The organism is Pseudoalteromonas sp. BSi20429 (assembly GCF_000238895.1).
GTDB classification, from domain to species: Bacteria; Pseudomonadota; Gammaproteobacteria; order Enterobacterales; family Alteromonadaceae; genus Pseudoalteromonas; species Pseudoalteromonas arctica.
In genome coordinates this window covers 1-57,671 of sequence record NZ_BADV01000035.1, presented here as the reverse complement: position 1 = coordinate 57,671, position 57,671 = coordinate 1, and the positions used below count along the sequence as shown (strand labels likewise).

Annotated in this window: 50 protein-coding genes and 2 pseudogenes (1 of these 52 running past the window's edge); 25 read left to right on the top strand and 27 right to left on the bottom strand. The window is 38.9% G+C overall.

The window, feature by feature from the left end:
• From P20429_RS12065 to P20429_RS12090, 6 genes are all read left to right on the top strand, one after another.
• Positions 1–278, top strand: partial view of a sigma-70 family RNA polymerase sigma factor gene (locus P20429_RS12065; RefSeq protein WP_007582398.1) — the 3' portion only. The gene continues 247 nt to the left of window position 1, outside the view; the window shows 278 of its 525 coding nt (coding positions 248–525); its start codon lies off the left edge, out of view; the stop codon is at positions 276–278.
• Complete coding sequence (locus P20429_RS12070; RefSeq protein ID WP_007582397.1) at positions 275–958, top strand: anti-sigma factor domain-containing protein; 684 nt, start codon at positions 275–277, stop codon at positions 956–958. The genes P20429_RS12065 and P20429_RS12070 overlap by 4 nt, the downstream gene beginning before the upstream one ends.
• Positions 959–1,116: 158 nt before the next feature.
• Positions 1,117–2,709, top strand: a complete 1,593-nt coding sequence (locus P20429_RS12075) for a DUF4331 domain-containing protein (RefSeq protein WP_007582396.1) — start codon at positions 1,117–1,119, stop codon at positions 2,707–2,709.
• A gap of 11 nt (positions 2,710–2,720) precedes the next feature.
• Complete coding sequence (locus P20429_RS12080; protein ID WP_007582395.1) at positions 2,721–3,230, top strand: Ig-like domain-containing protein; 510 nt, start codon at positions 2,721–2,723, stop codon at positions 3,228–3,230.
• 53 nt (positions 3,231–3,283) lie between these two features.
• Entirely contained in the window at positions 3,284–4,309 is a 1,026-nt protein-coding gene (locus tag P20429_RS12085) for a hypothetical protein (RefSeq protein ID WP_007582394.1), read from the top strand.
• Positions 4,306–5,418 (top strand): HupE/UreJ family protein, encoded by a 1,113-nt coding sequence (locus tag P20429_RS12090; protein ID WP_007582393.1) that lies wholly within the window; start codon positions 4,306–4,308, stop codon positions 5,416–5,418. The genes P20429_RS12085 and P20429_RS12090 overlap by 4 nt, the downstream gene beginning before the upstream one ends.
• A gap of 66 nt (positions 5,419–5,484) precedes the next feature.
• Here the strand turns inward: P20429_RS12090 and P20429_RS12095 are convergent, their stop codons facing one another.
• The 7 genes from P20429_RS12095 to P20429_RS12125 all read right to left on the bottom strand — a co-directional run bounded on the left by P20429_RS12095 (position 5,485) and on the right by P20429_RS12125 (position 15,607).
• Positions 5,485–6,111, bottom strand: a complete 627-nt coding sequence (locus P20429_RS12095; RefSeq protein ID WP_007582392.1) for a TetR/AcrR family transcriptional regulator — start codon at positions 6,109–6,111, stop codon at positions 5,485–5,487.
• 96 nt (positions 6,112–6,207) lie between these two features.
• On the bottom strand, positions 6,208–7,626 hold the full coding sequence (locus P20429_RS12100) for an efflux transporter outer membrane subunit (RefSeq protein ID WP_007582391.1): 1,419 nt from the start codon (positions 7,624–7,626) through the stop codon (positions 6,208–6,210).
• A complete protein-coding gene (locus P20429_RS12105) occupies positions 7,623–10,757 on the bottom strand; it encodes an efflux RND transporter permease subunit (RefSeq protein ID WP_007582390.1) in 3,135 nt (1,044 codons plus the stop codon). The genes P20429_RS12100 and P20429_RS12105 overlap by 4 nt, the downstream gene beginning before the upstream one ends.
• A 12-nt stretch (positions 10,758–10,769) precedes the next feature.
• Complete coding sequence (locus P20429_RS12110) at positions 10,770–11,939, bottom strand: efflux RND transporter periplasmic adaptor subunit (RefSeq protein ID WP_007582389.1); 1,170 nt, start codon at positions 11,937–11,939, stop codon at positions 10,770–10,772.
• 289 nt (positions 11,940–12,228) lie between these two features.
• On the bottom strand, positions 12,229–13,530 hold the full coding sequence (locus P20429_RS12115; protein ID WP_007582388.1) for a hemolysin family protein: 1,302 nt from the start codon (positions 13,528–13,530) through the stop codon (positions 12,229–12,231).
• A gap of 148 nt (positions 13,531–13,678) precedes the next feature.
• On the bottom strand, positions 13,679–14,368 hold the full coding sequence (locus P20429_RS12120) for a transporter substrate-binding domain-containing protein (RefSeq protein ID WP_007582387.1): 690 nt from the start codon (positions 14,366–14,368) through the stop codon (positions 13,679–13,681).
• A gap of 129 nt (positions 14,369–14,497) precedes the next feature.
• On the bottom strand, positions 14,498–15,607 hold the full coding sequence (locus P20429_RS12125) for an arginase family protein (RefSeq protein WP_007582386.1): 1,110 nt from the start codon (positions 15,605–15,607) through the stop codon (positions 14,498–14,500).
• 454 nt (positions 15,608–16,061) lie between these two features.
• Here P20429_RS12125 and udp point away from each other — a divergent pair, with 454 nt between their 5' ends.
• Entirely contained in the window at positions 16,062–16,817 is a 756-nt protein-coding gene (gene udp, locus P20429_RS12130; RefSeq protein WP_007582384.1) for a uridine phosphorylase, read from the top strand.
• A gap of 93 nt (positions 16,818–16,910) precedes the next feature.
• On the opposite strand, the gene cdd is transcribed toward udp, so the two are convergent.
• Both cdd and ppc read right to left on the bottom strand, forming a co-directional pair.
• Entirely contained in the window at positions 16,911–17,837 is a 927-nt protein-coding gene (cdd, locus tag P20429_RS12135; protein ID WP_007582383.1) for a cytidine deaminase, read from the bottom strand.
• Between the two features lie 136 nt (positions 17,838–17,973).
• On the bottom strand, positions 17,974–20,619 hold the full coding sequence (gene ppc / locus P20429_RS12140; RefSeq protein ID WP_007582382.1) for a phosphoenolpyruvate carboxylase: 2,646 nt from the start codon (positions 20,617–20,619) through the stop codon (positions 17,974–17,976).
• A 120-nt stretch (positions 20,620–20,739) separates the two neighbouring features.
• Between ppc and P20429_RS12145 the strand changes: the two are divergent.
• The 6 genes and pseudogenes from P20429_RS12145 to P20429_RS19375 all read left to right on the top strand — a co-directional run bounded on the left by P20429_RS12145 (position 20,740) and on the right by P20429_RS19375 (position 25,094).
• Positions 20,740–21,139 (top strand): annotated as a pseudogene (locus tag P20429_RS12145) (thiol-disulfide oxidoreductase DCC family protein).
• On the top strand, positions 21,136–21,858 hold the full coding sequence (locus P20429_RS12150) for an SDR family NAD(P)-dependent oxidoreductase (RefSeq protein WP_007582379.1): 723 nt from the start codon (positions 21,136–21,138) through the stop codon (positions 21,856–21,858). The pseudogene P20429_RS12145 and the gene P20429_RS12150 overlap by 4 nt, the downstream one beginning before the upstream one ends.
• Positions 21,859–21,867: 9 nt before the next feature.
• Positions 21,868–22,476, top strand: coding sequence for a flavin reductase family protein (locus tag P20429_RS12155; RefSeq protein ID WP_007582377.1), 609 nt, complete (start codon positions 21,868–21,870; stop codon positions 22,474–22,476).
• Positions 22,477–22,579: 103 nt separating this feature from the next.
• Complete coding sequence (locus tag P20429_RS12160; RefSeq protein ID WP_007582375.1) at positions 22,580–23,800, top strand: Xaa-Pro peptidase family protein; 1,221 nt, start codon at positions 22,580–22,582, stop codon at positions 23,798–23,800.
• Positions 23,801–23,920: 120 nt separating this feature from the next.
• A complete protein-coding gene (locus tag P20429_RS12165; RefSeq protein WP_007582373.1) occupies positions 23,921–24,580 on the top strand; it encodes a DsbA family oxidoreductase in 660 nt (219 codons plus the stop codon).
• Between the two features lie 166 nt (positions 24,581–24,746).
• Complete coding sequence (locus P20429_RS19375; protein WP_033026616.1) at positions 24,747–25,094, top strand: energy transducer TonB; 348 nt, start codon at positions 24,747–24,749, stop codon at positions 25,092–25,094.
• Positions 25,095–25,668: 574 nt separating this feature from the next.
• Here P20429_RS19375 and P20429_RS19370 read toward each other — a convergent pair.
• From P20429_RS19370 to P20429_RS12195, 7 genes are all read right to left on the bottom strand, one after another.
• Positions 25,669–26,175 (bottom strand): hypothetical protein, encoded by a 507-nt coding sequence (locus tag P20429_RS19370; RefSeq protein WP_033026614.1) that lies wholly within the window; start codon positions 26,173–26,175, stop codon positions 25,669–25,671.
• Positions 26,176–26,356: 181 nt separating this feature from the next.
• Positions 26,357–26,635 carry a peptidylprolyl isomerase gene (locus tag P20429_RS12170; protein ID WP_002959014.1) on the bottom strand — a complete coding sequence of 93 codons (279 nt, stop codon included), beginning with the start codon at positions 26,633–26,635 and terminating at the stop codon, positions 26,357–26,359.
• A gap of 102 nt (positions 26,636–26,737) precedes the next feature.
• Positions 26,738–27,160 carry a thiol-disulfide oxidoreductase DCC family protein gene (locus P20429_RS12175; protein WP_007582366.1) on the bottom strand — a complete coding sequence of 141 codons (423 nt, stop codon included), beginning with the start codon at positions 27,158–27,160 and terminating at the stop codon, positions 26,738–26,740.
• Between the two features lie 27 nt (positions 27,161–27,187).
• Positions 27,188–27,715 (bottom strand): response regulator transcription factor, encoded by a 528-nt coding sequence (locus P20429_RS12180; protein WP_007582365.1) that lies wholly within the window; start codon positions 27,713–27,715, stop codon positions 27,188–27,190.
• On the bottom strand, positions 27,715–28,953 hold the full coding sequence (locus P20429_RS12185; protein ID WP_193371816.1) for a HAMP domain-containing sensor histidine kinase: 1,239 nt from the start codon (positions 28,951–28,953) through the stop codon (positions 27,715–27,717). Before P20429_RS12185 ends, P20429_RS12180 begins: the two co-directional genes overlap by 1 nt.
• A 61-nt stretch (positions 28,954–29,014) precedes the next feature.
• Positions 29,015–29,419 carry a DUF4440 domain-containing protein gene (locus P20429_RS12190; protein ID WP_007582361.1) on the bottom strand — a complete coding sequence of 135 codons (405 nt, stop codon included), beginning with the start codon at positions 29,417–29,419 and terminating at the stop codon, positions 29,015–29,017.
• Between the two features lie 8 nt (positions 29,420–29,427).
• Complete coding sequence (locus P20429_RS12195; RefSeq protein ID WP_007582360.1) at positions 29,428–30,735, bottom strand: amidohydrolase family protein; 1,308 nt, start codon at positions 30,733–30,735, stop codon at positions 29,428–29,430.
• Positions 30,736–30,888: 153 nt separating this feature from the next.
• On the opposite strand from P20429_RS12195, the gene P20429_RS12200 reads away from it, so the two are divergent.
• Both P20429_RS12200 and P20429_RS12205 read left to right on the top strand, forming a co-directional pair.
• Positions 30,889–31,968, top strand: a complete 1,080-nt coding sequence (locus P20429_RS12200) for a ketoacyl-ACP synthase III (RefSeq protein ID WP_007582359.1) — start codon at positions 30,889–30,891, stop codon at positions 31,966–31,968.
• 70 nt (positions 31,969–32,038) lie between these two features.
• Positions 32,039–32,425, top strand: a complete 387-nt coding sequence (locus P20429_RS12205; RefSeq protein ID WP_007582358.1) for a VOC family protein — start codon at positions 32,039–32,041, stop codon at positions 32,423–32,425.
• A gap of 38 nt (positions 32,426–32,463) precedes the next feature.
• On the opposite strand, the gene P20429_RS12210 is transcribed toward P20429_RS12205, so the two are convergent.
• Together P20429_RS12210 and P20429_RS12215 are read right to left on the bottom strand one after the other, a co-directional pair.
• Positions 32,464–33,828, bottom strand: coding sequence for a M17 family metallopeptidase (locus P20429_RS12210; protein WP_007582357.1), 1,365 nt, complete (start codon positions 33,826–33,828; stop codon positions 32,464–32,466).
• Between the two features lie 87 nt (positions 33,829–33,915).
• A complete protein-coding gene (locus tag P20429_RS12215) occupies positions 33,916–34,338 on the bottom strand; it encodes a hypothetical protein (RefSeq protein WP_007582356.1) in 423 nt (140 codons plus the stop codon).
• Positions 34,339–34,450: 112 nt separating this feature from the next.
• Between P20429_RS12215 and P20429_RS20295 the strand changes: the two genes are divergently transcribed.
• The 3 genes and pseudogenes from P20429_RS20295 to P20429_RS21045 all read left to right on the top strand — a co-directional run bounded on the left by P20429_RS20295 (position 34,451) and on the right by P20429_RS21045 (position 39,037).
• A complete protein-coding gene (locus tag P20429_RS20295; protein ID WP_010553991.1) occupies positions 34,451–34,621 on the top strand; it encodes an oxidoreductase-like domain-containing protein in 171 nt (56 codons plus the stop codon).
• 310 nt (positions 34,622–34,931) lie between these two features.
• On the top strand, positions 34,932–37,514 hold the full coding sequence (locus P20429_RS12220) for a TonB-dependent siderophore receptor (RefSeq protein ID WP_007582353.1): 2,583 nt from the start codon (positions 34,932–34,934) through the stop codon (positions 37,512–37,514).
• Positions 37,515–37,604: 90 nt separating this feature from the next.
• Positions 37,605–39,037, top strand: a pseudogene (locus P20429_RS21045) (sulfotransferase).
• Here P20429_RS21045 and P20429_RS12225 read toward each other — a convergent pair.
• Positions 39,034–39,942, bottom strand: a complete 909-nt coding sequence (locus P20429_RS12225; protein ID WP_007582350.1) for an alpha/beta fold hydrolase — start codon at positions 39,940–39,942, stop codon at positions 39,034–39,036. The pseudogene P20429_RS21045 and the gene P20429_RS12225 sit on opposite strands and share 4 nt — an antisense overlap.
• A gap of 128 nt (positions 39,943–40,070) precedes the next feature.
• Here P20429_RS12225 and rlmF point away from each other — a divergent pair, with 128 nt between their 5' ends.
• Positions 40,071–41,003: a 23S rRNA (adenine(1618)-N(6))-methyltransferase RlmF gene (gene rlmF, locus P20429_RS12230; protein WP_007582349.1), complete on the top strand. Its 933-nt coding sequence runs from the start codon at positions 40,071–40,073 to the stop codon at positions 41,001–41,003.
• A 40-nt stretch (positions 41,004–41,043) separates the two neighbouring features.
• Complete coding sequence (gene ltaE, locus P20429_RS12235) at positions 41,044–42,048, top strand: low-specificity L-threonine aldolase (protein ID WP_007582347.1); 1,005 nt, start codon at positions 41,044–41,046, stop codon at positions 42,046–42,048.
• Here ltaE and P20429_RS12240 read toward each other — a convergent pair.
• From P20429_RS12240 to P20429_RS12275, 8 genes are all read right to left on the bottom strand, one after another.
• Positions 42,022–42,615 carry a thymidine kinase gene (locus tag P20429_RS12240; RefSeq protein ID WP_007582344.1) on the bottom strand — a complete coding sequence of 198 codons (594 nt, stop codon included), beginning with the start codon at positions 42,613–42,615 and terminating at the stop codon, positions 42,022–42,024. The two genes, ltaE and P20429_RS12240, sit on opposite strands and share 27 nt — an antisense overlap.
• Positions 42,616–42,697: 82 nt before the next feature.
• Positions 42,698–43,489, bottom strand: coding sequence for a hypothetical protein (locus tag P20429_RS12245; RefSeq protein WP_033026611.1), 792 nt, complete (start codon positions 43,487–43,489; stop codon positions 42,698–42,700).
• Between the two features lie 75 nt (positions 43,490–43,564).
• Positions 43,565–44,035 carry a methylated-DNA--[protein]-cysteine S-methyltransferase gene (locus P20429_RS12250; protein ID WP_007582340.1) on the bottom strand — a complete coding sequence of 157 codons (471 nt, stop codon included), beginning with the start codon at positions 44,033–44,035 and terminating at the stop codon, positions 43,565–43,567.
• Positions 44,035–45,387 (bottom strand): DNA-3-methyladenine glycosylase 2 family protein, encoded by a 1,353-nt coding sequence (locus tag P20429_RS12255; protein ID WP_007582338.1) that lies wholly within the window; start codon positions 45,385–45,387, stop codon positions 44,035–44,037. The genes P20429_RS12250 and P20429_RS12255 overlap by 1 nt, the downstream gene beginning before the upstream one ends.
• A 74-nt stretch (positions 45,388–45,461) precedes the next feature.
• A complete protein-coding gene (locus P20429_RS12260; protein WP_007582336.1) occupies positions 45,462–46,073 on the bottom strand; it encodes a superoxide dismutase in 612 nt (203 codons plus the stop codon).
• Between the two features lie 16 nt (positions 46,074–46,089).
• Positions 46,090–46,596 (bottom strand): hypothetical protein, encoded by a 507-nt coding sequence (locus tag P20429_RS12265; RefSeq protein ID WP_007582333.1) that lies wholly within the window; start codon positions 46,594–46,596, stop codon positions 46,090–46,092.
• Between the two features lie 79 nt (positions 46,597–46,675).
• Positions 46,676–47,158, bottom strand: a complete 483-nt coding sequence (locus P20429_RS12270; RefSeq protein WP_007582331.1) for a GNAT family N-acetyltransferase — start codon at positions 47,156–47,158, stop codon at positions 46,676–46,678.
• A 12-nt stretch (positions 47,159–47,170) separates the two neighbouring features.
• A complete protein-coding gene (locus P20429_RS12275) occupies positions 47,171–51,934 on the bottom strand; it encodes a PAS domain-containing protein (protein WP_007582330.1) in 4,764 nt (1,587 codons plus the stop codon).
• A gap of 251 nt (positions 51,935–52,185) precedes the next feature.
• Between P20429_RS12275 and P20429_RS12280 the strand changes: the two genes are divergently transcribed.
• The 5 genes from P20429_RS12280 to bfr (P20429_RS12300) all read left to right on the top strand — a co-directional run bounded on the left by P20429_RS12280 (position 52,186) and on the right by bfr (P20429_RS12300) (position 57,657).
• Positions 52,186–53,052 carry a cation diffusion facilitator family transporter gene (locus P20429_RS12280; RefSeq protein WP_007582329.1) on the top strand — a complete coding sequence of 289 codons (867 nt, stop codon included), beginning with the start codon at positions 52,186–52,188 and terminating at the stop codon, positions 53,050–53,052.
• Between the two features lie 114 nt (positions 53,053–53,166).
• Complete coding sequence (locus P20429_RS12285; protein ID WP_007582328.1) at positions 53,167–54,237, top strand: PepSY domain-containing protein; 1,071 nt, start codon at positions 53,167–53,169, stop codon at positions 54,235–54,237.
• 72 nt (positions 54,238–54,309) lie between these two features.
• A complete protein-coding gene (locus P20429_RS12290) occupies positions 54,310–56,445 on the top strand; it encodes a TonB-dependent receptor (RefSeq protein WP_007582327.1) in 2,136 nt (711 codons plus the stop codon).
• A gap of 264 nt (positions 56,446–56,709) precedes the next feature.
• Positions 56,710–57,180 carry a bacterioferritin gene (gene bfr, locus P20429_RS12295; RefSeq protein ID WP_002958985.1) on the top strand — a complete coding sequence of 157 codons (471 nt, stop codon included), beginning with the start codon at positions 56,710–56,712 and terminating at the stop codon, positions 57,178–57,180.
• Between the two features lie 12 nt (positions 57,181–57,192).
• Entirely contained in the window at positions 57,193–57,657 is a 465-nt protein-coding gene (gene bfr / locus P20429_RS12300) for a bacterioferritin (protein ID WP_007582326.1), read from the top strand.
• Positions 57,658–57,671: the final 14 nt, after the last annotated feature.

Sequence of the window (57,671 nt, the reverse complement as noted above, 5' to 3'; positions counted from 1 at the left end):
GTCTTGACTCACTGCGCTATCACAAAGTACGAAAAGAGCAGTCGTTAGGCGATGACGAATATGAAAATGAAAGTGTTGACGTTAATTACGATGAAGAAACAAAACTGGTTAATTGTATCGAACAGCTTGAGCCGCAACAAAAACAAGCTATTCACTTAGCTTATTATAAGGGGCTGAGTCATAGCGAGTTAGTGGATCATATAGAAACGCCGTTAGGTACAGTTAAAAGCTGGATCAGGCGTGGGCTTATGCAGCTACAAAGGTGTTTAACATTATGAATTATAATAAACCCGAACTATTAGACGCGCTTGCTGGGCAGTACGTGCTTGGCACACTTAGAGGGCTTGCCCGTAAGCGTTTTCAGCGTCTGTTACTTAACTCAAATCAAGCACGTGAAGCAACGAGTCTATGGGAGCAAAACCTAAACAACTTAGCGAGTGCTATTACACCGCAAACGCCACGTGACGATGTATGGGTAAATATACTACAGCGTATTGAAAACAGGCCACAAACAAGTAAAACAGTCATACATACCAAGCCTTCAATTTGGCGTACATGGTCTTTTGTGGCAACTGCTGCGTGTATTGTTTTAGCCTTTTTGGTTATTCAACCTAGTACCAATGTTATGCACACTCAACAAATTGCTTTGGTTCAAAATCAAGATAAACAATCATTATGGTTTATTGATGTTAACGAGCAAGGGCTCTCAATTAAAGCCAGTAGCCAATTGGTTGCCCAAACTAACAAAGATTATGAGTTGTGGATGATTTTAAAAGGGCAAGATGCACCTATTTCACTGGGTTTACTTCCCAAGCAAGGCAGTAAAATATTATTAAAAGATAACCGTTTTAACGCAAGTGATATTGCATTGTTAGCAGTGAGCTTAGAACCTATTGGCGGCTCGCCAAATGGATCTCCTACTGAGGTACTATACACCACAGAGCTGGTACTTTTATAACCCTGCTATTATGACCAAAGTTGGCTGCTTAAATAAAGCAGCCAACCTTCTTCAAAACTTTTTTAACAAAAAATAAAAATAATTTAACTTTTTTGCATCCAATTTAAATCCTGCCCCGTTATTAGCTATGACTTCAATCAAAACTAAAGGACAAAGTCATGAAAGCTTTAACTCCATCAATACTCGCAGTAGTAATATGTAGTACGTTTGTAAGTGCACCAAGTGAAGCATCAAGCCACAGAGAAGCGCCAAATATAAGCCGTTTCCCGACTTTAGACTCAACCGATTTTTATGTATTTAATAGTTACGAGCAAGGTCGTGATGATTTTGTAACATTAATTGCTAACTATATCCCACTGCAAGACGCATACGGCGGTCCTAATTACTTTGCAATGGACCCAGATGCTACCTACAGCATTCATATAGATAACGACGGCGATGCTGTTGAAGATATTACATTTGCGTTTAACTTTAAAAGCATGCTTCCTAATGATAACCAAGGTGTGCAATTAACTGTCGGACCTGAAGGTAATCAACGCACCGTGTCTGTACCGCTTAAAAATGTAGGCGGTGTATCTGCCGGTGATGACAGCGCTGCAAATTTTAGTGAATCATACACAATGAGCATGATTAGCGGCGCGCAGCGTACTGGCGAAACAACGGTATTAAATAACACAGCATCAAACTCAAGTACATTTTCTAAACCACTTGATTATGTGGGCAATAAAACATTTGGTTCAATGAGCGATTACCAAACTTACGCTGACCAATTTGTGTATCAGGTTTCAATTCCTAACTGTGAAAGCATGGCACAAGTTTTTGTAGGACAACGTAAAGACCCATTTGTAGTTAACCTAGGTAAAACATTTGATTTAGTTAACTATGTACCTGTAGAGGGTGATAGCGCCCCTGGTGCTGGTGACGGCGGTGGTTTTCCAGGTGGTATAACACAATCAGCTGATAACGACGACCTTGCAGATAAAAACGTAACATCAATTGCTATCGAAATACCTAAGAGCTGTATTGTTGGTGAAGGTAACGGCGTAATAGGTTCGTGGACAACAGCAAGCCTACCTCAAGCTCGCGTATTAAACCCTAATGCTAAATTTGCTAATAACGCCGTTAATGGTGGTGCTTTAACACAAGTTTCACGCTTGGGTAGCCCGCTTGTAAACGAGCTTGTAATTGGCATTAAAGACAAAGACACATTCTCTACTGCTCACCCTAAAGATGATGCACCATTTTTAGATTATGTATCTCATCCAGCACTACCAGAGTTATTAAACATTTTGTTTAAAGATGCTGTTAATACGACCCTTGGCGCAAACTTAGAAACACTGGCACCCACAAACTTCCCGCGTACTGATTTAATCACTGCATTTTTAACAGGTTTTGCAGGCGTTAATCAACAAGCAACTGTAACACCTTCAGAAATGCTACGTTTAAATACAGGCATTGCAGCAACAGCGCAAGCTGATCAATCTGCATTTGGTGTAGCGGGTAATGATTTAGCCGGCTTCCCAAATGGTCGTCGCCCGGGTGATGATGTGGTTGATATTGCACTTCGTGTTGTGATGGGTCGTTTATGTCATCCTATTCCTGTAAATGGTGAAGACACTGATTTAGGACTTTGTGCACCAGAGGATGCTAATACAGGCACAGTGCCATTTACAGACGGCGCACCTATTGATGCAACAATGATGGATTCATCATTCCCATACCTTGCAACACCGCTTGCTGGCTCTAAATAAGGAGTAAAATAATGCGTAATTTAAAAACTACCCATATTTGTGTTCTCCTCAGTGCATTAACATTGGGAGCATGTAGTAGCGATGATGATAAAAAACAGCCTACTCCGGTTGTAAACACAGCGCCTACAGCAAGTGATGCAATACTAACTACACAAACTGAAGTAAGCATTACCGATATGCTTAGCGCAACCGACAATGATGGCGATTCACTGACTTACTCGTTAACAAGTGAGCCAACTCTTGGAACTGTTACCGTTAATAGCGATGGTAACTTTACCTACACACCGAATAAAGAAGTGACAGGTTCAGATAGTTTTATGTTTGGTGTAAGTGATGGCGTTAATTCGCAAGTAACTGCAACAGTGAACATTACAATTGACGCACTACAAGTCGACTTTGCTCAATTTGCAACCGATGCATTTAATCAAGCCCCAAATGCAGAGCCGTTAACTGTTAACGGTCGGGTGTTTACAAACACCGATACCGATGTTGATGGATTAATTTCAACAAACGGTAACTAACCAAGTAATTAAGCTGACAGGCCATGGATGGCTTTTTTCAAAGGATATTTATAATGCATTTATCAATTTTTAAGTCCGTCGCATTTATTACTTTATGCCTAACACCCCTTGCGTTAAGCGCTGCGCCTTTTACCCCAAAAGATGATGCAGTTATTGCTAAAAGTAATTCAACGCTTAGTGCTTCCCTCTCTGTTGACGAGATAAATACATTAGTCACTAACAGCCAATATGCCGGCCAAACAGAGCGCTTACAGGGGCTACTTAAAACCCGTTTAGCCCAGCTATATAAACAAACACCTTCATCTCAAATTGGTTACTTATATGCTCGCGTTTTACAAAAAGAGCACCTTTTCAACGAAGCTATTGATATTGCTAACAACGTTTTGATTAAAGAGCCACAGCATAGTAATAGCCATTTATTGCTAGCCAATATATTTATGACTCAAGGTAAGTTCGCACAAGCAAAAAAACACTGCGTAGCCTTAATTGGGCAAGTAAGCACTATTACTGCTAGCACCTGTGTACTCGATGTACAAAGCCAACATGAAAGCGTTTTAGACAGCTACCAAGCATTAGTAAAAATTATAAATAATAATCAAACTAGCCTAGCTACAAACCATGTTTTAAGTGAAATGAGCTATCGTTTAAATAACTACAAACAAGCATTGTCTCACTTACAAAGTGTAGATTTAGTTCAAGCCCCTGTGAGCCTAATTGTTTTATGGGCCGATATTCAAATTGCTCTAAATCAACCACAACAAGTATTAAATACATTAAGCGTACTGCTTCCTGATAAAAGTAATTTAGAGGATGCTATTTTGCTAAGACTTTCAATCGCAGAAAAAAAACTAAATAAACGCGATAAAAAATGGCAAAATACAATGGCGCAAAGAGTTACACTACGAGAGCTTCGCAAAGATTCTTTTCATGCAAGTGACTTAGCTAAATATTACCTTGATGTACAACCAAATCGCGAAAAAGCACTTTACTGGGCTCATATTAATTGGCAACAGGCTAAAATGAGCACCGATGAGCAATTACTTATTCAAGCAAAAGCGATGCAACGAGACACACTATGAAAACGCCTTATCTATTTATACTCACTTTAATGCTGTGCATTTTTTCAACTTACAGCTTTGCCCATCAACTAAGTACAAGTTATATAACCTTAAATAGCGAGAACAATAACGACACCAACAAAAACCAATACACGGGTACCTGGCAAATTAATATAGCCGACTTAGAGCACGCAGTTCCTCTGGATTTAGATAAAAACGGGCAAATTTCGTGGACAGAAATAAAAGCAAAACGCAGCTCAATTAATAACTTCATTGAAGAAAATTTAAATATCACGCAAAACGCGCAATCATGCCCTTTAAAAAGTGAAGGTATCTATCAGCTAGATAACCATTTTAATCAGCCTTATTTGGTTATTCCGCTGCTGTTTAGTTGTGATGACAATGAAGCAATTTCTCTTTCTTATTCTGCTTTTTTTAATACCGATGCCAATCATAAATCCATCGTAAATATAAACGGTGTATCTCGTGTATTTAATATCAACGAGGCACAACAAACGTTCAGCTTTGAGCAAACAAGTTATTTAAGTACGTTTAATCAATACGTGTATCAGGGTGTTTTACATATTTGGATTGGTATTGATCATATTTTATTTTTAATCGCCCTGTTACTTACCTGTGTTTTAAAACGCAGCGATAAAGCATGGCAAGGTATTAGCTCTAAAAAACAAATTATTAAACACACAGCATGGATAGTAACCGCGTTTACGCTTGCGCACTCTATTACGCTTACCGCAACAGCTATGAACTTAGTCTCACCAAATAGCCGCTGGGTAGAGCTTGGAATTGCTATATCGGTTTTATTTGCAGCATTAAATAATGTGTGGCCGTTGGTACTTCGTTTAGGTTGGCTTACTTTTGCTTTTGGTTTACTACATGGGATGGGATTTGCGAGCGTACTTGGCGAGCTTGGCTTGTCGAGCGACTATCAACTGCTTAGTATATTGGCGTTTAATTTAGGCGTCGAAATCGGTCAACTTAGTATCTTACTAGTAGCCTTACCAATACTCATTTATGTACGACACTACACTTGGTATAAAAAGTGGTTAATGCCAATGGGCTCCGTTGCTATCGCAATCATTGCACTTCAGTGGTCAATCGAGCGATTTTAAATAGACTAAAATAAAAAAGCTAGCCAAAGTATTGGCTAGCTTACTTTTGGTTATTTATTTTGAGCGTTACTGCGCTTTATCAAATGGCATCAGTAATGTTTTCATCGCCGGGCGAAGCGCTATTAGTACTGTTTCTTCGGTTAACTCTGGGTAGAGTAACTTTCTAAGTAATAACCCTGCCATCATCGAAAAAATAACATTAATTCGACTTTCAAGTTCAAGCTCATCAATGTCTTTGAGCGCACTTCGCTCGCTAGTTAAAAGCTGTCTCATGCGCCCGCGTGCTTGAGTATCCATATCACGTAGCAATGAAGCTACTTTAACATTTCGACCTGCTTCAGCCATCATATCTAAATCAACTACACATGCCCCTGTGTCCATGTGCCTTTGCACACCAATGTTTAAGCCATCTAAAAGAGCTGCTAAAACATCACCTGGGTGATCTTCAAACTGTTGGAAGATAGAAAACATTTCTTCCATGTCTTTTTCAATAATGCTTTCTATAATGGCTTCTTTACTTTCAAAGTAATTATAAATATGGCCCGCACTCATCCCTGCCGTTTTAGATATTTCAGCCATGCCTGCACCGTGGTAACCTTTTCGGCGAAAACACTCTGCAGCAGCTGTTAGTATTTGTTCGCGCCTAGCCAGTGCTATCGCGGGATCTGTTTGCCTTTTTGCTTTAGGCTTCATGTTCAACTCCACTACCAAGTCATAAACTCAGTAAAGCAAGAGCTATAAATAGTCTCGCTATATAAATATGTAATGCGGCTTTAAAAGCCGCAAATATTATTTCTCTTCCTGAGCTGTTTCACTGGTTACGTTCCATCCGCCACCAAGCGCTTTGTACAAGTTAATTTGGCTTGCAAGATACGCTTGCTGACCCGAAATTAACTGTTGCTGCGCGCCGTACCATGTACGCTGAGCATCAAGTACTTGCAAGTAGCTATCTGCGCCTTTTTCGTAACGCATTTTTGATAAATCAAATGTGATTTGTCGGCTACTTATAAGCATATCAAGGGCACTTAATTGCTCTTGGTAACCTTCTCTATCAGCAAGTGCATCGGCAACTTCGCGAAACGCATTTTGAATTTTTTGCTGATAAGTAGCCACTGCAATTTCTTGATCAGCTTTTGCTACATCAAGATTTGCTTGGTTACGTCCCATATTAAAAATAGGTAGGCTAATTGACGGCACAAAACTCCATGTACCCGAGCCTGAATCAAACAAGCCACTTAAATCACTTGAAGCAGACCCGGCATTGGCTGTTAAGCTAATACTTGGATAAAACGCTGCACGTGCAATACCAATATTGGCATTTGCAGCAAGCATTAAATGCTCAGCGGCTTTAATATCAGGGCGTTGCGATAACAGGTCAGACGGTAAACCGACCGGCACTTCTGGCATACTGATCAAGTTAGTCAGGTCTTTACTAGGCAGTAAATCAGCTGAAACAGATTTACCCACTAATAAATCTAGGGCACTTTTATCACGCTTTAACAAACGTTTGTACGTTGCTATGTCTACTTTTGCTGTAGCAACTGTACTTCTAAGCTGCTCAAGGGTAATTGAAGAAGTTGCACCTAAATCAAAACTTTTTTGCGTAAGCGATAATGACTCTTGCTGAGAGGTGAGCGTTTCTTTTGCAAGCTCTAGCAGTTGTAAGTCCGTCGCGTAACTAAGCCACGCATTTGCCAACTCTGAAATTAAAGACACCTGCGTACTGTATTGGCTAAGCTCTGTAGAGTATAAATTTTGGAGTGCTTGCGCTGATTGATTGCGTACTTTGCCCCAAATATCTAACTCGTAAGACGTAATGCCCACTGTTGCACTGTATTGCGAGCTAATAGCTGCATCGCCAGTACCCGACAAATCAGCCGGTAAACGCTGGCGCGTACCAGAAGCATTTAAATCAAGCGACGGATACAAAGCAGAATCTTCGATTTGATACAAACCACGAACACGCTGCACATTAAGCACTGCAATTTGCATGTCTTTATTGTGCTCAAGGCTTTGCGTAATTAAGGTTTGTAGCTTTTCATCATTAAAAAACTGCTGCCAATTTAATTGCTGCGCAGCGCTTTGCTCAGTACCTGATGCATAAGCATCAGATACTGGTAGAGCAAGGTCTTTTTGCTCTGGCGCTAATTGACAACCACTTAGCACCAATAAAGCAATTGCACTTAGGCTGAATGTTTTAATGCTCATTCTGCGCTCTCCTTTGTTGTCTCGTTAGTTTTACCAGGGAATACACGGCGAACTAACACAAAGAACAACGGTACAAATACAACAACTAATATTGATGATGCGAGTGTGCCGCCAATAATCGAAATACCTAACGCATTTTGCGCACCAGAACCCGCACTTGAGGCAATAGCAAGCGGTAAAACACCACAAATAAAGGCCATCGAAGTCATAAGTATTGGACGTAAACGTAAGCGTACAGCTGCAATAGCCGCATCAACTAAGCCAAGCCCATCATCCATTTTATGAATCGCAAACTCTACAATCAGTATCGCATTTTTAGATGCCAAACCAATGGTGGTCAACAAGCCTACCTGCAAGTAAATATCGTTAGATAAGCCACCGCCTAGCGCTGCCATAATTGCACCAAATATACCCAGTGGCACAATCATCATTACCGCAAACGGTACCGACCAACTTTCATAAAGTGCAGCTAAACATAAAAATACAAACAATAGCGATAAGCCATATAGTAAAGGTGCTTGACCACTACTTGAGCGCTCTTGGAATGAAATACCGGTCCACTCAGACGAAATACCATTAGGTAATTGTTTAACTAAACGCTCCATTTCATCCATTGCTTGGCCTGTACTATAACCCGGCGCTGCACTACCTTGAATTTCCATTGCTGAAAAACCATTGTAACGCTCTAAACGTGGCGAACCATACGTCCAGTAGGCACTAGCAAACGCTGAAAACGGCACCATATCGCCATTGTCATTGCGCACATACCATTTATTTAGATCCTCAGGCACCATGCGCGATTGTGCATCACCTTGCATATACACTTTTTTAACTCGACCACGGTCAATAAAGTCATTCACATAACTACTACCCCATGCTGTCGAAAGTGTACTGTTAATATCGTTTTGCGACACGCCAAGCGCTTCGGCTTTTGCCAAATCTGTATCAAGTTGTAGTTCTGGCATATCTTCTTGTCCATTTGGACGTACGCCCGCTAAAATTGGACTTTGGCTTGCTAAACCTAATAACTGATTTCGTGCCGCCAAAAGTGCGTCATGGCCAAGGCCTACACGGTCTTGTAAGAAAATATTGAAGCCATTAGCAGTACCCAGTTCAACAATTGCAGGTGGCGGGAATGCAAACACAAACGCTTCTTTTATCGTTGAAAAGTAGCCCATCGCTTTACCTGCAACACCTTGAACAGATAACTCGTCACGTTGACGCTCATCCCAATGTTTAAGGTTAACAAAGGCAATTGCTGAGTTTTGGCCAGAGCCTGCAAAACTAAAACCAGTAACGGTAAAAATACCATTCACAGCTTCAGATTGATCGTTTAAAAAGTGATTTTCTACCTTCTTAACAACCTCAAGCGTTTGTTGTGTTGTAGAGCCTGCCGGTAATGAAACTTGGTTAAACAAAATACCTTGGTCTTCGTCAGGTAAAAATGCCGTTGGCAAGCTTGAGAATACATAAACCATACCGCCCACAATCACGCCATAAATAAGTAAGTAGCGTTTAGAGTGTGTAAGCATACGGCCTACAAAGCTTTGTGCACCTGAATTTGTTTTATCAAAACCACGGTTAAAGCCTGTAAAAAATCGGCCAAATAACGTCTCATTGTTATGTACATGGCTTGGTTTTAAAAGCGTTGCACACAATGCAGGCGTTAAAATAAGAGCAACTAAAACAGATAACCCCATCGCCGATACCAGTGTTATAGAAAACTGACGATAAATAATACCGGTAGAGCCACTAAAGAATGCCATTGGGATAAATACCGCAGAAAGCACCATGGCAATACCTACCAGCGCGCCTTTAATTTCATCCATAGATTTACGCGTAGCTTCAAGTGCCGAGAGTTTTTCCTCGGTCATTAAGCGCTCAACGTTTTCTACAACAACGATTGCGTCATCTACCAATAACCCTATGGCAAGTACCATCGCAAACATCGTTAGCGTATTTATTGAATAACCAAAGGTGTACAAAATACCAAACGTACCTAGTAAAACCACTGGCACTGCTATTGTTGGTATAAGTGTTGCCCTAAAGTTTTGTAGGAACAAATACATAACTACAAAAACAAGTACAACAGCTTCAATTAAGGTGTGAATAACTTTTTCGATAGATAACGATACAAACGGCGTTGTGTCGTAAGGTATAACAGCATCTAACCCTTCAGGGAAAAACGGTTTTAGCTCTTCAATTGCTTTTTTAACTCCAGCGGCAGTATCAAGTGCGTTAGCACCACTGGCTAATTTAATACCTAATCCTGATGCCGGTTGTCCATCGTAACGAGCAACAACGCGGTAGCTTTCACCGCCAAGCTCTACTCTAGCAACGTCCTCTAGACGTACAAAAGAGCCATCTGGATTGGTTTTAACCAATATTTGTTCAAATTGCTCTGGCGTTTGTAATCGACTTTGCGCTGTTACTGTTGCATTAAGTTGCTGACCATCAACGGCAGGCATACCGCCAAGTTGACCGGCAGATACTTGTGCATTTTGCGCACTAATTGATGCACTAATATCAGCAGGTGTCAGCTTATAATTTTGTAACTTTGAAGGGTCTAACCAAATACGCATCGCGTACTGAGAACCAAACAGCTGCACTTCACCTACGCCTTCAACACGCGAGACAATATCTTGCACGTTTGATGAAACATAATCACCAATATCAATATTGGTCATGCTGCCATCTTTAGACACAAAAGCATAAACCATTAAAAAGTTACGCGCTGACTTTGCAACTACAACACCTTGCCTTTGTACGGCTTCTGGTAATAGTGGAGTCGCTGTCGCTAGCTTATTTTGCACTTGAACTTGTGCAATATCAGGGTCAGTTTCAGCGCTAAACGAAAGTGTAAGCGTAGCAGAACCACTCGACTCAGACGTAGATGACATATAAAGCAGGCCATCAAGTCCTTTCATTTTTTGCTCAATAACTTGCGTTACCGTATCTTCAAGTGTACGTGCAGATGCACCAGGGTACGTTGCAGTAATACTCACTGCAGGTGGTGCAATTGAAGGATACTGCGAAATAGGTAAACTCCTAATCGCCAAAATACCTGCAAGCATCACTACAATAGCGAGTACCCAAGCAAATATCGGTCTATCGATAAAAAATCGTGACATTAAAACTCTCCGTTATTGCGCTTGATCGGCTTTAGCAGACGATTGAATTTCAGATGGATTCACTGGTGCACCAGGGCGGATTTTTTGTAAACCTTCAACTATTAACTTATCGCCATCCATTAAGCCATCAGTAACAAGCCAATCAGAACCAATCGTTCTATCTACTTTTAATACGCGGCTTTCTACTGTGTTGTCTTTGCTGACAACCATTGCTGTTGGTTCGCCTTTTGAATTACGGCTAACACCACGTTGCGGAGCTAAAATAGCACCCGCCTTAACACCTTCCACAATAGAAGCTCGGGCATACATGCCTGGCAGTAATAATTTTTCTGGGTTTGAAAATTTAGCACGTAGTATTACTGAGCCAGTACTTGGATCAACTGTCACTTCAGAAAACTGCAATGTGCCTTTATGAGGATAAACAGAACCATCTTCCATAATAAGTTCAACGTCAGTTTGGCTAGTCGAATCAACACTTAGAGCACCTGATGATATTGCTTTTTTAAGTTTGGTAAGCTCATTACTTGATTGTGTTAAATCGATATAAATTGGATCTAACTGAGTCACTGTAGCAAGTGCAGTACTTTGATTGGCACTTACTAATGCACCTACTGTTACGCTTGATTTACTAATTTGACCACTAATTGGTGACGACACATGGCTGTAATCAAGGTTAATTTGCGCCGATTTCAACTGCGCTTTAGCCGTTAATAATTCTGCTTTTGCTTGTTTATATGCAGCATCTGCTTCATCAAAGTCTTGCTGACTTACCGCTTTTATTTTTAAAAGCTCGCTAAAACGAGATGCTTTAGCTTTACTACTTGAAATACTCGCCTGAGCACGTGCAACACTTGCTTCACTTGCTGCTAAGTCTGCTTCAAATGTCGCAGGGTCTATTTGATACAGAGCCTGGCCTTGTTTAACCTCTTTACCTTCTACAAATAAACGAGATTGCACAATACCACTTACTTGTGGGCGAATTTCAGCAATTTGAAATGCACTGATACGACCAGGAAGTTCTTTTTTGAGAGTAAGCGCTTGGCTTTTTAATGTAAGTACACCCACTGGTACAGCTTTAGGAGCTGAAGCTTGTGACTGCTCAGCAGCCTGATCGCAACCAGTTAAAGCAACAGAACCGACGAGGGCTGACAATACAAATAAAGCGATGCGGGAACGCTGCATGTTAAATACCTTTTAGTTTAGAGTGAACGATCATTCTAAATTAAAACGCGCTGATAATGAATCTTAATTAGAAGAAATTTACACAAACTTACACTCCTCAGTACAATATACGTCTTAGGTTGCATTTAATGTTAATTAGATGAAAATAGAATCAAGACTGTATGAAAATAAAACAACTTAACATATTGAAATAATATCTCATTTTAGAAACGAAGTTTTTAACAGACACAAAAAAGCCAAGCAAATACAGCTTGGCTATTTATATAAAAACTAAAGCGCACACCTTATTTTAAAGGATATTAGCACTCTGCGGGTTAATAACCCTTGAAACTAACAACTGCTCTACCCTAATTCCTTCTACATCAACAACTTCAAACTTAAAGCCTGAAAAAGTTAAATGCTCCGCGCGTTTAGGTATTCGCTTCATATTGTAAATTAAAAAGCCAGCGACCGTTTCATAGTGCATCTGATCAGGAAATTCTTCTATATCAAGTACTTTTGCTAAATCGGTAATTGGGGTTAAGCCATCTACAAGCCATGAATTTTTATCGCGTTCTATGATTAATTCGTCGCCTTGATGAGTAATTAAATCACCCATAAACCCTTTCATTAAATCTTTTACCGTTACAATGCCCACCGAAAGCGCATATTCGTTTACGACAACAGCAAATGGTTTTGCTGCGCTTTTAAACGCATTTAAAGCTTCTGATAGGCTTAATGTTTCCGGTAAGTAAAAAACATCTTTATCAATGAGATCATCGTTTATATTGGCAGCTTCGCCCTTTAATACTTGTCGTAAAATATCTTTAGATTCAACAGAGCCATGCAACTTATCTAAATTTCCTGACACCACTAAAAAGTGGTTATGAGGATGGTCAATAATTTTAGTCGCAATATCATGGCTAGATTCGTTTAAATCAAAATATACAATTTGGTCGCGTGGCGTCATTACGCTTGATAAAAATCGCGCTTCTAGGTCAAACACATTGCCAATGAGTTCATACTCTTGCTTTTGTAAACTGCCATATGCAGCACCTGCTTCCATCATGGCAACAATGTCCTCAGTTGTCACATTGTCTTCTCGCTCAGCGGGTACTTTAAATAAGCGCAGCACAAAGTTAGTGACACCATTAAAAAACATCACCAGCGGGGTTAATGCAAAGGTAACCCAGCGCATTATTGTAACCACTCTAACAGCGACCGCTTCTGGCATGATCATCGCTAAACGCTTTGGCATTAAATCGGCGAACAATATAAACAAGGATGTAATAGTAAAAAATGAGAATAAAAAGCTAATTTTTTCTAAATGCGCACCTTGATAAAACAATACCAACACACTTTCAACATAAGGCGATAAGGCCTGCTCGCCCACAATACCACCCAATATCGCAATCGCGTTGAGTGCTATTTGGATCATGGCAAAAAAAGCCCCTGGATTTTCTTGTAGCTTTAGTACCGCTGCTGCCTTTATATTCCCTTCATCTGCCATTACTCGCAGTTTTATTTTACGCGACGCTGCAATTGCTATTTCTGACATAGCAAACAACGCACTGATCAAGATCAATAAGCTAATCCCGATTAAATCACCCATTTAATGCTCCAAAAAGTTAGTGCTTTTTTAAACAAAAAGCAGCTGGATTATAATCGGTTTTTAAAATGCGGCAATTTATATTTATAAAATATATTAAAGTAATTTAATTTCATGAGGTTACATTGATTAAACTGTTTTTTTAAACTGTTTAATTGCCTTTAAAGGCGACTTTTAATTGAACAACTAAGGCCGGATCCATATTTATATTACAAGCAAAAAATAATGGAGATTGAGCTGTATTTAGATTTAGTAATGGCTCGAGTAGCTCAAGCCTAGGCTCTGTTTTAACTCGGTAGTTAAATTGCTTTTTGTTGAGGATAACAAAATCAAGTATATGGTGACGAGTGCTTATGAGTTTATCTATTTTATCTAGGCTATCGATGAGTAATAAATGCTTGTTCTCACTAAAGCCCCTCTCAAGCAAATAGTGATGACTAAAGTTATCACGCAGTACTGCTATTTTATATTTTTTAGCATCATTGAGAGTATTTAACTTTATACCTCTAGATTTTAGACCATAAATGGCTGAATCAAAGCTTTCCAGTTCACCTACCCAGTTAAACTTACTTTCTCTATTAGGTAATCGAACAATTGAAAATATACAGGTATTTTTATCGCGTAGCGCTGCATTGTAAGATATGGCCCAACTATGCGCCAACATAGTGTATTTTATACCAGTGCCTTCTAGCGCTTTATGAACTTTATCGACAGAACGGCCAACGAGTTTATTATCTTCATTGAGATACTGAAAGTCCGGAAATACTTCCGTTACTATTGTGATTTCAGTTGCATCAACTTTAATACAGCTAATGAACAATAAAAAGATCAATAATTTCATTTAGCAAGGCCTCAACTAACTCATTATAAGTATTTAATAAATATAGCTGAGGCTTTATGAACTGCTAGTTTTTAGTCATGTAATGCACACTTATACGCTGATAGTGCTAGTATTTATAGCTCCTACAGCTTACTTGTTCATCGCACTAATTAAAAAGGCTGAAATTTTAGCGCCTTCTCTAAGTGTCGTTTCAGAGCTTGATTGACCCACTAAAGAGCTGTCGGTAAATGGCGCTATTTCCATCATATCAGCACCTGTAATCGGAAACTCATCCGCAATGGCTGATAAAATATCAAGCGCATGCTGTGGTGTTAAACCGTTATGCTCTGGCGTACCTGTGGCAGATGCAAACTCTGCATCAAGCGCATCAATATCAAAGCTTACGTATACTTCATCAACGTTATCAGCTTTTAATTGTGCAATAGCGTCGGCAGCAACCGCTGCTGCGCCGCGCTCAATGATTTCATGTGCCCAATGTTGCTTAACGCCAAAGGTACTTTCCCAGTGCGCTTTAGGCTTGCCACTTGAGCGTATACCAAATTGTATTAAATGATGTGGTGCCGGTAAAAACTCTAAAATATGTGTACACCAAGAGCCAAAACATAAATCTATGCCTAGGCGCTCAACAAGTAAATCGGTATGCGCGTCAAAGTGAATAATAGCGGTACGCTTACCTTGCTCACGTTTTGCTTTTAAGTACGCTTTGGTAAGTGGGTAACTAATTGAGTGATCGCCACCAATACCAAATATCCCTTTATCTTTAAATGTCGCGTAAAAGCTGTCGCATACATCCTCTGTGATTGATAACGGACTTACGTAATAGTCGTTATCTTCATTACCGTATAGGGCTTTTTGGCAATTAGAAATGGTTGCATCATTTAGGTATTTATCATGAAGTAAATGTGGGATTACACGTACATCGCCTAAATCAAACGAGTGACACTGCGGTTGCTGATCAATTAAAGCTGAGCGCACAAACAGTGGCCCCCAGTTTGCACCGCGTAAAATACCACCGCCACAGTCTGAGCTAATACCTAACATAACGGCTTTATGTGGAGAATTTGGTAATTCATTTAAAGACTCGCGCCACAAATTATCAACGTTTTCAGTTTGCCCATAAAGCTTATTACGCAGTGCGGCTTTGCGCTCTTTTGCAGTATTTACTGTGTATACGCCATCACCCGGTGCGCACAAACAGTGCTCAACTTTGTTTTTAAATGCTTCAAATTGTGTGCTCATAATAAACTCCTTCGATTTTTATTCTGTACGTAGCTAATTACTTTTGATTAGTTATGCAAAATCACCAAAAGTGCCTAAACTTCAAATAAATTCCACTTTGCTAAATAAGTCTGTGCCTAATATAAATAAACACGTTATCTTTTACGTGCTTAATACAAATTTAAGCCATTGAATTAATTTAATATTAATGAACATTTACCATAAACTATTTAATTGTAGTTACGCGCTTGGTTGATACTTATTATGTCTGCTTGAACATGTCAACAGCGCAACAAGGCTACTTATATAAGCACTTGATTGAATATTCATAGTTGATGAATAAATCAAATTAGTTCTTAAAATTATTAAGACTTAATTGGAGGAGTTAAGATAAAACGGACAATCGTCCTGTACTTGATAAACGTTTCTAGCAATGATGCTAGATTGACACAATTTATTATAAAAAGGCTTAGCTATGGAAAAGGTATTTCACTTAGGACTATGTATTGACGATCTTAAAGGTGCAAAACTTGCGATTGTACCGGGCGATCCAGATCGTGCTGCACGCATTTCACAATTCCTAGACAACCCAACCTGCCTTGCTCAAACTCGTGAGTTTCATGTTTACTTAGGTCAACTAAACGGCCATTCGGTGGTTGTTTGTTCTACGGGTATTGGTGGTCCATCTACGTCGATTGCAGTAGAAGAATTAGCACAACTTGGCGTGCGTAAATTTTTACGTATTGGTACAACAGGTGCGATTCAGCCACATATCAACGAAGGCGAAATTTTAATTAGCCAAGCGTCTGTACGTTTAGACGGTGCAAGCCAGCATTTTGCTCCTCTTAGCTACCCTGCTGTGTCTGACTTTTATGCAACACAAGCTATGGTACAAGCATGTAAAAACTTAAATATCGATTTTCATATTGGTATTACTGCATCAAGCGATACATTTTATCCAGGACAAGAGCGTTACGATACGCATTCTGGTTACGTTCCTAAATCACTACAAGGTAGCTGCGAAGAGTGGCAAAAACTGGGCGTGATGAACTACGAAATGGAATCAGCAACATTATTTACTATGTGTGCAGCCCTTGGTTTACAAGCAGCATGTGTTGCCGGCGTACTTGTTAATCGTACTCGCCAAGAAATACCAAATGTTGACCATGGTGAAATTGAACGTAAATCTGTAGCGGTAGTATTAGAAGCGGCTAAAGTATTACTTGATTAATACACGTTATAGCAGTTAGTGAGTTATTAATTCGATAGAATGACTCGCTTTAATAAAGCACAGCTCCGGCTGTGCTTTATTGTTTTTAAGAGGTTATTTTAGCTGAGCGCTAATTACTTCTATTGCCGGTAGATTTTTAAAACTTGCAAGTACAGCACGTGCTACACCCGCTTGGTTTTCATGGCCTGCGGTTTCTAAAAGTGTAATACCTTTTACCGTCTGCTCATCAAAGCTAAGCCCTGCGATAAATAATTGGCTAAGTGCACTTTGCAGTGGCGACAAGCTTGGGCTGTATGCTGCGTTTTCTGCGTAACTTCCGTAAAAATCACCATTTTCAAATGTACTAATTTTTACTGCACTAAAGTTTTTACTATAGGGTACGTATGCGTTTAATGCTGTACTTGCTAGTTTTTCATCTAGTTGATCATTTGCAAATACTTGCTGGTGAGGCTCTGGATTAAACAAGCTAAACGCGTTACCTAAATCGGTAGGGCCAAACGAGTGCGGCAGTAATTCTGCCAATTTAAAGTGTTGCTCTGGCAATAAAATATCAAACTCTTTCGCATCAGCGAGTTCGTTCATAAACTGACGACAATACCCACACGGTGCATCGCTAATCGCTATTTTAACTATTTTTTTGGCGCCGTTTAACCATGCGTTATTTATAGCCGATTGCTCTGCATGAACCACTAAACTCAATGCTTGATGATCAAACTCTACATTTGCACCAAAGTAAAAGTTTACCTCATCGTTTTCATCAAGTGCTTTAACAATTGCGCCTACATGAAAATCTGATATCGGCGCAACAGCATACTCAGAAGCCAAAGGTACTAAACCTTGTAATAATGCATCATCAGACACATTGAGTTGTGCGCATAACGCTTTAATATTATTAGAATTTAATATGCCATGTTGTGATTTTAATTGACTACGTAATGACGCTGTTTGCGCTACGTTTAATGTGATGTGAGAATTTGTAAGTGCTGTATCTTGCTGTACAGTAAAAGTTGCTGAAGCCATAACATTTTTTAATTATTCAATGGCTAAGTAGTTTAAAAGGTTAGGATGTTAAATACCAGCCTATTTAACGCAAAAAAAGGGAGCATATCGCGTGCTCCCTTTTAATACCAATAGGTATACCTAACAAAATAAAGTGTTAGCCGGTATTACGCATACCTGCAGCTATACCTGTCATCGTGATCATTAACGCATTATCAATGTCACCTTCGTTGCGTTTTTCCTCTGAGCGAGCACGGCGTAAAAGCTCAACCTGTAGTAAGTTAAGTGGATCGGTGTACGGGTTACGTAAACTAATCGACTCCTTAATCCAAGGTTGTTCGGCTAGTAGGCTTTTTTGCGGGCTAAGTGATTGCACCAAGCTAATGGCTTCTTGAAGCTCTTTACGAAGTGTTACACCCAGTGGTTTGTACATATCTTCCACCAGCGCATTATCATAATGCTCACTCAACCAACAATCGGCTTTACTAAATACCATTTCTAGCATTTCTAGGCGCGATCTAAAGAACGGCCACTGTAAGCTCATTTCGTTTAGGGTTTCAGCGCCGTACTTATTAAGCGCAGCTTTTAAGCCTGTTAACGCACCTAGCCATGCAGGAAGCATTAAACGGTTTTGGCTCCACGCAAAAATCCATGGAATAGCACGCAGGCTTTCAACGCCACCATTAGGATTACGTTTTGCAGGACGCGAGCCAAGCGGTAACTTAGACAGTTCAAGCTCAGGTGTTGCCATTCTAAAGTAAGGTACAAAGTTTTCATCATGACGAACTACATTACGGTAATGCTCACATGACTCCTCACTTATTAGCTTCATTACTTCGCGCCACTGCGGTTTTGGCTCCGGTGGCGGTAATAAGTTACTTTGCAGAACTGCGCCAGCGTAAATATTTAAGCTTTGCAGTGCTACATCGGGTAAACCAAATTTAAAGCGAATCATCTCGCCTTGCTCGGTTACACGCAAGCCACCTTTTAATGAGCCAGGCGGTTGTGAATGCAGCGCTTGTGCAGCGGGTGCACCACCACGTCCTACTGTACCACCACGTCCGTGGAATAAAACAAGCTCAATACCACGTGCATCAGCAAGCTGTACTAGCTTATCCATTGCTTCGTATTGCGCCCAACCTGCTGCCATCATGCCAGCATCTTTAGCTGAATCAGAATAACCAATCATTACGTTTTGGGTGTTTTTAATGTGCCCGCGATACCAAACATTATCAAGCAATGTGGTAATTACATCACTGCCTGCGTTTAAATCGTCGAGTGTTTCAAATAACGGTGCTACTGGTAAATCAAAGCTACAGCCGCTTTCTTTTAGCAATAGTTGTACTGCTAAAATGTCTGACGCTGTTCGTGCCATCGAAATAATATACAAACCAAATGTTGCTTCGTCTTGCTTGGCAATTACATCAAAGGTATCAAGTACTTCTTGTACATCTGGGCTTGGTTGCCAATGTTTTGGAATAAGCGGTCTGCGTGAGTTAAGCTCTGCAAGTAAAAATGCTTGTTTGTCTTGCTCTTGCCATTGGTTGTAGTCGCCTAAACCTAAATAACGAGTCAGTTCTGAAAACACATCGCCGTGGCGAGACGAATCTTGGCGCACATCAAGTTTAGCTAAACGCAAACCAAAGCTATTTATACGGTGCAGTAAATCAAGTAATAAACCATCCGCAACTACTTTCATATTACACTTTAATAACGAGCGATAGCACACTTCAACTGGGTGCTTAAGCTGATTAATATTAGTAATTAAATCTTGTGAATCGCTGCGCTTATTTTTAATTTTAGCACCTAAGTGCGCCACTGTTTCCGCAACCTGATTTTTAAGCTTTTTAATTACTGCTCTATATGGTTCAAATTCCTGCCCTGCAAGCTCAACAAGCTCATCACTGGCATCTGACATAGAGAGTTCAGCGCACAACGTTTTTAAATCTTGAATGTATAAGTTAAGTGCCATCCAACGACCGTGATCAAGCACTTCTTTTGTTACCTGCGATGTTACAAATGGATTACCATCACGGTCTCCACCCATCCACGATGTAAACTCAATTGGACTGTAATCTATTGGTAACTCTAAGCTCAACTGGTCTTTAACATTGGCTGAAAATTCACGTAAAAAGCGCGGAACCGCATGCCAAAGGCTATTTTCTATTACTGCATAGCCCCATTTGGCTTCATCAACTGGCGTTGGGCGAGAGCGACGAATATCGTCGGTATGCCAAGCTTGGCTAATCAGCTGTTCAATACGATTTAAAATATTGTCCCGCTCTTGCACTAAGTTATCTTTTCGCTCTAATGACGCTAAGCAATCACTTAGTTCAACGTGTTTGTTAATAATAGTACGGCGCGTAACCTCGGTTGGGTGAGCGGTCAGTACTAAGTTTATGTGGAGTTTTGAGAGTGTTTCGGCCAAATGATTACTGTCTAACTGGCCTTGTTCTGCTTTTGTAGCTAACGTTTTTAATGTTTGAGTGAGAGGGTTTTGTTGACCAAGGCCAACGTCATTAAAACGCGAAACGGTATGAAATTGCTCTGCTACATTAGCAAGGTTTAAAAAATGATTAAATGAACGGGCAACCGGTAAAAGCTCTTCATCACTAAGCGCATGTAAAACATCTATTAGCGCTTGTCTGTCGTCTTCGTTACCACTGCGAGATGATTTTGATAAAGCACGAATTTCTTCCACTTTATCTAAAATCGCTTGACCTTGGGCATCTTTAATTGTTTGTCCTAGTAGTTGCCCTAGTAAATTTACATTACCTCGCAAGGCGGCGTATTGTTCACTCATTTATCAGTCTCCATTTTTTCGTAGGACACTATTAATATCATCATGAAGAGATATTTAATAGATCCATTTGCAATGTCTTGTCGTAAAAAAGTATATATAAAATAATCACAAAGCATTCACATGATCATTTTTTACGATGGTAACTGCCCTCTTTGTAGCACCGAAATGCAGCAACTAAAACACGCTGATAACAAAAACTTAATTACGCTTGAAGATCTTAACGCGAGCGACTTCAGTGAGCGCTACCCGTATATTGATAAAGACAAAGCAATGAACTACCTGCAAGCTCAAAAGCAATCAGGTGAAATGATTTATGGGCTTGATGTAACTTACGAAGCATGGAAAATAGTGGGTAAACACAGCTGGTTGAAAATTTTTCGCTTGCCAATAATTCGCTTTTTCGCTGACTGCGGATACCTATTATTTGCTAAGTATCGGCACCCCATCAGTCGCTTTTTTAATGCCAAATACTCAGTGCAGTAACGGCCAATGTGGACTAAAAGCAAAAGGTGATAAATGAAAACTATTGTTTTATTCGGCGCAAGCAGTGCCATAGCAAATGCATATATAGAACATCTACAAATAAACACGCCTACTCATCAGATCGTTTGTATTAGTTCAAAAAGTATTGAGTCTGGCTCAAGTGTTGTCCACCTACATACTGACTACACAAAACAAAGTTTAGCGCGCGTTACTAATTACCTAAAAGAGCAAAATGCCGATATACAACAAGTTATTATATTCAATGGTACACTGCACAACGAAACCCATATGCCTGAAAAAAAGCTGGAGGATTTAGACGCTGAGTATTTTAGCCAACTTCTAAATTCAAACACCCTAACTCCCCTACTTTGCTTACAGAGCGTATTGCCGCTGTTAACCCACAAAACGCAGTGTACTATTACAGCACTCAGTGCGCGTGTGGGCAGCATTAACGACAATAAATTAGGTGGTTGGTATACTTATCGCGCATCTAAAGCGGCGCTTAACATGCTATTTAAAACTGCCGCTATAGAGCTTGCTCGTCGTGCTAAAAATACCAAACTCATTCTGTTTCACCCTGGCACTACCGATACAGCACTTTCAAAGCCCTTTCAAAAGAATGTACCTGAAGGCAAATTATTTACCCCTGAATTTGTAGCCAAGCAACTATTTGAATTAACAAACAATAACCCTGATTTAAAACTAAACGGTGAGCCTGCTTATTTAGACTGGCAAGGCTCTACAATACCGTGGTAAGGACTTTTAATGCATTTTACTAAAGCGCAAATAGACGCACTTGAAAAACATACCCGTACACATTTAATTAATTCTCTTTCGGGTTTTAAAAGCGCTAATTTAATTGGCACGCAAGATTTACTCGGCAATACCAACTTATCGATTGTAAGCTCTGTTATTCATCTTGGGGCTAACCCACCGTTAGTCGCAATGATAATACGCCCTCATAGTGTGCCGCGTCATACATTTGAAAATATTTTACAAACGGGCACTTACACCATTAATCAAGTGAATAAGTCAATTTACAAACAAGCTCATCAAACTTCAGCCCGTTACGATAAAGAAGAGTCTGAGTTTGATGCTACAGGCTTAACACCTGAATACTTAAACGACTTTGCAGCGCCTTTTGTAAAAGAAAGCCGCTTAAAGTACTCGGTTAAATTTGTAGAAAACCAGCATTTAGCCATCAATGGGACTGAGCTCGTTATTGGCGAAATTATGGATGTTTTTGTTGATAAAGAAGCACTGCAAAGTGATGGTTTCCTAGATTTACAAGCAATAGAAACAGTCGCAGTAACCGGGCTTGATAGCTATCATACAAGTAACAAACTAACGCGCTTACCTTATGCTAAAAAGTGAATGTTATGTGTTTAAAGCTGCAAGTAATTGCAGCCTCTTATCGCATAACATTGAATTTTACCTTGGTATTAATCACACTAGCTAAAAATCCAAGGAGAAAAACATGACCACTATAGGTATAGGTACACAATCAAGCGAACAAGCGTTGGCAAGCTTAAGTAATATGACGCTAACGCTGACCCCTATTGCTGCTGACGAACATTTAGAGCGCATAGCAAAGGCGCAAGCTTACATGTTAGCAAACAATATTGATGCAATTTATTTAAACGCTGGCACCAACCTAACCTACTTTACAGGTATGAAATGGTACGCGAGCGAGCGCATGGTTGGCGCAATATTACCGGCCCTTGGTGAAGTACAATACATTGCGCCTTATTTCGAAATTGGTTCACTAAACGGGTTTAAAGTAATAGAGGGACCTATTCATGGGTGGCAAGAGCACGAAAATCCTTATGCACTTTTTGTTGAAGTACTAAAAAAGTTAAATGTTAATGAAAACGCAACCATTGGCATTGATGAAAGCGCACAATTTTTTATATTCGACGGCATTAATAAAGCGCAAACGGGTTTAACACTCATAAACGCACAGCCTGTAACGGCGCATTGCCGTATGCATAAATCAATTCACGAGCTTAGCTTAATGCAGCGCGCGATGGATATGACCTTAGCCGTGCATCAAGCCACAGCAAGCATGCTTTATGAGGGAATAACCACCACCGAAGTAGAAGCCTTTATTAAGCAAGCACATCAAAAAGTAGGCGCACCAGGTAACTATTTTTGTATTGTTTTATTTGGTATTGCAACGTCTTTTCCGCACGGTGTTAAAGACGCCCAAGTACTTAAAAAAGGCGATATGGTATTAATTGATACCGGCTGTAAAGTACACGATTACCTATCAGATATAACCCGTACCTATGTATTTGGCGAACCTACAATGCGCCAACGGATGTTTTGGGATCATGAAAAAGCAGCGCAAATGGCGGCATTTAATGCAGCTAAAATCGGTGCCACCTGCGAAGACGTAGACGCGGGCGCCCGTAACTATTTAGCGGCGCAAGGCCTAGGTCCGCAGTACCAAACACCGGGTTGCCCGCATCGAACGGGCCACGGCATTGGGCTAGACATTCATGAATGGCCATACTTAGTTGGCGGTGATAAAACCCCACTTGCCCCAGGCATGTGCTTTAGTAACGAGCCAATGTTAGTTATACCTGATGAATTTGGCATACGTTTAGAAGATCATTTTTACATGACCGACAACGGCCCTCATTGGTTTACAGAGCCTAGCCATAGCATTGACGACCCATTTGGGCTTAACGCCTAAAACTAAATACCTTCAAGAGCAGCTGTTTAGCTGCTCTTTTTAGTTTGGTATTGATAAAGCTAAATTAATCCCAATATCCTTTTTTATACTTAGTTATAAGCAATCCTCAAAAGGATAAATATGAAAAACTTTAAAATTGATATCGTTTCAGACGTAATGTGCCCTTGGTGTGTAGTGGGTTATAAAAACCTAGAAACTGCACTAGAGCAACTTAAAGACGAAATGAGCGCAGATATTACGTGGCATCCTTTTGAACTAAATCCAGATATGCCAATTGAAGGTCAAGACTTAAACGAACATTTAATGCAAAAGTACAACCTAAGTGAAGAACAAGGCGACGAAAATCGTAAAAACATGTTCGAAGCAGGAAAGCGTGCTGGGTTTACCTTTAATTTTGATGGCAAACGCATCATGATCAACAGCTTTGATTTGCATCGTTTATTAATGTGGGCACGTGAAGAAGGTAAGCAAACCGAGTTAAAACTCGCCTTTTTTGAAGCGCACTTCACAGATTTAAAATACTTAAATCAAGAAGAAGCGTTGCTCGACGTTGTTGAAAAAGTGGGTCTTGATAAAGAAACTGCGCGCGGTATTCTACATTCAGACAAATACGTACAAGACGTACGCCAAGAGCAAGACAACTTTAAACAGATGGGTATTACGTCAGTACCTACGTTTATCATAAACGATAAATATGCGCTTACTGGCGGACAACCAAGCGACTCATTCATTCAAGCACTAAAACAAATTAGTGAAGAAGAAGCCAAGAAAGACGCTTAATATACAAATAAAGTTTAAAATTAAGAAAGGCTGCACATTGCAGCCTTTCTTGTATATTCATCAGTTCAAAAAAATACAAAGTTGTTATTTACCTTAGATCTCTTTTGGTGTCATTATAGAAACTACATTTAACAAATCGATAACAACACCTATAAAGGGATTTATAATGAAATATATAATTACAACATTAACTTCACTGTTTCTTTTAACCGCATGTTCAACAACACCTTTAGCTGATAACCCTCACTCTACGCTAATAATGCCCAGTCCTCCGGAGTATCCAATTAAAAGTGTCCGTGAAAAAATTGAAGGTAGTGTGACAATGTCTTTTGATGTAAATACATCTGGTAAGCCCATTAATATTAAAGTGATTAAAGCTGAGCCTGTGAAAATTTTTGATAAAGCAGCGATTCGCTCTCTTTCTAAATGGCTTTACGCACCTAAAGTAGTTAATGGTATTGCGGTAGTTGATGAGAATTTAGAAATGACTATAGATTTTAATTTAGCAAAATAATAACTAACTCATTTTGACTAAAAGGGAACATTTATTTGTGTCTTCATAATTTCCTTTATTTATTAATACTTATCAATAAAATAACCTAATTTATATGAGACTAAAAATGCAACTATCAGTATAGCCAAGGATATACTCAACCTTTTGAATGCAATTAATTTCATTTCAAGAGGATTCATTAAAGCAGCTAATAAATTGCCGAGCACACTTAAAAATGATACTAAGAATAAAAATAAAAGGACAAAACCAATAATTTTTCAATCATTTAATTACCATGTATAGATCCTTGGTTGTTTAATAGCTGCTTCAATAATTAAAATAGACTGTCACGTTATTTGGACTAACAAAACTGTGCTACTAAATTTACTTTTTAAACTTAGAGTTCATCTTTTTCCTTTCCATTTTTCCCTAAGAAATAAGGGGAGGTGTCAGTGTTATTTAGCATTTGCAAATAGCAGCAATTGCATTGGCAGAAAATAAAAAACTAATAAATACTCTAAATAACATTTTATTTAATATCCTTATTAAAAATAAACCTCATCACCTAAAAACAAAAAGACCTGACTCTATTTATTTACTTTTTCTTGAAGCTGTAAATAAAATAAAAGTTATCACTTTTCTTATGTAAGCATAGGCCCTCTTTAGAAATAGGGTTACAAGTGTTTGTGAAGGTATTTTTATCTATATTATCCTTACTCTTGCTTGCTATAGCATAGGTAAACTTAAAGTCTTTAGTATCTTTTCTAATAACCTCTAAACCATAAATCCCATATGAGTTTCTTTTTCCAGATAAAACCCCAATTTCGCTTGCTATCTTAGTGATCTCATATAGCTCCACATCGATTTTTTTTAAATCACTACTGACTAAAGGAAAGTTGCTTCCTGCTATATATTCATTTGAGTTTTCTTTTAAATATTTCAATATTGCAATTAATTCTTTATGATTATTAGAAACTATTTTAGAAGCTATATTTTCACTTTCTAAAATTAAACTCTCTCTTATAGGTTCGTAATTTTCACCCGCTCCACACGACACTAATAGAAAAAAACTGAATAATATGTAAAGTCTAAAAATCAACATGACTTACCCCTCCCATTTTTTCGTATTCTGCCCATATTGGAATAAATTAAGATGACACCCATCCTAATTCTTAGTTCGTCAAAGTGTAAATTTAGGATAGGTGATGAAATGGACGCTTGCTAAGACGCGTCAATTGCCAAACTGCTTAAGTAAATTAAGTAAATTAAGTAAATTAAGTAAATTAAGTACGGTAAAGTACTTTGATTACATGCCAGCCGAATTTTGTTTTAACTAGGTGTGGCTCTAAAATTGCGCCTTTAAACGCAATTTTGTCAAACTGTGGAACCATTTGTCCGCGTCTAAATTCACCTAAATCTCCGCCTTTTTTGCCCGATGGGCATGACGAATACTTTTTAGCTAAGGTTTGAAACTTTGCACCTTTACCTAATTGCTTAATAATATCTTCTGCAATTTCTTTGTGCTTAACCAAAATATGAAGTGCATGTGCTGTGTTTGCCATGAAAAAAGCCTTTTATACCGTTAGCTAAAATTAAACGCGGCGATTTTAACACAACCCCATAAACCTAGCATCTACTTATACTGCAGTGTATTAACGCCTAATTTATAAATAATGTTTAGCATCATCTGGGTTGGGAATTCTGCAATACTGATATTTTCCAAATAAGGTATAGCGGTTTAAAGCAACCCTATCGTATAACCAATTATTAAGCCTATTTGGCAAAATACTAAATACGTTTGCTAGTTTGTATGGGTAACCTAGCTGCTTAACAACGTTAAAAAAAGCATGGCTTTGCGTATACGCTTTACCGTTTTCTAGGTAAACCATTGAGGCATATTCACTGGTTGAAAAACCAAAATGCGTTAACAACAGTTCTCCTTTTGGAGATTGCACGCTGCATAATTTAAAAATGGTATTAGTGTCGTGAGCAATAATAAAGTTACACCACGCGCTGCAAAGCTTACATTGCGCATCAAATAATATAATTTTTTGATTTTGCATTAGTGTAGCTGCATCATCGCTCATAACACTTTCCTTAAGTTAAGTACTAAATTACTGCTGCACCGGCTTTTTTTGTAACTTGCGCTGCAAAGTACGTCTATGCATATTAAGTTGCCTTGCGGTAACCGACACGTTGCCATTATTGCTGTGCAGTACTTGTTGAATATGCTCCCACTCTAAGCGCTCCGGCGACATAACCGCATCACCAATAACATTCGATGCCGATGCCACAGGCTCGGTGTTAAGCGCTTTTAATAATGTTGCCATATCAACCGGTTTAGTAAGGTAGTCGTTTGCACCTAACCGCATTGCCTCTACTGCGGTTGCAATACTTGCAAACCCAGTTAGTAAAACAATATGAGTTTGGGGGAGTAAACTACGCAGCGGCTTTATGAGTGCAAGTCCGTTGTCGTCACCTAGTTTCATGTCTAATAAAATAAAGTTAGGTAATAGTTTGCGTGCAGCAAGTAACGCATCACTTTGATTATGCGCCACCTCGCAGGTAAAGCCTTGTTTAGTTAAACGCCTTGCTAGTGTGTTGGCTAAATTTATGTCGTCTTCAATAATAAGTAGCTTCATCAGGCTGTTTTCTCGGTGTTTACAATAGCGAGTTTAACTTTGGCGACAGCGCCGCCATCTGCATGGTTAAACAAGGTAAGCGAGCCATTTAAACGCTCAAAAGTAACGTTTGATAAAAGCACAGCAAGCCCCATTCCTTGATCGCTTGGCATAAGTTGCCCGCCCAACTCTGCTAACTGAGATGACGAAAAGCCACAGCCAAAATCACGAATTAACAAGTAAACGTATTCACTATGTAAGTTATCTTGCTGCCAACTCAGCTCTAATTGAGCTTGACCTTGTTTTTGATTAGCGAGCGCGGCGTTTTGCAATAAATTTAAAATAGCAGGCAATAACATCGCATCACTCAATAGCGTTGCCGCAATAGGTGGCGTTATCCATTTAATGTGCTGATCAGGGTATTGCAGTAAAAGTGTATCTGTAATTTGTGTTTGCAGTTGCTTTACGGTGGTATGCTCTTGTGAGTTTTTAAGGCGTAACTGCCTTGAGAGTTCTCTAAAGTCATTAAGTTGTGTACTGCACTGAGTAAGCGGCGCTTGCATGTGCTTAATAATAGGATTGTTTGGTTGCTCTTCTAATAGCTCTTCAAACAAGAACTGTAAGTTTGCAATTGGGGTCGCTAGTTGATGGGTGATTTGTGCAGCGGCCCCATCAAGGGTAACAAGCTGTTCATTACGCAATTGTTTTTCACGCACGTTTGCAATAATTCGCTCTCGCTCTTTAAGTGCCCTGCTCATTGCGCCAATCACTAATGCGATTACGCTAGCACTTAAAACAAAATTAACCCACATACCAATAAAGTGACCACTCATATTCATTTGATGCATATTGTGATCGGGCATCTTTATCAGTAAAAAACTGTATGCGGCAATGGCTAATACCGCAATATAAGCTAATCCTTTTTCTCGCAGCGTAACAGCAGCGATCATTATCGGGAGCAATAACAGTGATACAAATGCATTGGTTGCACCACCGCTTAGCGAGAGTAAAACCGTTAAAAATAATACATCAGCGGTTAACTGCATCAACATACCCAAAGGTTTAGCGCGGCCCACATTACGATAAGCAAACAAGCTAATAAGCTGAAACACAGCCTCAACGGCAATAACAATCAGTAATGGCAGTAATGCAATTTGATGTTCTAGTAAAAAATAAACGCTAAGCACAGCAATTAATTGCACCGCAATAGCACCGCTTCGCAGCATTAATAGTCGACTAATGGTGGGGTCGGTTTGCATTAACAAGAGGTTATTCCCCAATCAAATGTTTAATAAGGTTATTTTAACGGTTATATGATTTTTAATCATCATCCATCGAAATTGAAAACGGTGCACAAGGCGTTCCTTGATGAAACACCATTTTCCATTGCCCACTAGTTTGGCGCCAAAGCGACATACGCAATGAATAATTAAATTCACTGCGAGCAGAGCGCCTATAAGCAGCTTGATAACTAAGTTGCACTACGTCATCACTTAGCATTCGGCCCTTAAAATGCTGATTATAAAACTGTGGCACAACCTCGGTAGGTAAGCGGGTAAGTACTTGGTATTTATTAAATGTAGTGCCATTGGCAGCAATTTCGATAAATTCATCATCGAGTAAAGCATCTAATGCGCGCTCAGATTGGCGAACTTCTGGGTCTAGTAACTGGCGCTCAGCGTCAATCAAATGATTAAACAACGACACTTTTATTTTGCTGCTCATAACCTTCCCTATTGTTTATAAACTTGCCCGGCTTTCATAACAAATTGCACGTTTTTAAGTACGTCGATATTTTTAAGCGGTGAGCCATTCACACTGATAATATCTGCTTGTTTACCAACACTCAAGTCGCCAATGAGTGCGCTTTTCCCCAGCAGTTTAGCTGCATGTATGGTTGCTGATTTAATAGCTTGGGCTTCGCTCATACCATTGTTTACCATTAAACTAAATTCGTTAGCATTGAGCCCATGACGAGACACCCCAGAGTCTGTTCCAAAAGCTATATTAACCTTGTTTTTCAGTGCAAGCTTAAACGAAGCCTGCATTTTTGGAGTTACTTCACGCACTTTGTCGGCTATTGCCGGTGGCATATTTGGATTTGTAAGCACCTCTTCACTTACCGTTGCACCCGCTAAAAGCGTCGGTACTAAATAAGCTCCCGTTTTTTTAAATAACTTTATTGCCTCTTTATCTAAATAAGAGCCATGCTCAATAGAATCTACACCGGCTTTTAAGGCCGCTTTTATACCTTGTGTACCGTGTGCATGCGCTGTAACTTTACGCCCCAAGTGATGAGCAGTATCAACAATTGCAATCAGCTCTGCATCTGTAAGTTGTTGGTTAACACCAGCAGCGGTATTACTTAGTACTCCACCCGTGGCAGTAATTTTAATTACATCAGCTCCACTTTTAATTACCTCGCGTACCGCACGGCTACAATCATCCGCGCCATTACATATACCAATCCCGCCTGTAACCGCATCTGTAATATCTTTTCGATAACCGTGCATATCTGCGTGTCCACCGGTAGGCGATATTGTATTACCCGCTGCAAAAATGCGAGGGCCGTTAATATCATTTCGCTCAATAGCACGTTTTAGCGGAAATATAACTTTGTGATCGCTACCTAAATCTCGCACTGATGTAAAACCCGCATCGAGCGTACGTTGTAAATATTTAATTGAGCGCAAAGCATAATCGGCGTCATATTCTGTTGCCCAGCGGTGAGGGTTTGCTTTAGCATCTCGCTCAAACGTAACGTGAACATGCATATCAATAAGACCAGGCATTACAAATTGATTTTTAAGATTTATAACATCGGCATCAGGTAGGTTAAGTTCTGCTTTTGTGAGGTAGCCGCTTTTAATGGCTGTTATTGTATTATCTGTTATGACTAACGTTTGCTCTGTTTTTACTTTTTGATCCTCGAATGCAAGTAAACTGCCCGCATAAATAATTTTATGCTGTTGAGCAAAAGCCCCATTTGCTATTAATGCCAGCGTTATTGCAGTGAATGTTGTTATTAGTGTTGTTTTCATACTTGCTCCTTTTTTATACTAGCATTACCTTAAATAACCTGTAATTGCGAATATTTACGACACAAAGCATGCTATAAACTAGTCTTGAAAGCCGTTTTTTGGTATAACTCACCCATTAGTAATACATGTCAGACCACCTTAAGAGAACATACTATGCCTTACGCACATATCACTGGTTGGGGTAAATGCATTCCACCAGCAAGCATTAGCAACGATGAAATTAGTGAAATAGTTGATACCACCGACGAGTGGATAACCTCGCGTACAGGCATTAAATCTCGCCGAGTGAGCCATGTAAGTACCGCCGAGCTGGCAACCGTTGCAGCTAAGCATGCTATTGCCTGCGCAGGCGTTGATCCTAAAGATATTGATTTAGTAATATTAGCAACCTGTACACCTTCTACTGTTGTGGCAAATACCGCCTCGCAAGTGCAAAAAAATATTGGTGCAACAGGCGCTGCCGCAATGGATACAAACGCGGCATGTTCGGGCTTTTTATATGCATTGCAAGCTGCTACAGCACAAATTCAAGCGGGTATGATCAAAAAAGCAGTGGTCATTGCCGCTGAGCGTATGACCTGGTACGTAAACTGGGCACGTCGCGATAGCGCTGTTTTATTTGGCGATGGCGCAGGTGCAGTAGTACTTGAAGCGGCAGATACGCCAGCTGGTTTACTAGCAACCAAAACTGGTTGTGACAGTGAAGACCGCGATATTTTACACATCACTAACTTTGGTAGTGATTTAAATAAATATGAGCCAATTGGTCCATCTGATTTATTATTTGAAGGTCGTGAAATTTTCAAACGTGCTGTTAAAGGCATGAGCGAAGCGTGCGACGATGTACTTAAACAAGCCGATTTGAGCCTTGATGACATTAATGTACTCGTTCCACACCAAGCTAACTTACGTATTATTCAAGCTATTCAGCATCGCTTAAAAGTACCTGACGAAAAAGTAATGGTTAACATTGGTGAGTATGGTAATACCTCTGCTGCTACGATTGCTATTGCGTTATGTGAAGCCGTTGAGCAAGGGTTAATTAAACCGCATTCAAACATTATGTCTGCTGCATTTGGTGCAGGCCTTACCTGGGCTGCAAGTTACATAAAATGGGGCGAACGCGTAATGCCTATTAGTGTAAGCGATGCCGCTTTACCGCCATGTAATAAAACCGGTTTAGAACTTGTAGCACCGGCCGTTAAAGCATGTAAAGAAGCGCAGCCCAGCTAACACAACATGTAATAAGTCACATATAAAACGCACTTAATTAAGTGCGTTTTTGCTTTTTAAGGAATTAAATTTGAAACTTTTAGGTATTCACCACGCTGCTATTATTTGTAGTGACTATGCACGCTCTAAACACTTTTATAGCAATGTACTTAAACTTAACGTTATTAATGAGCACTTTAGAGCTGATCGTAATTCATATAAGTTAGATTTAGCCATGCCCGATGGTAGCCAAATAGAGCTATTTTCGTTTGATGGAGCGCCCGCAAGACCAAGCTATCCCGAAGCACAAGGCTTAAGACATTTAGCTTTTAAGGTAGCGGATGTACAGATTGCAAAAACGTATTTAGAGTCGTGCGAAGTAAACGTTGAGGATATTAGAGTGGATGAAATAACCGGCAAAAAATTTACCTTTTTTGCCGATCCAGATAACTTGCCACTTGAGCTTTATGAGGTTTAAAACTCATAAGCTCAAGTTCTTACTATTGAATCAAAAACTTATTTATTAAAACGATTTTGTAAGTAGTTAAATACAGCACGAATACCTAATGCTTCACCACCCGTTGGACGACCTGGTAATGCACGTAAGTTCCACGCCATTACATCAAAGTGTACCCACGGTGTTGTTGGCTCAACAAATTCTTTTAAGTAAAGCGCCGCAGTAATAGCACCACCAAACGGTGTGCTTGCGCAATTTGCCATATCGGCTACATCACTTTTTAGTAAGTTTTTATATTGCTCAAACAGCGGAAGTTGCCAAACAGGATCATGTACACTTAAACCTGCATCAATAATACCGTTTGCTACATCGCGCTCTGTTGAGAAAAAGCCCGGAAGCTCCGTGCCTAACGCAACACGACATGCACCCGTGAGGGTAGCAAAATCAATAATTAGCTCAGGATTATCGTTTTGTGCTTCGCTTAATGCATCACACAATACTAAGCGCCCTTCTGCGTCTGTATTATCAATTTCGACCATAATGCCTTTGCGTGTTTTAACAACATCGCCAGGGCGAAATGCATTGCGCGATACTGCATTTTCAACAGCGGGTACAAGCACTCGTAATCTAATTGGTAAGTTAGCTGCCATAATAAGCTGTGCTAGTGCAATTACATGCGCGGCGCCGCCCATGTCTTTTTTCATGTTACGCATGCCAGAGCTTGGTTTTAAATCAAGTCCGCCTGAGTCAAAACATACGCCCTTACCTACTAGTGTAATTAATGGAGCATCTGTCGCGCCCCATTTTAAATCAAGTAAACGCGGTTTATTTTCGCTTGCACGACCCACCATGTGAATAGTCGGGTAGTTTTGCTCTAGTAACTCATCGCCAATCCACTGTGAAAATTCGCCATTGTAAGTTGCAGCTAAATCTTCCATTACTTGCGATAAATGTTGCGGCATCATATCTACCGCTGGCGTATTAACTAAATCACGTGCAAGTGTAATGGCATCAGCTTGTTGGCTAATACGGCCAAACAACGCTTTATCGCTAATGGCTAATTGCGCTTTTGCTGTTGGTTTTTCTTTATATTCACTAAATTCGTAACCACCAAGCACAAACCCTAAAGCAACTTGCTCTACAAAAGCGCTCTCGCCTTGAATTTGATAAGTACCAGTAGGAAGTGTATTTGCTAAATTACCCGCAGCCCAAAAATCATCGCTACTTTGCATTAAACAAAATACCTGGCTTAACTCGCCCGTTTTAGCATCAGGGATTAAAGCAACACCTTGCTTTTCGAAACCTGTATTAGTTAACCAATTTTGTATAAATGCAGGCTGCTGTGCTTGCCAGTCAGATAATTCGTTTTTAAGAATAAAAGATAAAGGAATACCAGAAGATGTATGACGTAGTAATGCACTCATTAAAAAGCTCATATAATATAAAAATGGTACTTAAGAGCATATCAATAAGCGCACCTAAAAGGTATCGCTAATTTGAAGGGATTTCAGCTACTTTTTTAAGCTATTTTTGGATTCTTGCTTTTGATTTTCTTGATCTATTTTAGCATCAAGTTCTTTAATCGATTTGTTCATATTAAACGAACTTGGCAGTACATCAACTCCCACTAAACTCCCTAATTTAACAACTAAAGGAATTGTAAGCGGGGCAAAAGGTAATACTGCAAACACACCGAGCCCTAACCCTTTTAAAATATCAACAAACTGTTCATTAGCGCGTTTTAACTCTTCTTTACTTGTTTGACCTTGAGTGTAGCGTCTATAAATAGAGAGCATTTCTTTGGTTTCTTGTTTTTCTTGCGCAAGTGCAATTTTAAGCGCCACCATAGCACGGCGAAAACGCAGCTGTTGGCGTTTCTTACTAATTTTAACTACCCGCCAAGGTGCACGGTGAATAACTTTATATAATCGCATAACTTTTATTTTCACACAGCAGCACGGGTTCACAAAGAATAATTTACTTACAACATCCTTTAACTTATCCTTTGCACCAAATTAGTATTAAATACATACAACAACACTGAATATGACAAACCAACTACCGCAAAAACCTGAAAAACCAAAATCTGATGAATGTTGTGGTGGTGGCAGTTGCTGCCCCTGCGTGTGGGATGAATATAAAGAAAAATTAGCAACTTGGCGATGCGCACAAAACATTGAAAACCCCACCAAAAAGAAACAAATAAATAACATTTAAATACTGATAACGCATTAATTTTCCTCTCAACAACCCTATTTGCACTTATTTAGTTCATTTTAGCTTTACTTTGCACCATTGTTGCATTTTTTCTTAAATTGAATCTTTTTGTTATCAAATGGTTAATTAGTAATTGCCCTTCCCGTTTTTTACCTATAGTCTGTAAATAGGACTTCACAAAAAGTAAGCTTAATTGATTAGGCTTTTGAGCTAAACACTCAAACTTATGTGAAACAAAAAATTAAGTTAAAAATAAATGATGTGAAATTAGCATCAAAAATAAGAATTATTCTAACTGGGGAAAATTAGAATGAAATTAAAAAATAATGCGCTAAACCAAGCAATCAAATTTGCTTTAGCTACAACCACTGCAGGGTTGTTTTTTTCGGGTTCTGCTATTGCAGCAGACGAGCAACAGCAAACTAAAGTAAATAAAAACGTAGAGAAAATTGCCGTAGTAGGTACGCGCTCAGCTCCACGTTCAATCGGTGACTCACCAGTTCCAATCGATATTATTGGTGGCGAAGAATTAGAAAGATCAGGCAATACCGACATGCTTGAGCTCTTAAAAGGTGCAGTGCCATCTTTTAACGTACATCAAAATCCTATTAGCGATGCGGCCTCTCTTGTTCGCCCAGCTAACTTACGTGGTTTACCATCAGACAGCACATTGGTTCTTTTAAACGGCAAACGTCGTCATCGTGCTTCTGTAATTGCATTTTTAGGCGGTGGTATTAACGATGGCGCGCAAGGCGCAGATATTTCAGTTATTCCAAGCATTGCTATTAAACAAGTAGAAGTACTTCGTGATGGCGCGGCTGCACAGTATGGTTCTGACGCAATCGCCGGTGTAATGAACTTCCAACTAAAAGACGCTTCTGAAGGTGGTAAATTAGAAATCCGCCATGGTCAATTTTATGAAGGTGACGGCGATACAACACAAGTGTCGGGTAACGTGGGTTTACCGTTTACCGACAATGGCTTTGCTAATTTAAGCTTTCAATATAAAACAGCTGATGCAACAAGCCGCTCAGTTCAACGTGCCGATGCCGCAGCACTTTCAGCTGCCGGTGTTCCTGATGTATCTTCTCTTGCACAAGTATGGGGCGCACCAGAAGTAGATGACGATATTACAATTTTTGGTAACGTGGGTTTAGAGCTAACAAACGATTCTGAATTTTACATGTTTGGTAATTACTCTGAACGTGATGTACGCGGCGGCTTTTATTACCGTAACCCGCAAACACGTTCTGGCGTTTACTCAAATGATGGTGGCGAAACACTGCTTGTTGCAGATTTAACACCTGATATGAGCGCTAACTGTCCTACTATTGCAATAACAGATGGCAACGTATTAGATGATCCAGCTTACATAAATGGTGTAGCGAACAACCCAGATTGTTTTGCATTTAACGAGTCGCTTCCAGGTGGTTTTACACCTAACTTTGGCGGCAACATTACTGATACTTCTTTAACTATCGGTACTAAAGGGCGATTCACTGGTGGCTTCTTAAAAGATACTTACTATGACTTAAGCGGTACTGTGGGTTTAAATGAATCACGTTACTTTATTTACGATACGGTTAATGCCTCTTTAGGTGCAGATACACCACGTGATTTCAGCCCAGGTAAATATGAGCAACTAGAGAAAAACTTTAACTTTGATTTATCAAAGGGTGTCGACTTTGGTTTAGCTTATGATGTAAATATTGCCGGTGGTTTTGAATGGCATGAAGAAACATTCACTATCATTTCTGGTGATGAAGAATCTTACACAGCAGGCCCTTTAACAGAACAAGGTTTTGGTATTGGCTCTAACGGCTTCCCTGGTTTTAAACCATCACAAGCAGGTGAGTTTTCTCGTCGTAACTATGCAGCATATGTTGATGTTGAAGCACCATTTACTGAAGATTTCTTAATGGGCGTAGCACTTCGATTTGAAGACTACGACAGCTTTGGTACTACAACTAACTACAAAGTAATGGCTCAATACCATTTAACCGAAGATTTAAACATTCGTGGTTCTGTAAGTAGCGGTTTCCGTGCACCTACAGTTGGTCAAGCTAACGTAAGTAACGTACAAACAAGCTTAGACAGCGGCGTATTACAAGACTCAGCGCTTCTTCCACCAACAAACCCAATTGCAGTGCAATTAGGTGGTACAGAGCTTGAGCCGGAAGAATCGCAAAGTTATACACTTGGTGCTGTATACACAATCGGCGAGTTATTTTTAACGCTTGATTACTACAACATCCAAGTAGATGACCGTATTAGCCAATCAGATAAAATCAACTTAAGCCAAGCAGATAAAGATACACTTGCAGCGGCTGGAGTTCCTAATGTACAAGGTCTTGCTCAAGTAAGCTTTTTTACAAATGACTTTGATACAACAACACAAGGTATCGATTTAGTCGCAAACTATACTGCTGAACTAATGGGCGGTAGCTCTACATTTAGCCTTGCTTATAACTGGAATGATACTGAAGTAACTCAATTTAGTGAGATTACAGGTGCGTTTAAAGTTAAACGCTTAGAAGAAGATTTACCTAATCATCGTGCAACGTTCACATTGTCTCAACAATGGGAATCAGTTTCTGCATTTGCTCGTGCAAACTACTACGGCGAATACCAAGGTGTTCACGTTGATTATGATGCAACAGCTAAAACAGCTGATGCTGCAGTCACTATTGATGCTGAAGTAACTTACTTCTTAAATGAATCTGTTAGCCTCTCTGTAGGCGCTCAAAACATATTTGACCAAGACGCTGAAAAGCTAGATTTTGCTGATAGAATTGATACGCCTAACAATAACTGGGGTGGTCAGTTCTACGAGACATCTCCGTTTGGTATTAACGGTGGCTTTTACTACGCTAAAGCAACATATACTTTCTAAACTATTTTCATGAAGAACCAAAGGCGAAATGTTAAAGACATTTCGCCTTTTTAATTTTATAGTTAATAAAAATAATAATAATGTCTAACTATGTTACTTAATAAAGCCAACCAATTATTTCAAGAGAATAAACTCAAAGAAGCCGAGTTCCATTTTAAAGCGATTTTAAATAGTAATCCCGAAAATGGTGAAGCTTTATTTGGCTTAGGCAGAATTGCCCTACGATTAGAACGTTATGACGCTGCCGTGTACTTACTCCAAAAAGCGTGTGAGCGCATGCCTCATATGCTTGAACCATTACATGCCCTTGCTGATGCATTTAACGGTGTTAATTCGCCAAACGATGCGTTAACGGTGCTCGAATATGCAAAAAAATTAGCAAGTCATAACCCAGAGCCTCATTATTACTTAGCACAGCACTATTTAACACATGGCGAGTTAGATAAAGCCCATACAACCTTTGCTCATGCACTCAGTATTGGGGTATACCCTGTAACAGCTTATATTTTATTTGAACTTGTGCAGTTAGGCCGGTTTGATAAAGAGCATAATTATGTAAGTAATTTGCACCACTTACTAACTCAAACGAGCAATTTACGTTTAAAAATGGTGTGTTACTACGCATTAGCAAACAGTTACGATGCACTTGAAGATACCGAGCAAGCATTTAATTATTTTATATTGGCAAATAAATTACAAAAAAATTAAGTGAATTTAGCACTAAAGATTTAATCCCTTTTTACAATGAAATAATAAAATACAACACCGAGGAATTTATTGCCTCTGCCGATAAAAAATTTACCGGTAATATTACACCTGTATTTATTATTGGTATGCCTCGTAGTGGCTCTACCCTCCTGGAGCAAATGTTGGCAAGCCATAGTCAGTTTTCGAGTCTAGGAGAAAGTACGAGTATTAGTAATAACGCGGTTGCTTTTATCGAGCAAAAAACGGGAGTTGCTTACCCGCAATGTTTAGCGCATTTAACGCCTGACTTAATCAAAAAAGCCCGCGAGCTTTATATCGCAACATTAAAAACAGTATCGCCCATCAGACCTTTTATAATAAATAAACTGCCGAGTAATTATCAGTCGCTCGGACTAATATATATCCTATTTCCAAATGCCAAATTTATAAGCTTAAGTCGTAATTTTAATGCTACAGCGTTTTCTATTTTCACTAATTACTTTGCTGAAAACGAGCCTTATTTTTGCTCACTACCTGAGTTTAAGCTTTACCATAGTGTGTATGAAAAACTGATGAGCCATTGGCACTCCTTTAAAGGTATGCCAATTTATGATGTCAGTTACGAAGATTTAGTGAGTAACCCAAAAGAGCAGCTAACGCAGTTACTTGGTTTTTTAAACTGTCATTTTGAACAGCGTTGCTTAGCGTTTTATAAACAAAAAACACCGGTAACCACGTTGAGTAAACATGCTATTCGCCAACCTATTAATAACGCCGCAATCGCTAAGTGGGAGCGTTACAAAACACCGCTTTTAAAGTTACTTGAGGAGAATTAATTAATCGGATGTGCTTTAAACCAATTAAGTAAATCTTTAAATTGATCATCACGCGCACTTGGATGGGTAAGCATATTAATATGATCGTAATCAAAATTATGCCCGTGTTTACGACCGTAAATTCGCATTTGTTGAATGCCAGGCCCTGATTCGTCCATAAATTTTTGAATATCGATTGGTTGCGCTAATGCTTTATCTTTTACCGCAGCAATATGAAGCGTTGGCGGTAAATGCAGATTGTTTAGAGCTTTTGCATAATCGAAATTATCATCAGAATCTATCCATGGCTTCTTTTTAGCCCATTGCATACTTTGATAATGCGACTTTTGAGTTTCGTTATCGCTTCCCCACTTATAACCTTTAGCATTTAAATAGCCGTGTTTTTTAGCAAGTAAAGGTGCCATAAAATACCAAATTAAATTGGCTTGTAATAATTTTTGAGGATGGTTATTAAATAAAGAACGCTTAGAGCCAAAATACACACACGCTTTTACATCATTAATATATTCTGGAAAACGTGCAAACGCGCTGTTCATCAATACCCCGCCCCAAGAGTGAGCGACCCAGTAGTCAGGCTTCTTGCCTTCAATCAACTCTATTTGCTTAATAAAGGCAGGGATGTCTTCTAGGATAGACTCAGTTTGTCCATATTCTGACTCGCTCGAAATAATTGGTTTACTATCACCTCGACCACGTAAATCAGCAACATAACAACAATATCCATGCTCAGCTAAAAATGGTGCGAGCCCTTTATTGGAGTGCGTGTAAAAAATTTTACCGTTTTCTACAGCTCCATGCATAAAAAATACGATAGGCCCTTGCTGACCTTCATCGCTAATACGGCGTAAATGAAGTGTTTGGTGAGCGTCTAAATTAATAATTATTGATTGCTGAGAAATTGCCACAGTTATTCCTTTTTATTATTTTCAACTCATCCTACCAGTAATATTAAATATACCAAAGGAAATGTCTGCACTTTACTCATCAGCATTTGTTACAATCACCACATCATATCTGTTGTTAAAATGAAGCCATGAAAGAAAATAAAGCACGTTCAAAATTACACCCTCGTAACCTACATAAAAATGGGTACGACTTCGATTTATTAACAACAGAGCACCCTGCTCTACTGCCTTTTGTTATAACCACACCTGCAGGCACTAAAAGCATTGATTTTAGTGATAACAAAGCCGTTAAAACACTTAATCAAGGGCTTTTAAAAGCTCACTACAATATTGATTTTTGGGATATTCCTGAGCATAATTTATGCCCACCTATACCTGGGCGTGTTGACTACATTCATTACTTAGCCGATTTATTAAGTGATGATAACCAACAACAAATACCTTTAGGTAAGCAAATTAAAGTGCTTGATATTGGTACTGGCGCTAATTTAGTTTACCCGCTTACTGGTACAAGTGAATATAAGTGGCATTTTACAGGGACTGATATTGATGCAGCTTCGGTAAAAATAGCAAAGCAAATTGCCCAGTTTAATGGTTTAAAAATCAGTCTAAAACATCAAAAAAACGCATCACATATTTTTAAAGGCGTTATAAATCAAAAAGATCTATACCATTTAACGCTCTGTAACCCTCCGTTTCATGCAAGTGAAGAAGAGGCAAGTAAAGGCAGTGAACGTAAATGGAAAAACTTAGGAAAAACACCCAGTAGCACACTTAATTTTGGTGGTCATAATAATGAATTATGGTGTGAAGGCGGTGAAGTACAGTTTATCTCTAACATTATTAAAGAGAGCGAAGACTTTGCAGAGCAAGTACTGTGGTTTACGTCGTTAGTCTCTAAAAAAGATAATATTGCAGCCCTTGAAGAAGTATTAAAAGCCCACCCAATAGCACAATATAAAATAGTTGATATGGCACAAGGTCAAAAAATTAGCCGCTTTATTGCATGGAGCTACTTTGATAAAGACACTCGTGAACAAATATGTAGCGAGCTGGCTTAGTACCAATTTTATTAAAAACAATAAAAAGGATAAGGCAATCATGATAGATTTTCGCTCTGATACAGTTACAAAACCAACAAAAGAAATGCGCGATATTATGTACAACGCACCGGTTGGTGACGATGTATATGGCGATGATGAAAGCGTTAACCAGCTAGAAGCTTATGCGTGTATACGTTTTAACTTTGAAGCCGCTCTTTATTGTAGCTCAGGTACACAAGCCAACTTACTTGCAATAATGGCGCATTGTGAGCGAGGTGACGAATACATTTGTGGCCAAAATGCACATAACTATAAGTTTGAGGGCGGAGGCGCAGCCGTTTTAGGGTCTGTGCAACCACAGCCTATTGAAAGCAATGCTGATGGCAGTATCCCTTTTAGTAAAATAGCTGCAGCAATAAAACCAGACGATTGCCATTTTGCAAAAACGCGATTGCTCAGCTTAGAAAATACTATAGGCGGAAAGGTACTCCCGCTTGAGTACTTAGCCCAAGCACGTGACTTTGTTAATACGCATAATTTAGCGCTGCACTTAGACGGCGCACGTGCTTTTAATGCCGCTGTTGAGCTAAAAGTTGATATCACTGAAATTACAAAACACTTTGACTCAGTTTCTATTTGTTTATCTAAAGGTTTGGGTGCACCCGTAGGCTCTTTACTATTAGGCTCACCAGCACTTATTAATAAAGCAAGGCGATGGAGAAAAGTACTTGGTGGCGGTATGCGCCAAGCCGGAATGCTTGCAGCTGCCGGGCAGTTTGCACTTGAGCACAATGTAGAGCGCTTAAAAGACGATCATGCAAATGCACGTTATTTGGCTCAACAATTAAGTGAAATCAGTGGCTTTACTGTAGATATGAGTAACACCACTAATATGGTTTACGCAACATACACTAGCAGTATAAACATTGAAGAGATTGCTGAGGCACTTAAACAACAAGGTATACTATTTAGCCCAAGCAAGCAGCTTAGGCTAGTAACGCATTTAGATATTACGCGCGAAGATATTGATACATTTTTAAATGCTTTGTCGGCCCATATTTAACGCGGCTTTATAATGTTTGCGGCATACCGAAACATATCGGTCATTGCCGCCAATTTCTACTTGGTTACCATCGGCTATTGCTTCACCATTTTCATCGGTACGCAGTACATGGTTTGCTTTACGTCCACAGTGGCATACAGTTTTAAGCTCAACTAACTTATCAGCCCACGCAAGCAAATATTGCGACCCTATAAATAGCTCGCCTCTAAAGTCGTTACGCAAGCCATAACACAATACCGGTATACCTAATTCATCAACCACATCGGTTAATTGCATTACTTGTTCTTTTGATAAAAATTGGCACTCGTCAACTAATACACAATGGCGTTTTTTATCATTGTTGAGTGATTGAATAAGATCAAAAACATCTTTGCTAGCATCAAATACATGCGCATCTGCTTGCAAGCCAATACGAGACGATACTTTACCCACGCCTTGTCTATCATCAATGGCAGCAGTAAGGATCACAGGTTCCATGCCACGTTCTTTATAATTAAATGCAGATTGTAATAACGTGGTTGATTTACCTGCATTCATTGCAGAGTAGTAAAAGTATAATTGAGCCATTGTGGTGCCATTTTATAAAAAGTGCGCTTATGCTACCTTAATATTAAATTAATACCAATTTACAAACGCGAATTTAACGAGGTTATTTAAGTGTTTGTAAATATTTAATATAGATAGGTGCACTTTCAAACTTTGATAACCATTGCCACATTTCCAAGCTTAGAGTGTTATTTTCTTCGTAGAATTTTTTTGAAAAAACAAGGTAACCATGGCTGGTTTCGTACGGTGGGTAAATCGGTTTAACATTATTACCCTCATACGGATAACTCGACACTTTTAAGCCATCAACTTGGCATAGATCAACGCTCGCCTGCACCACGCCCTTATCTAGCAACTCAAAAGCTTTGCTTTTAGAAAACGTATTATGAATAAAAAATGGTTCTTCTTTCAACGCGCTATTTAGTCCATAGCCATTAGGAATAGCTATCGTAAATGCTTTATTTTGAAATACTTCGCGAGTCTCCCATTCTTTATGAAATTTATATCGCCCTATAAGGCAGCTACTAAATTCACTTACTGCATAGTCATATTGTAACTTACCTTGCTGATCAACAGGGTAAACAGCAACGTTTTCTCGTTCTTTGCGGTAACTGGCAATAACAGCATTAACTCGATTAAATTCTAAATCGCTTAAGCATCTACGCCATGGTTTTCTAACAAACTTAATCTCAACACCATCAATCGCTTTATCTAATAAACTTAAAACCTCAACTGAGGCATCAGGTTGATCAATAGGTATAGCCTTATCAACACCTAAAAATAGTGGTGCTGCGTTTTTATCTTCATAACAAAAAAGTAATTCTTTGGCCGTAACGCCATCGCAAAAAACAATACACTTCAAAACAAAAATATAAAGCAACGTTCTAATTTTCATAGTGATTTTTATTTATAAACTAAATCTACAGTGTAGTATGTAGAACTAAACATACAAAATATTCGTTACATTAATTTACATTAATCCTTCGTGTTTCAGCAACCAAAGCTTCCTATCAAGCCCACCAGCATAGCCCGTTAACTTTGCATTTGCGCCAATAATTCGGTGGCAAGGCACTATAATACTAATCGGATTTTTACCATTCGCAGCGCCTACTGCCCTCACTGCTTTTGGGTTATTGAGTTGGTTTGCAATATAGCCGTATGTTTGCGACTGTCCAAAAGGTACCGTTAATAGTGCTTGCCATACGCTTTGTTGAAATACTGTACCGTTAGTATCAAGTGGTACATCAAAAGTAGTGCGTTTTTTTGCAAAGTACTCATTTAACTGCGCAGCGCAAATAAGCACCGCCTTGTTAGCGACTTGCTCAAATGGCGTATGAGGGTGCTCAACTGGAGGATAAAACCCAACGTAACTCACTCCTTTATCTGTCGCTTGAATAATTATGTCGTCTATAGGGCTCGAAATTGATGTTTGAATGATCATTATAATTGCTGCCAAAGTTGAAACGTTAGGTAAGAACGAAAAGGAGCGCTGTTAGCAGATACGAAAGGGTTTGCCGCCGCTTGAGCTTTTTTAACACCTAAGTCGCCATCAAGTAATATATCGGGCTGGCTTTGCCCTCGCAACTTTGCATAATTTACCGTCCAAGGACCAATTCCCTTTAAATTAAGCCATTCGTCTAAATCGTCATTTTCAGGATTTAGTGCACAAAACTGGGCTAAGTTGTGTAGCGCATTTTTGCGTGCTTGTGGCATTTTAAAAAATGCAAAATCACTATTAGCAACAATTTTAGCTGTAGGAAAATAAACGGCATCGCCCTCTTTTTCGCCTAATTCGTCAACTAACTTTGTTACTAAATTATGCGCCGCAGTAACACTTACTTGTTGTCCGAGTACTGCCCTTATACCGGCTTCAAAACTTGACCAAATCCCTGGAAGCCTGAGCCCTTCACATACTGTAAACGCATTGTTTATATTGGCGCTTAAATGCGTTTCAATTAAATTAATATTGGCATCTAAATCAAGCACACGGCGTATATTATTTATAACAGGTTGTAAGTACACCGTATTGTCTATATTGATAGATACACTAAAGTGGTTTTTACTCGCTATAAATTCAGCGGTAAAGCTTCCTTTATATTCCTCACTTGCAAAAGTACGTCCGTAGCTCGTTTGTGTTATCCACTCCATTGGTTTTATCAAGCGCCTTTGTAAAAAACCCTGCAAAGCAGGCCAATTATAAGGCGGCCTAAATGGCAGGGTTAAAGTGAGTGTTGACGTTGGTTTTTTATCGCCACTGCGCAGCTTCGAGGGAGCTATATTTAACTGCTGTAAAAATGCATCATTAAAGCGCCTAATGCTTTTAAAGCCTGCGGAAAACGCTATTTCGGTAAGGGGTAAATGTGTTTCTTGAATCAGCTTTTTAGCAAAGTGACATTGGTTAAATAATCGATATTGCGTAATCGACACGCCAAAATACTGCTTAAACAACTGTCTTAAATAACGACTACTTACACCTAAACGAGCTGCTAATTTTTCGCAATCATGCTCGTCATTTTGATCTATTAACTGTTTTGCTCTAAGTGCAGTCGTTTTTGTACCCTGCCATGCTGCGCTGCCAGGGGCACTATCGGGCCTGCAACGAATACAGGGCCTAAAACCATCTTGCGCCGCGTTATGGGCAAACTGATAATAAGCAACGTTTTTTTCGTGAGCCGTTGGCGCAGGGCAAATAGGTCTGCAATAAATACCGGTACTTTTTACCGCAACATAAAAAAGCCCGTCAAAACGAGGATCGCGACTCTGACGTGCTTTTTGCCAATGTGAAGTGTCCATAAACGGCTCTATAAGTTAACCTAATAAAGCCTAGCTTATACAAAAAAAACTGTATTACTAGCCATATTCGGCACTCAACCAATAGCCAATAAATAGCGATTTTGTACTTCTTGCCAATTAATTACATTATAAAATGCAGCAATATAGTCAGGACGCTTATTTTGATACTTCAAATAATAGGCATGCTCCCATACATCAAGTCCCAAAATAGGGATATTTCCCTGCATTAAAGGGCAATCTTGATTAGCACTATTTTCTACAATCAACTTTTCATCCGGCGTTACACATAACCACGCCCAACCACTACCAAATTGGCTAATTGCCGCGGCTGTAAATTGGTCTTTAAATTTATCAAAACTGCCTAGTTGCTCATTTATAACCTGAGCCACAATACCTTCAGGTTCACCTCCTCCTTGTGGGCTCATTACTTGCCAAAATAAGCTGTGATTAAAATGCCCTCCTACATGCTCTTGTACTGCTTTTTGCAAATTACTAGGCAGGCTGTTTATTCCCTTAAGTAATTTTTCAGCATTTGCGGTTGCATATACAGTATCTGCTAAAGCAGCATTGGCTTTATTGATATACGTTTGATGATGCAATGTGTGGTGAATATGCATAGTTTTGCTGTCTAAATGAGGCTCAAGCGCATCATATTCATAATCAAGTGCTGGCAATGTAAACGCCATAAATTACTCCTTTATTTTAATGTAGCAGGCTGTTTGTTGAGTCTTTAGAGCATAAGCAAAAATTCACTTGCTCTATTAGCTCAGGTAAAAAATGATAGCGTCTTGCAAATGATACAAGTTCAGAGGAAGTTTTAATGTAATGATGCTTACTCACTTTTTGTATATCGTAATGAGTATGCTTAATTAATGAAGAGAGTGTTAAGTGTACTTCGCATAGCCATTTGCATGCATTTTCAGGCTGTTGCATAGCTATATAGGTATCAGCTAAATTATGTGACGCAACAACAAGTGCGGGTATACAGTGCTCAATAGCATGAATGACAGTGTTATTAATCTGAGCATATAAAAACTGCTGAAGAAGATGATCTGCAAGTGTTTTAGCTAATAAGTATTTATCGCGGGCTTCGAGAAGTGCACCTTGTTCGAATGCATAATTACCTTGCATTATATTCGACTGCCAAGGGCTTAATGCTTGATCAAGATAAAGTAAATCTGAGTGGGGTTGTTTTTGACTTGAGATCATATAATCATCTGCACGTTTATTTATGAGTGTGTATTTAACTTACACACCCATAAAACTAAATGCAAATGATTTTCATTAACTACTTAGCGAAGTCTAATAATTCCTGCCCTGTTAAGCGATATATAATCCATTCGTTTTGAGGCTTTGCACCAATGCTATTGTAAAAATCGATAGCGGGTTTATTCCAATCAAGCACTACCCATTCAAAACGCCCACAGTTATTACTAATCGCCTTATTAGCTAAGTGCTTCATAATGGCTTTACCTGCGCCATTGCCACGGCTATCTGGGCTTACGTATAAATCTTCAAGGTATAGGCCATTTTTACCTAACCAGGTAGAGTAATTATAAAAATATACCGCAAAACCAATTGCCTCATCACCTTCTAAACAAATTATGCTGTGCGCAGTTGCACCTTCACTAAACAGAGTATCTAAAATTGCCTGCTCGTCTGTTTTTACTGCATCAGGTTCTTTTTCATATATGGCAAGTTCGGTAATAAAGTGCAAAATTGTTTTTGCATCACTTGGTTTTGCATCACGTATTATAACGGGTTGGCTCATTGTATTTTTACCTTAAATATACTGCTCTAATTTATCTTTTAAAATATCTAATTGAATAGGTTTACTCAAGTAGTCATCCATTCCAGCGGTTATACAACGCTCTTTATCTGAGTTCATTGCATTTGCGGTGATAGCGATTATTTTAATGTTTTTATGCTGTATGCCCGCCACGCCTTTACGAATAGCAGCGGTTGCTGCAAAACCATCCATAACAGGCATTTGGCAATCCATAAGTACGAGCTTAAAGTATCCTGAATCATGCGCTTCTAATATATCAATCGCTAATTGGCCATTCCCAGCAATAGTAACGTCACAATTAAGCTTTTTGAGCATTAATTTAGCCACCTGTTGGTTAATTGGATTATCTTCCACCAGTAGTATTTGGGAAGACTCCTGCATCTTTTCTTTTTTAAGTGACGAAATATAGCCTGACGTAACAAGTGGGAGCGCCTCGCCTGCATCATTACTCGTTATAACCGACAGTGCAGAAATTAAATCGGCAGTGGTTACTGGTTTAGGAAAATATGCCTGAAAGCCAGCATCAGAATAACGCTGCGCGCCTTCCATACCTGCAATACTAGTCATCATTACAAGTGGCATTGATTTATAATGTTCATGTGCTTTTAGTGCTTTACACAGCTCTATGCCATCCATTCCTGGCATTTGCATATCAAGCACTGCAATATCATACATGCAATTGTTACTTTTATAGTGCTGCGCGCACATATCAAGTGCTTCATGTGCATCACATGCGAGTGCAACCTTAGCGCCCCAATGTTCAAGCTGTTGTGAAATTACAATTCGATTTGTCTCGTTATCGTCAACAACTAAAACTGTTAGCTCTTCCATATTAATATTAGGAATATAACGCTCTTTTTGATCTCCCGGAGTTAACATTATAGTGGCGGTAAAGGTACTCCCTTTACCTGCTTCACTTGTAAGAGAAATTGCTCCTCCCATTAACTCACAAAGCTGCTTACAAATAGCCAGCCCTAAGCCACTGCCCCCGTATTCACGCGTTGTTGATGCATCTACCTGAGAGAAAGGGGTAAATAACTGCTGTTGCTTTTCTTCACTTATTCCTATGCCTGAATCTTTTATACTTACAACAAATTCTAAACCTTGAGCCACTTTATTAATCTTGGCGCTTACAACAACCTCGCCCTTACTCGTAAACTTAACGGCGTTACTCAGCAAATTAGTAAGTACTTGTCGAATGCGCCCTGGATCTCCGCATAACTGCGAAGGCTCTAGCGCTACCAAATCTAAAATTATTTCTATACCTTTTTCTTGAGCAGTCAATGCTTGTGCGGCAGCAACTTCGCCAATTAAATCACGTCCATTAAAGTTAATCTCTTCAAGTTCGATTTTACCCGCTTCGGCTTTAGAGAAATCTAAAATATCGTTAATTACACCCAATAAAGAGTGCGCACTTGTTTTGGCTATACCTACTTTTGTTTCTATTGGTTTAGGGAGTGACTCTAATTGAACAAGTTCTAGCATACCGAGTACACCATTCATTGGCGTTCTTATTTCATGGCTCATCGTTGCTAAAAATTGGCTCTTAGCAATAGCCGCATCCTCTGCTTTTACAAGGGCTACTTTTAACTCCTCACTGATTACTTTTCGTTGCTGAGAAATTAAAGTACTTCCCACTAAAGTAGCCAATGATCGAAGATACGTTTCTTCACTTTGCGTCCAATTGTGATGTTCGCCTACCGTTTCAGCGCACAAAATACCTAAATTACCATCACCAGTTGCTATTACTGCATCAAGCATCGATTTAATATTTAATGGCTTTGTATACGCCTCTATAAAATCAACAGTTGCTGGGTGCGTATAAACATCATCAATGGCTACTAAGTTTTGCTTATGAATGACGCTATAATATGCTGGGTAGTCTTTAGCAGTTAAAACAGCATCTGTATCTACAAACCCTTGTCCATCTATGTATAAACTATGACATGTCATTACATCTCGTTGATCGTTAAAAATCCATACCGACGCACGTGCAACATTTAGCACTTCGCACATAGATTTAACGGCTAGCTTTTTAACTTGCTCTACATCACTATTTTGCACTTCAGGTGCGACTGTAAGCGCGGCTAAATTTTTGTTATAGCGGTTTGCTTTTTCGCTTTCGAGTTCAAGGCGCTTATGTGCATCAATACTTTGAAATGAGCCAAAAACACGTACGCATTTACCATCTTTAAGCTCTGCTTGGCCCATTGATTTAACCCAACGCTCTTGCCCCGAATAGGTCAAAATAATAAGCTCTACACTCCAGCTTTCACCTAAAGTCACAGCGCATTCAAATAAGGTACTTATAGTGTCTCGGTGTATTCCTGGTTTATAAAAATCAATAGCAGTATCTATCCTCGGCTCAAATCCCTCTGGTACTTCGTGGATAACTTTAACTTCATCAGACCAATAAAGAGTATGCGCATCTAGGTCCATCTCCCATGCACCAATCTGTCCTTGCTTACTCATTGATTCAAGCAGGCTTTGCTGACGGCTTATTTTTAATTGTGTATTGTAACGTTCTGTAATATCTAAAATAAATCCATCTAAATACAATATATTGCCATCATCTGCGTAAATCGCTTGGCCTTTTTCGTTTACCCAATGCAAAGAGCCATCGCGGGCTTTAATTCTATACTCAACAGACCATGACTGCTTAGCGCTAACACAACGGACAATTTCATCTTTTATTTTTTGAGAATCGTCTTCACATATTAAATCAAAGAAGCAAAGATCTTCATTGTGTATCAACTCATCGGGTGAATAACCGGTAATTTCACTCGCTTGCTCGCTCATGTAAAGCATGCTTAATTTGTCATCAAACTTACATCTATAAATAATGCCAGGGATATTTGATACCAAAGATGCAAATCTGTCTCGGCTTCCTTGTAGCTCAAGCTCTGTAGATTTTCGATCTGATATATCTAAATGCGTACCGATCATGCGTTTTGGAGAGCCATCGGTATTCCACTCAACTATTTTTGCAGTATCGAGAACCCAAATCCAATGCCCATTTTTATGTTTCATGCGGGCTTCACTAACATAATAGTCAGTCTCGCCGGAAAAATACGCTTGAAGTTTTTTCTCCGACATAGCTAAATCATCAGGGTGAGCGTAGGTATACCAAGTATCTATAGTACAAGGTTCAATATCACTGAGCTTGTAACCTATAATCTCGGCCCAGCGGTTATTAAATGTCACATTTTTAGTATTAATGTACCAATCCCAAATACCCACTGCTGTTGAGTCAATCACTAGTTGTAGCTGTGTTTTGTGCTGTTCAAGCTCTAGCTCTTGTAACTTAAGCGCTGTAATGTCGGTACGAATAGCAATATAGTTTTGTGGTATACCGTTTTCATCTAAAAATGGTGCAATGGTGGTATCTACCCAATAAAAACCACCATTTTTAGCTTTATTACAGATTTGCCCGTTCCATACATCACCGCGTTTAAGCGTTTTGTACATATTTTTAAAGAATTCTTTTTCGTGTTTACCTGAATTTAAAAGGCGATGGTTTTCGCCTATTAATTCATGTTCGTCGAAACCACTGATCTCACAAAATTTCTTATTTACAAAAGTAATAGTGCCATGTAAGTCAGTTACCGCAACAATGGCATGTTCATCTAATGCACTTTTTTGTTCTGCTAATTGTTTTAATGCAATTTGAAGTGCCGAACGTTGTTTTTGTAATATACTTTGTTGTTCTTCTTTTACGGCTACTAACTTACGTAAGCCTAATGAAAGCTGATTAAATTCAATGCTATCGTTTATTATTGGAACTTTAACTAAATCGCCTTTTGTAATATTTTCGACAATTTTAGCTAAGTTAATTAAAGGCTGAGACAGCCGGCGACCAAACCACCACGACAACGTTAATATCAGCAGTAAGGCACCTGAATTAGTTAATACAGCGAGCTGCTTATAATAATTAGCACCTTGTAGTGCAACTTCTTTTGGTTTTGATACAAGTAGCTGCCAGCCAGACTCATTTAAAAACTCTAATGAATTAATATACCCATATAAAGTGACTTCATTTTTATCAATATAAGAAAAAACACGTTGTGTTGGTGAGCCATTTTGAGAGAAAAATGATGGTTGGGTATCGTCTGAAATATTACTTTTTTGAATTTTATTATTGTGCATAACATAAAATGTTATGTCTTTATTAGCAGCGTGTATTTTACTTAGATTATTTAATAAGCCATTTAAATTTATATCTGCAAGCAATATTGCTTGTAGCTTATTTTCATCATTTAATATCGGTAAGCCAATAATATGATATTCACGCCCTGAGGCAGTCATTGACTGGAATTGGATTTTACCTGTATTTATAATCCCAGAACGTATGTTATTAAAGCGCGGCTCTTTAATAACATTTAAAAAAGGTGATGAAGGTAGTGAATTAACGAGGTTTACATCAATAAGCTCTACATGATTAACAAAATCATACTGCTCAATAAATTGATTAATTAATTTTTGCTTTTTATTGGGGCTGATATCAAATTGTGATCTAAGCAAATATAAATCTTTAACATGGTCTGTAAACCAAATATCAGCAAATTGCTTACCTATATTATTAAGCTCGTTAAGTTCAGTGTCTGCATTTTGTTTAAGCGTGCTATTTACATGTTCAAGACTAAACCACGTAAGTATACAAAGTGGCCCTAAGGCTATAATTATAAAGGTTATAATTAACTTACTTCGAACAGACTGTCCTTTACCTGTTAATTCACCAAAGTTTAAACCTTTGTCCATGCTTAATATCCAGCAACTTATAATCATTTAATATTACTTACATTAATGCACTAAATATATAAAGACGCAAGTTTTGAGCGGTAAACTCCTTAAAAACTGGGTATTTAGCGTTACAATCTTAAATTCACACTTTTTAAAAAATACGCCTTTATTACTAACTTATAATTACGCTTGCTTACGCTACAACTTCTGTAGCTGTTTTAAACTCCTCGTGATATAAGCAGTATTTAATCAATGCGTTTGAGGGCATTATGGCGCACGATCACTCACATAGTCATGTAGACGAAAACCAAAGCAATAAACAGCTCACCGTCGCTGTGGTTATTAATGTATTGCTAACCGTAGCCCAAGTTATTGGCGGGATATTTTCGGGCAGCTTGTCACTTATAGCCGACGCCCTTCATAATTTAAGTGATGCTGCCGCTATATTTATAGCCTTGGTTGCACGTAAAGTTGGTAATAAACCTGCTGACGCCACTCATCATTTTGGCTATAAACGCGCTGAAATACTTGCCACACTTTTTAATAGCAGTACATTAATATTAATTGGCGTGTATTTAATTTTTGAAGCTATTTCGAGCTATTTAAACCCTCAACCAATTAATGGCTGGATAGTTGTGTGGGTGGCAGCAATAGCGTTGGTAATTGATTTAGCAACAGCGTATTTAACCTACCGAGCTGGAGCAAATCACAGTATAAATATAAAAGCGGCCTTTATTCATAACGTATCAGATGCAATGGCATCTATTGTTGTTATTATTGCAGGCACCTTAATTATTTTATACCAATGGTATATTGTTGATTTAATTGCCACTGTGCTTATTTCTATCTATGTAATTTTTCATGGCATTTTACTATTAAAGCAAAGCTGCAAAATTTTAATGCAAGCAGCGCCTAGCAACATTGATACACACGCAATATCACATGCTATTAGTAATGAATTTAATATCGAATCGGTAGTTAGCATTAAGCTTTGGCAACTAGATGATAAAGAAAATTATTGTGAGCTTGTTATTAGCACTCAGCACTTAATTAATTTGCCAACAATAAAAAGCTTTTTACACGACAATTTTAATATCGAAAATTGCATAATAGAAATCCGACCAATCGCAAATTAAAGCCCAATTTAATGTTCTTAATAACAAGCTAAACCAAATACATAACTATTTAATTGAAAACAGCTCGTATTATCATTTACAATATTGCCATTAACTCATAATGAGATACCGTTTTTGAAACTTTGGTTACGTAGAATTCATTTAGGCCTTGCCCTTATTAGCGGACTATTTTTATTAATAGTGAGCTTAACCGGTGCTGTTATGATTTATGCAAAAGATATACAGCACTTAATAGAGCCTGCAAAATGGCAAGTAACACCACAAGAAAATTTAATGCCTTACGATGAACTTATACAAAATGTACGAGCTCAAACTAAGCAAAAAATCACTTTTTTTATGCCCGAACAAGCGCCAAACGCCGCATGGCAATTTAGGTTAGCCAATAAATATTACGCCAGTGTTAATCCCTACTCTGGGAGTGTACTAAACGTCTATGAATCAACAGATACTATTTATGGGTTTGCGATGGGATTGCATCGCTGGCTGTTGTTTGAAAACAGTAAGGGTGAAAAAACCTTTCGAAATTGGATGTCGGTGTGTGCATTGCTACTTTTAATAAATGTATTACTCGGCTTTTATTTATGGGTAAAGCCCAAAAACAGAGTTAAACGTTTAGCTATAAAACCAAAAGCCAAATTTAGAGTGCTCATGTATCAATTACATACAGTGCTTGGTGTTTACTTTTTTATACCCCTTATGCTTATTGCCTTTACTGGTATGGCATTTAACTGGAAAACACAAACTCAATCTGTATTAGAATTTGTAACGTTTAATAAAGTAGAACAAAGACCTGAAGCGCCAAAAATAATAGCCGCTTCTCAAGCTGCGTTAAACTACAATGAAGCAATTAAAAATGCAGAGAACGTATTTCCAGATGGTAAAGTATATAGAATTTACTTACCTAAAAATGATGACGAAGTAATTGCACTGAGAATGCAAAACCCTGGCGAAAGCCACGCTTACAGCTGGGTTTGGACTAACCCATTTACGGGTAAAGTATTAAACTCATTTGACGCCAGTAAAACCAACTTCACAACACAAGCATGGAACTTTAAGTATAAGTTTCACATTGGTGATTTTGCAGGTCCTATTGTGCAGTTTTTATGGTTATTAATAGCCCTTTCACTCGCATTTTTTATTGTAAGCGGTGTATATTTTTGGTTAAAACGCCATAAATGGAAATAAATCTCATTAACACTTGCGTCATTAGTTGATAATAATTACCATTACGTAAATTGTTATCAACTAAGACACCCCATGTTAAAAACTTCGCTTTGCCTTATTGCTGTTGCAATAAGTACTAACACGTTAGCAAATGAAAATAATAAAAATGAATACACTTCTGATCAGTTAGAGCATGTCATTGTATCTGGCAGCCGCATATCAGAGAACATTGACGAAGTACCTGCCTCGATTACCGTTATAAATCAGCAACAAATACAACAGCATTTAAAAGTAAGCTCAGAATTGGGGAGTTTACTCGCGCAAATGGTTCCAGGGCTCGCCCCAAATACAGGCAGCTCAAGTAATTCAGGACAAACACTACGCGGCCGTGCGCCTTTAATAATGATTGATGGTGTACCGCAATCAACCCCTCTTCGTAATGGTTCTTTAGGCGTAAAAACGTTAGACGCCAGCGCAATAGCGCGCATTGAAGTCATAAAAGGGGCAACGTCTATTTATGGTAATGGTGCCTCAGGTGGCATTATTAACTACATAACAAAACAAGCGCGTAGTGATGGAAAACCTGAAGGTGAAATAAGTATTTCAAGCCGCTTTAGCGCTGTTAAATTAGCAGAAAGTGGCGGCGGTAGAGTATCAGCCGCAGTAAACGGTAAGCTCGACCAACTAAGCTACCTGCTAACGGCAAGCTATGAAGAAAACGGCGTACAACGCGATGCAGAGGGCGATATTTTAGGCTTGCAATATGGTTTATCAGACTCTGAAACTCAAAACTATTTTACCAAACTAACTTATGATTTTGACGACGAAAAGCAACTGCAGTTTAGCTATAACTTTTACAGCTCACAGCAAAAAACTGATTTAGGCGATGTTACAGGCGATGGCAATATAGGGGAAAAAACATACGCTATACACGTCCCCTTAGAGCTTCAAAAACAAGGTAAGCCGCAAGGCCCAGAAGGCAACGAAAATATAACCCTAAAATATGTTGATTACGCGTTGTTTGAAAACACACAAATGACCCTCGATCTGTATAAACAAAATATAGAAAACGTATTCTTTTTCTCAACCGCTTTAGCCAATCTTGATGAAGGTTATACCGGTGGTCAATCGGTTATTAAATCAGACAAGCAAGGTGCCAGAGCTACATTTAATAGCCAGTTTGATTTTGAAAACGTAACAGCCACCCTGATCTACGGTATTGATGCCTTAAACGATAAAACATCGCAACCTTTAGTAGATGGTCGTGTGTGGGTGCCAGAAATGGACATGGAAAGTGTGGCAGGCTTTTTACAAACCAAATGGGTAATAAACGACGACATTATTGTAAAAGCGGGTGTAAGAAACGAAAGCATTGATTTGAGCGTAAGTGACTACCAAACGCTAAAACTTTGCAAAACCGTATCGCAATGTTCAGTACCATTAAATGTGCGTGGCGACACCATTAATTACGATGCAACAACCTATAACGCCGGTATTAAATATAACTTAACAGATGCCTTTAGCCCGTTTTTTAGTTACTCACAGGGCTCTGATATTTCTGATATTGGTCGCTTACTTCGCGCTGCAACCGTTGACGACATTGCACTTATTCAAACACAAGCCTCAATAATCGACAATTACGAAGTTGGTTTTACCTCACAGTTTGAAAACGTACGTTTTGAATTTGCTCTTTACAGAAGTACCTCAGAGCTTGGTACAAGTAATGAGTATAATGAAGTAACAGGAGTTTACGAACCTGTGCGTGCACCACAAGAAATATGGGGATACGAAGGGTTAGTTAACTACACTATTACCCAAGATCTTAAATTAAGCGCAACGTACAGCTATGTTGAAGGTAAAAATACCGAGGCCGATGACTATCTAGGCGCAAGCCAAATTAGCCCACCTAAAGCAACAGCGAATGTAACGTGGCAAACAAATGACGAGCTATCGCTTGCAATGAGCTTTTTATATGTAGGCGACAGAAAGCGCTTTGATAAAAATGCGCAAGGCCAATACTCTGGCGATCAAGGCCCTGTTAGTAGCTACAACACATTCAACTTAAGTGGCCAATACAATGTTAACGCTCAATGGAGTGGGTATTTTGGAATAGAAAACCTATTCAATAGTGATTACTACCCTGCCCGCGCACAGGCTTACACCTACGGTGGATATAACATTAAAGGATTAGGCACAACCGCAACGCTGGGTGCTAAATATCAATTTTAACAAATAAGCGCACGTTATAGGCATGCCCTGCATGCCTATATGCTCAACAAATCCCGCATAAATAAACGTCTCGCTTTTTCCTATCAATCATGATCTTGTATTAGATGCTAATGCAAATAAAAAACTGTCCATAAACCAAGCAGTAACGCAAACTTAAATAAGAATCAAAACCAATAGTAACGCAATGATTTTTATAGAGAAAACTTGCAATATAGGCTATTTGTACTACACTGCATACAATTGAAATAGTTAAGGCGATTTATCATGAAAGGTAATCAAAAAGTAATCGATGCGTTTAATACATTGTTAGCTAACGAATTAGCAGCAATCGATCAGTATTTTATACACTCGCGCATGTATGACGACTGGGGTTTAAACAAACTATACGAACGCCTTAACCACGAGATGGAAGAAGAAAAAGATCACGCAGATTGGCTTATTAAGCGCATCTTGTTTTTAGAAGGTGTACCAAATATGACTAAGCGCCGTGATTTACTTATCGGTAACGATGTAAAAAGCATGATGCAAAACGATTTAACACTAGAGCTTGAAGTAGTTGCGTGTGTTAAAGACGTCATCGCAATATGTGAAGAACAACAAGATTATCAATCTCGTAGCATTTTAGAAAAACTGTTATTTGATACCGAAGAAGACCATGTTTACTGGTTAGAGCAACAACTTGGCTTAATTGATAAGATTGGTTCTGAAAATTATCATCAAGCACAAATGGCTTAGTAGGAGCATATTATGAAAGGCGATAAAGACGTTATTGCAGCGCTTAATAAAGTACTCGCTAATGAGCTTGTTGGTATTAACCAATACTTTTTACATGCACGCATGTTTAAAGATTTTGGTTTCACTCAACTAGACAAAGCAGATTACAAAGTATCAATTCAAAAGATGAAAAACGCCGATCGTTTAATCGAACGTATTTTGTTTTTAGAAGGCTTACCAAATCTTCAAGACCTAGGCCGATTACGTATTGGTGAAAACAGCGAAGAAATGATTGCAGCTAACATGAGTTTTGAACTTGATACTATTGGCGAGTTGCAAAGCGCAGTAAAACTGGCTGAAAGCAAAAAAGATTACATTACCCGTGAAGCCCTTGACCACATTTTAAATGAGCAAGAAGAGCAAATTGATTGGTTAGAAACCCAACAATTGCTTATTAAAAATACGGGTACTAAAAACTACTTGCAGTCTCAACTGTAAATAGTAACAAGCAT

What these genes read in the sequence shown, in the direction of transcription:
- P20429_RS12070 (WP_007582397.1), top strand. Translation starts at nt 275, where the DNA reads ATGAATTATAATAAACCCGAACTATTAGACGCGCTTGCTGGGCAGTAC.
- P20429_RS12075 (WP_007582396.1), top strand. Translation starts at nt 1,117, where the DNA reads ATGAAAGCTTTAACTCCATCAATACTCGCAGTAGTAATATGTAGTACG.
- P20429_RS12080 (WP_007582395.1), top strand. Translation starts at nt 2,721, where the DNA reads ATGCGTAATTTAAAAACTACCCATATTTGTGTTCTCCTCAGTGCATTA.
- P20429_RS12085 (WP_007582394.1), top strand. Translation starts at nt 3,284, where the DNA reads ATGCATTTATCAATTTTTAAGTCCGTCGCATTTATTACTTTATGCCTA.
- P20429_RS12090 (WP_007582393.1), top strand. Translation starts at nt 4,306, where the DNA reads ATGAAAACGCCTTATCTATTTATACTCACTTTAATGCTGTGCATTTTT.
- P20429_RS12095 (WP_007582392.1), bottom strand. Translation starts at nt 6,111, where the DNA reads ATGAAGCCTAAAGCAAAAAGGCAAACAGATCCCGCGATAGCACTGGCT.
- P20429_RS12100 (WP_007582391.1), bottom strand. Translation starts at nt 7,626, where the DNA reads ATGAGCATTAAAACATTCAGCCTAAGTGCAATTGCTTTATTGGTGCTA.
- P20429_RS12105 (WP_007582390.1), bottom strand. Translation starts at nt 10,757, where the DNA reads ATGTCACGATTTTTTATCGATAGACCGATATTTGCTTGGGTACTCGCT.
- P20429_RS12110 (WP_007582389.1), bottom strand. Translation starts at nt 11,939, where the DNA reads ATGCAGCGTTCCCGCATCGCTTTATTTGTATTGTCAGCCCTCGTCGGT.
- P20429_RS12115 (WP_007582388.1), bottom strand. Translation starts at nt 13,530, where the DNA reads ATGGGTGATTTAATCGGGATTAGCTTATTGATCTTGATCAGTGCGTTG.
- P20429_RS12120 (WP_007582387.1), bottom strand. Translation starts at nt 14,368, where the DNA reads ATGAAATTATTGATCTTTTTATTGTTCATTAGCTGTATTAAAGTTGAT.
- P20429_RS12125 (WP_007582386.1), bottom strand. Translation starts at nt 15,607, where the DNA reads ATGAGCACACAATTTGAAGCATTTAAAAACAAAGTTGAGCACTGTTTG.
- udp (WP_007582384.1), top strand. Translation starts at nt 16,062, where the DNA reads ATGGAAAAGGTATTTCACTTAGGACTATGTATTGACGATCTTAAAGGT.
- cdd (WP_007582383.1), bottom strand. Translation starts at nt 17,837, where the DNA reads ATGGCTTCAGCAACTTTTACTGTACAGCAAGATACAGCACTTACAAAT.
- ppc (WP_007582382.1), bottom strand. Translation starts at nt 20,619, where the DNA reads ATGAGTGAACAATACGCCGCCTTGCGAGGTAATGTAAATTTACTAGGG.
- P20429_RS12150 (WP_007582379.1), top strand. Translation starts at nt 21,136, where the DNA reads ATGAAAACTATTGTTTTATTCGGCGCAAGCAGTGCCATAGCAAATGCA.
- P20429_RS12155 (WP_007582377.1), top strand. Translation starts at nt 21,868, where the DNA reads ATGCATTTTACTAAAGCGCAAATAGACGCACTTGAAAAACATACCCGT.
- P20429_RS12160 (WP_007582375.1), top strand. Translation starts at nt 22,580, where the DNA reads ATGACCACTATAGGTATAGGTACACAATCAAGCGAACAAGCGTTGGCA.
- P20429_RS12165 (WP_007582373.1), top strand. Translation starts at nt 23,921, where the DNA reads ATGAAAAACTTTAAAATTGATATCGTTTCAGACGTAATGTGCCCTTGG.
- P20429_RS19375 (WP_033026616.1), top strand. Translation starts at nt 24,747, where the DNA reads ATGAAATATATAATTACAACATTAACTTCACTGTTTCTTTTAACCGCA.
- P20429_RS19370 (WP_033026614.1), bottom strand. Translation starts at nt 26,175, where the DNA reads ATGTTGATTTTTAGACTTTACATATTATTCAGTTTTTTTCTATTAGTG.
- P20429_RS12170 (WP_002959014.1), bottom strand. Translation starts at nt 26,635, where the DNA reads ATGGCAAACACAGCACATGCACTTCATATTTTGGTTAAGCACAAAGAA.
- P20429_RS12175 (WP_007582366.1), bottom strand. Translation starts at nt 27,160, where the DNA reads ATGAGCGATGATGCAGCTACACTAATGCAAAATCAAAAAATTATATTA.
- P20429_RS12180 (WP_007582365.1), bottom strand. Translation starts at nt 27,715, where the DNA reads ATGAAGCTACTTATTATTGAAGACGACATAAATTTAGCCAACACACTA.
- P20429_RS12185 (WP_193371816.1), bottom strand. Translation starts at nt 28,953, where the DNA reads ATGCAAACCGACCCCACCATTAGTCGACTATTAATGCTGCGAAGCGGT.
- P20429_RS12190 (WP_007582361.1), bottom strand. Translation starts at nt 29,419, where the DNA reads ATGAGCAGCAAAATAAAAGTGTCGTTGTTTAATCATTTGATTGACGCT.
- P20429_RS12195 (WP_007582360.1), bottom strand. Translation starts at nt 30,735, where the DNA reads ATGAAAACAACACTAATAACAACATTCACTGCAATAACGCTGGCATTA.
- P20429_RS12200 (WP_007582359.1), top strand. Translation starts at nt 30,889, where the DNA reads ATGCCTTACGCACATATCACTGGTTGGGGTAAATGCATTCCACCAGCA.
- P20429_RS12210 (WP_007582357.1), bottom strand. Translation starts at nt 33,828, where the DNA reads ATGAGTGCATTACTACGTCATACATCTTCTGGTATTCCTTTATCTTTT.
- P20429_RS12215 (WP_007582356.1), bottom strand. Translation starts at nt 34,338, where the DNA reads ATGCGATTATATAAAGTTATTCACCGTGCACCTTGGCGGGTAGTTAAA.
- P20429_RS20295 (WP_010553991.1), top strand. Translation starts at nt 34,451, where the DNA reads ATGACAAACCAACTACCGCAAAAACCTGAAAAACCAAAATCTGATGAA.
- P20429_RS12220 (WP_007582353.1), top strand. Translation starts at nt 34,932, where the DNA reads ATGAAATTAAAAAATAATGCGCTAAACCAAGCAATCAAATTTGCTTTA.
- rlmF (WP_007582349.1), top strand. Translation starts at nt 40,071, where the DNA reads ATGAAAGAAAATAAAGCACGTTCAAAATTACACCCTCGTAACCTACAT.
- ltaE (WP_007582347.1), top strand. Translation starts at nt 41,044, where the DNA reads ATGATAGATTTTCGCTCTGATACAGTTACAAAACCAACAAAAGAAATG.
- P20429_RS12240 (WP_007582344.1), bottom strand. Translation starts at nt 42,615, where the DNA reads ATGGCTCAATTATACTTTTACTACTCTGCAATGAATGCAGGTAAATCA.
- P20429_RS12245 (WP_033026611.1), bottom strand. Translation starts at nt 43,489, where the DNA reads ATGAAAATTAGAACGTTGCTTTATATTTTTGTTTTGAAGTGTATTGTT.
- P20429_RS12250 (WP_007582340.1), bottom strand. Translation starts at nt 44,035, where the DNA reads ATGATCATTCAAACATCAATTTCGAGCCCTATAGACGACATAATTATT.
- P20429_RS12255 (WP_007582338.1), bottom strand. Translation starts at nt 45,387, where the DNA reads ATGGACACTTCACATTGGCAAAAAGCACGTCAGAGTCGCGATCCTCGT.
- P20429_RS12260 (WP_007582336.1), bottom strand. Translation starts at nt 46,073, where the DNA reads ATGGCGTTTACATTGCCAGCACTTGATTATGAATATGATGCGCTTGAG.
- P20429_RS12265 (WP_007582333.1), bottom strand. Translation starts at nt 46,596, where the DNA reads ATGATCTCAAGTCAAAAACAACCCCACTCAGATTTACTTTATCTTGAT.
- P20429_RS12270 (WP_007582331.1), bottom strand. Translation starts at nt 47,158, where the DNA reads ATGAGCCAACCCGTTATAATACGTGATGCAAAACCAAGTGATGCAAAA.
- P20429_RS12275 (WP_007582330.1), bottom strand. Translation starts at nt 51,934, where the DNA reads ATGGACAAAGGTTTAAACTTTGGTGAATTAACAGGTAAAGGACAGTCT.
- P20429_RS12280 (WP_007582329.1), top strand. Translation starts at nt 52,186, where the DNA reads ATGGCGCACGATCACTCACATAGTCATGTAGACGAAAACCAAAGCAAT.
- P20429_RS12290 (WP_007582327.1), top strand. Translation starts at nt 54,310, where the DNA reads ATGTTAAAAACTTCGCTTTGCCTTATTGCTGTTGCAATAAGTACTAAC.
- bfr (WP_002958985.1), top strand. Translation starts at nt 56,710, where the DNA reads ATGAAAGGTAATCAAAAAGTAATCGATGCGTTTAATACATTGTTAGCT.
- bfr (WP_007582326.1), top strand. Translation starts at nt 57,193, where the DNA reads ATGAAAGGCGATAAAGACGTTATTGCAGCGCTTAATAAAGTACTCGCT.